Here is a 57,671-nt window from a genome sequence, read left to right as displayed (position 1 = left end):
CATCGGAGGCGTAGACGGTGACCCAGAGTTTTTCCTTCGGCAGTTTCAGGACGCCGGTCAGGAAGGTCCAGGCGAAGGTAATCGCGTCGTGCTTGAAATAGTCACCGAAGCTGAAGTTACCGAGCATTTCGAAGAAGGTGTGGTGACGAGCGGTATAACCGACGTTTTCCAGGTCGCTGTTCTTGCCACCGGCACGCACGCACTTCTGGCTGCTGGTTGCGCGGGTGTACGCGCGCTTTTCCTGGCCCAGGAAGCAGTCCTTGAACTGGTTCATCCCCGCGTTGGTGAACAGCAGGGTTGGGTCGTTGCCCGGAATCAAAGAGCTGGAGGCTACACGGGTGTGGCCTTGCTCTTCGAAGAAGCGAAGGAAGGCTTCACGGATTTCTGCGCTTTTCATTAGGTTCTTCCACGGAGGCTGCGGCCAAAGGCCTGTACGAAACGTCAACAGACGAAACGACGGCAAAGGGCCGCATTATATCGGCCCTTCGCGCGGGGTACAGCGTGTTTATACGATAGTAACGGTCAATTGGACGGCTAACGCTGTCACTTGCGCGAAAACTCGACGAATGTCGCGATCACTTGCTCGATTTGCGAGCGATTGACGTCCATGTGCGTGACCATGCGCAAGCGCGTGGCGGCGCTCAACTTGATCCCGCGTTCGGCGGCAAACGCCTTGAGCGCTTCGGCCTGATCGCCCATTTGCACGTAGACCATGTTGGTCTGCACCGGCTCGACGCTGAACCCGGCCGCGCGCAGGCCTTCGGCCAAGAACTGCGCGTTGGCATGGTCATCCGCCAGGCGCTCAACGTGGTGATCCAGCGCATACAGCCCCGCTGCCGCCAGCAACCCGGCCTGACGCATGCCACCGCCGACCATTTTGCGCAGGCGGCGGGCCTTGCCGATCAGCTGCTCAGTGCCACACAGCACCGAACCGACCGGCGCGCCGAGGCCTTTGGACAGGCACACCGACACCGAATCGAAATGTTGCGTAATCTCGCGGGCATCCACCCCAAGCTTGACTGCCGCGTTGTACAGCCGCGCGCCGTCAAGATGCAGGGCCAGACCGTGCTCCTGGGTGAATTGGCGCGCGCGGGCCAGATACTCCAGCGGTAACACTTTGCCCTGCATGGTGTTTTCCAGCGCCAGCAGCCGGGTACGGGCGAAGTGAAAGTCATCGGGCTTGATCGCCGCTGCTACCTGATCCAGATCCAGCGAACCGTCGGCCTGCACCTCCAGCGGCTGCGGCTGGATCGAGCCGAGTACCGCCGCGCCACCCCCTTCGTACTTATAGGTGTGCGCCTGCTGGCCGACGATGTATTCGTCGCCACGTTCGCAATGCGCCATCAGGCCCAGCAGATTGCTCATGGTGCCGGTCGGCACGAACAGCGCGGCGGCGAACCCCAGGCGACTTGCCAGTTCCGCCTCCAGACGATTGACCGTCGGATCTTCGCCGTACACATCGTCACCCGTGGCCGCCGCCGTCATCGCGTCGAGCATGGCAGGAGTCGGTTGGGTGACGGTGTCGCTGCGAAGATCGATAACGCTCATGAACCTGGCCTCAGAGTCAGCAGGGGAAATCCCTTTTCGAAGGTGAATTACTGCGGTCATGGCGCCGATTAATCAACCCTTGAGTGAGAAAAAGCACATTACTTATTGAAAGGACGCAACCCAATGTGGGAGCGGGCTTGCTCGCGAAAGCGGTGTGTCAACCAATCAATTTGCCGGCTGACACACCGCTTTCTCGAGCAAGCCCGCTCCCACAGGTTCTGTGCAAGGCCGGAAAATATGTGATAAAAACGCTGCGCCGCCCGAGAAAGGGCGGCAAAAACGTTCTCAGGGCGGGGTGCAATTCCCCACCGGCGGTAATTGCGCGCAATGCGCATAGCCCGCGAGCGCTTGGCGACGAACACGGCTTTTGCTGTGATCGGCGGCAAGGTCAGCAGACCCGGTGTGATTCCGGGGCCGACGGTCATAGTCCGGATGAAGAGAGAACGGGATTGACACCAAAGGGCCGCCCGCGCGCTTGTGTGCTCGTGCGTACCCTTGAATCCCTTTCGATTCATAACGCCCTGTTTTTCACACAAACAGGAGTCAGAACATGCAACCCACCGCTATCGACAGCAAAACCAAACACCCTCACGGCGAGCGCGTTGCGTTCATCCAGGCCTGCTGGCACAAGGAAATCGTCGACCAGAGCCGTAAGGGCTTCGTCGCCGAAATGCTGGTTCAGGGTTATCAGGAATCGGACATCGATTTCTTCGAAGTCGGCGGCGCCTTTGAAATGCCCCTGCACGCCAAGTTGCTGGCCAAAACCGGCCGTTATGCCGGCATCGTCGCGGCGGCTCTGGTCGTGGACGGCGGCATCTATCGTCACGAATTCGTTGCCCAGTCAGTGGTCAGCGGCCTGATGCAGGTGCAACTGGAAACCGAAGTGCCAGTGTTCTCGGTGTCCCTGACCCCGCATCACTTCCATGCCGGTGAAGAACATCAGAAGTTCTTCTTCGAGCATTTCGTGCACAAGGGTCAGGAAGCGGCGCGAACTTGCGCGGATACGCTGCAGAAGGTTCGTGCGTTGCGTCGCAGTGAGCCGCGTGCGGTCGCCGTCTGATAGACCATGAGTGAGGCTTTTGGTCTCACTCATTCCCCTGTGGGAGCGAGCTTGCTCGCGAAAGCGGACTGACAGCCAACTCAAATGTTGAATGCCAGATTGCATTCGCGAGCAAGCTCGCTCCCACAGGGTTATATATCAGACCGAAAATTGCGTCAGGCAAGATGTTCGTCGGTGGCCGGCACGATCAGGATGCCGGCGCGCAAGCCGTTCTTGACCTTGGGATTAGGGAAGATGATCCGCGCACCCTCTTCCTCGATGACCCAGCGGGTATTGGCCAGATCTTCGGCCAGCACATAACCCACATCCAATTCAGAAAAGTTCTCGATGTCCGCTGGCAGGTTCAGGCGGAACGCATCGCTGTGCTTGATGATTTCCCGGGCGACGCTGAACAGCTGCAAACCATCCAGTCCCTCTGCTGCCAGATCCGGCTCATTGCCTTCGATGATCTGCTTCAGACGAGTTTCCAGACGTGAAACATCCACCCCTTCGTTCTGCCCGAACGGCCGCGCCTTGCCCAGTTCCAGGGTGAAAGCCTCGGCACCGAGCTTGTCGTAGGTGTAGGAACTGAACACGATCGACGGCTTGTTCTGCAGCAGCACCGCTTCCATCCCGGCGGCGCGCAGACGCGCCAGTTCGCGGCGCGAATGCTGGCGACCTTCCTTCCACGGATACAGCGCGAACTGCTCGATCTTCGAACCACGAATGGCGGTGTGCAGGTCGTAGTGCAGGCGCTGCCGATCCGGCAGGCTGAAGAAGCTCGCCGCCAGCCGTTCCAGCTCGCAGGCGCGGATGGCTTCGGAACCACTGGTTTGTTCATGCCGGCCGTTGAACAGCCGATTGACGTCCTGCTCGACGAAGCGCTCGCCCTTGCGAATCGCTTCCGGGTTGCCGAACAGGAACAGAATGCGTGCACGCGGCTTCAGATCGCCGCGAGCGATGTCATGCAGCAGCCGATCGAGCAACTCGATCGGCGCTGTTTCATTGCCGTGGATGCCTGCCGACAGCAGCAGGTCCAGGCCATTGTCACGCGCTTCGGGTGGCCGGACTTCCAGCGCACCCTCGCTCAACCAGCGCATGCGCACGCCTTCGACAGTCAGTTGAGTCTTCTCCGCCGGTTCGCGGCCGGCGAGGGTCAGTTCAAGCAGTTTGCCGAGGGCGAGCATAGAGCGGTTTCCTTAGTGATCGTGGTTGCAATCCGGGCCGTGCACGTGGTCTTCGTCACCGACTTCAGCCGGTTCCATTTCCAGTTGCAGACTTACCAGATTAGTTGCCAATGGGCGCAGCAGCAGGTTGGCGTACTCTTCGTCACCTTCCTCGACGTCCACGCCGATCAGCAGTTGGCCACGGCCGTCCTGCTGGATCCACAGCTCTTTGCCTTGCCACATCACCGCGACGCGGGTGCACGAGGTTTGCAGTTGCGTGCCGTCGGTGTCTTCAAGGATCAGCTGCAGGGAATCGCTCATGTTTTTACTCTCTTGGGGAGACAAGCCGCGCGCCGTGTTCAGGCAACGCGCCGGCCATCAATTGATCTGGAATGGATAAACCGCGCCCAGTTTAAGGATTTGCGTCAGTTCATCCAGTGCCGTCCGGCATTCAAGCAGCAACTGCGGGTCCGCCAGATCGGTTTCGCTCAGGCGGTCGCGGTAGTGCTTTTCAACCCATGCGGTCAACGAACCGTACAACGGGGCCGTCATGATAACCCCTGGATTGACGGCCGCCAGCTCGGTTTCGTTGAGCGCGACGCGCAGTCGCAGGCACGCCGGGCCACCGCCGTTCTGCATGCTCTGCTTGAGGTCGAAGACTTTGACTTCGCGGATCAGCCCGCCGGAGCTGGTCAGACCTTGCAGGTAGTTCCACACACGCTCGTTGCCACGGCACTCTTCCGGCACGATCAGCAGCATCGAGCCATCCGGACGCGACAGCAGCTGGCTGTTGAACAGGTAGGAGCGCACCGCATCGTCCACGGTGACCGCCGAACGCGGCACGCAGACCGACTGGAACTTGCCGCCGACCTTGGCCAGTTTGCCCTGCAACTCGGCCAGCATCTGCTCGGTGTCGAGGAACGCGTCCTCGTGATAGAACAGCACCTCGCCGTTACCCACCGCGATCACGTCGTTGTGGAATACGCCCTGGTCGATCACCGCCGGGTTCTGCTGCGCGTAAACCACGCCCTCGTCACGCAGACCGTGCAGACGCGCTACCGCTTGCGAGGCTTCCAGAGTCTGGCGCGCCGGGTACTTCTGAGGCGCCGGGTAACGGGTGTCGAAGGCACTGCGACCGAACACGAAGAACTCGACACCGGCCTCGCCGTACTCACGGCAGAAACGCGTGTGGTTGGCCGCGCCTTCGTCACCGAACTGCGCCACCGCCGGCAACGCGGCGTGATGGGCGAAGTGCTGCTGATCGGCGAACATCGCACCGAGCACGCGGCTGGTGGTCGGGTGTTCGATGCTGCGGTGGTATTTGCAGTTGAGGTTGGCGGCGGTGAAATGCACGCGACCGTCAGCGGTGTCGGCACTCGGGCTGACGGTGGCGGCGTTGGCCACCCACATGCTCGATGCCGAGCAACTGGCAACCAGCAACGGCATGGCTTCCTTCGCGGCGCGCTCGATCACTTGCGCGTCGGTGCCGCTGAAACCCAGACGGCGCAGAGCGGCCACGTCCGGACGCTCCTGCGGCGCCAGCACGCCTTGCTGAAAGCCCATTTCCATCAGCGCTTTCATTTTCGCCAGACCTTGCAGCGCCGCTTCCTTCGGGTTCGAAGACTGCTGGCTGTTGCTCTGGGACGCAACGTTGCCGTAGGACAGACCACCGTAGTTATGGGTCGGCCCCACTAGACCGTCAAAATTGACTTCATAGGATTTCATCAGCGAGGCTCCACGAGAATCTGTTGTTATAGGCTTCAGTAACTAACTGTTCAGTGCGACCGCGTCGCGGCCTTCGCGAGCAAGCTCGCTCCCACAGGGATCTCATCGCCCTTGTGGGAGCGAGCTTGCTCGCGAATGGGCATCACACCATTTTCACGCCTGGCGTCAGGGCCGCAGGCAACACCAGGCTCGGTGTCTCCAGCGACGCCACCGGGTACGCGCAGTAATCCGCCGCGTAGTAAGCGCTGGCGCGATGGTTGCCCGAAGCCCCGACGCCGCCGAACGGCGCGCTGCTCGCCGCACCGGTCAGTTGTTTGTTCCAGTTGACGATGCCGGCGCGGCTTTCCAGCCAGAACTGCTGATAACGATCTTCGGAATCCGACAGCAAACCAGCCGCCAAGCCATAAGCGGTGTCGTTGGCCTCGCTGATCGCCGCAGCGAAATCGGCGTAGCGAATCACCTGCAGCAACGGGCCGAACAGTTCTTCGTCTGGACGCTCAGCCACGGCGGTCACATCCAGAATGCCCGGAGTCAGCAACGCCGATTGCGCTTGCGGCTGAGTCATCGCCAGCAGCGACACCGCGCCATTGGCCAGCAGGTGTTGCTGGGCATCCATCAGCGCTTTCGCCGCGCCAAGGGAAATCACCGAGCCCATGAACGGCGCGGGTTGCTGATCGAACGCACCGACCTCGATGGTCGCGCTGACTTCCACCAGACGCTTGAGCAGGCTGTCGCCCCACGCGCCTTGCGGCACCAGCAGACGACGCGCACAGGTGCAACGCTGACCGGCGGAGATGAACGCCGACTGAATGATCGTGTACACCGCCGCGTCCAGATCAGCCACCTGATCGACCACCAGCGGGTTGTTGCCACCCATTTCCAAAGCAAGAATCTTGTCCGGACGCCCGGCGAACTGCTGGTGCAGGTGATTGCCGGTGCGGCTCGAACCGGTGAAGAACAGACCGTCGATGCCCGGGTTCGCCGCCAGCGCGATACCGGTTTCGCGAGCACCTTGCAGCAGGTTCAACACGCCGGCCGGAAGACCGGCTTCGATCCAGCACTTGACCGTCAGCTCGGCGACTTTCGGCGTCAGCTCGCTTGGCTTGAACAGCACGCTGTTACCGGCCAGCAGCGCCGGCACGATGTGCCCGTTCGGCAAATGGCCGGGGAAGTTGTAAGGGCCGAATACCGCCACCACACCATGTGGCTTGTGGCGCAGTACGGCGGTGGCGTCGCCCAGCGGGCCGCTCTTCTCGCCGGTACGTTCGCGGTAGCTCTGCACCGAGATCGCGATCTTGTTGACCATGCTGGTAACTTCGGTCGCGGCTTCCCACAACGGTTTGCCGGTTTCCTCACCGATGGTGCGGGCCAGTTCGTCACTGTGATTTTTCAGTGCCGCGGCGAAAGCCTCGAGGACGCTGATGCGCTCGTCCAGCGAACGCCGCGCCCAGCCCGGAAAAGCCTGACGCGCAGCCTGCACGGCGGACTCGACCTGAGCAGCGGTGGCGCCCTCCCCCGACCACAGCACTTGCTGGGTCACCGGGTTCAGCGACTGAAAGGCTTCACCCTGACCGGCCAGCCATTCACCTGCGATGTATAGCGAATTCATTATTTCGACTCCCGAGCAGCAGACAACGCCACGGCGCGCACTTGATCGCCGGCGTTGAGTTGAAGACGTTTGGCGGTCAGCGGATCGACCACCAGCGTGCCAGCGGCCAGACGGGCCGGGGCAGCGGTGATGCGGCAGTCTTCGCGCTTGCGGTTATGGATGATGAACGGCGTGGCGTCATCGCCCGGCGTACCGATCGCCAGCACCAGCGCTTCGCTGTCGCGGACTGCGCGGATCTTGCTGGTTTCGCACTCGATGGCCGGGCCGGCGTCGAAGATATCGACGTAGCCCTGATAGCTGAAACCTTCGCTCTTGAGCATCGCCAGCGCCGGTTCGGTGTCCGGGTGTACCTGGCCGATGACGTTGCGCGCATCCGGCGACAGGAAGCAGGTGTACAGCGGGAATTTCGGCATCAGTTCGGCGATGAACGCCTTGTTGCCAACGCCGGTCAGGTAATCGGCCTGACTGAATTCCATCTTGAAGAAGTGCCGACCGAGGCTCTCCCAGAACGGCGAACGACCGGCTTCGTCGGAGACGCCGCGCATCTCGGCGATGATCTTGTTGCCGAACAGCTCAGGGAACTCGGCGATGAACAGCATGCGCGCCTTGGACAGCATGCGGCCGTTCAGGCCGGTGCGGTAATCGGCGTGCAGGAACAGCGAGCACAGCTCGGAGTTGCCGGTCAGGTCGTTGGCGAGGAACAGCGTCGGAATCTCGCGATAGATGTTCAGCTCTTGCGAGGCGCTGACGGTCAGGCCGACGCGGAAGTTGTACCACGGTTCACGCAGACCGACCGCGCCGGCGATGGCGGAAATCCCCACCACGCGACCGTTGTCGTCTTCGAGCACGAACAGGTAGTCCGAGTCGCCACGGCCGGCTTCGCCGCGAAAGGTCTTCTCGGCCCAGCCGACCCGGTGGGTCAGGCGCTCTTCGTTGGCCGGCAAGGTGGTCAGGCCGGTGCCGGTGCTGCGGGCCAGGTCGATCAGCGCGGATAAATCGCTGCTGCGTACGGGACGAACAATCATGCTATCTCCTCAAACGGGCCGCCTTCGCCACCCGTGAAACTCGCTAAGGCGTTAAACCGCCACCAGGCGCACGCTGGCACCTTCACCGACGCCCAGGGCTTCGGCTGCTTCCAGATCCAGGGTCACCGGTTTGCCCGGCGCGTAATCGAGTTCCAGCAGCACCGCGCGGTAATCCTGCAACTGCGCGTTGGCCACCAGATACTGGCGCCCGGCGCCTTTGACCGGCTCGCCGATCTTCACCGGCACTACACGGCTCTGGGCGATCGAACGGATCCCCGAAACACGCGCATGCAGGGTCGGGCCACCGTCGAAAATGTCGATGTAGTGATCGGTCTCGAAGCCTTCGCGCATCAGGATGTCGAAAGTGATCTGCGCACGCGGGTGCACCTGGCCCATCGCTTCTTGAGCGGAATCCGGCAGCAGCGGCACGTAGATCGGGTAATGCGGCATCAGTTCGGCGAGGAACGTGCGGCTCTTCAGGCCACACAGGCGCTCGGCCTCGGCGTAGTTGAGGTCGAAGAAGTTGCGCCCGATCGCGTCCCAGAATGGCGAGTCACCGTTTTCGTCGCTGTAGCCGACGATCTCGGTCACCACCGAATCAGCGAAACGCTCCGGGTGGCTGGCGACGAACAGCAGGCGGCCACGGGAGTTGAGCTCGGCCCACGGCGAACCGACCAGCTCGCGTTGCACGTAGAAACTGGTCAGCAAGCTGTTGCCGGTCAGGTCGTGGCATTGCGAAAGCACGTGGATCTTGTTGTGGATCTTCAGTTCGCGAGAAGCGTGGACGAAGGTCTCGTTGCGGAAGCTGTAGAACGGCTCGGAGTAACCGGCCGAGGCAACGATCGCCGAGCAGCCGACCAGTTTGCCGGTGGCGGTGTCTTCGAGGACGAAAAAGTAGCTCTCCTCCCCGTTGAAACTCACTTCGGCAGCGAACGAGGCTTCGCTCGCGGCGATCTTGTCGCTCAGACGTTCCACGTCATCCGGCAAGGAAGTGACACCAATCGGACTGTCCGCAGCCAGACGCTGTACCTCGCCCAGATCAGCCATTTGCGCAGGGCGCATCACCAGCATGGTGTCACTCCTTTCTCTTATAAAAATTTACTGAAAAAAACACCGGGTACTGTGGGAGCGAGCTTTTGTGGTGAGGGGATTTATCCCCGATGGGGCGCGTAGCGGCCCTCAAAAAGCTTGGGGCTGCTGCGCAGCCCATCGGGGATAAATCCCCTCACCACTAAGGCTGACTCCGACAGTTAAATCTGTCCGGTATCAAAAATTGGGTTCGACACCTGAAACGCTCAGGCGTCGAAGGGTCTATCAGGCTTGCGTCAGTGCTGCTGCGGCGCGTTCGAAGCGGTCGAGGCCGGCGTCGATATCGGCGTCTTCCACCACCAGGCTCGGGGCGAAACGGATCACGTCCGGGCCGGCCTGCAGAATCATCAGGCCTTCTTTTTCAGCGGCGTTGAAGATGTCCTTGGCCTTGCCTTTCCAGGCGTCGCTCAGCACACAACCGATCAACAGACCGAGGCCACGCACCTGAGTGAACAGGCCGTACTTCTCGCCGATCTGCTGCAGGCGGGTCTTGAACTTGTCGTGCTTGGCGTTGACGCCGCTCAGCACCTCGGGGGTGTTGATCACGTCGATCACTGCTTCGGCGACGGCGCACGCCAGCGGGTTACCGCCGTAAGTGGTGCCGTGGGTGCCGACGACCAGATGTTTGGCCAGCGCTTCAGTGGTCAGCATCGCGGCGATCGGGAAACCACCGCCCAGGCTCTTGGCGCTGGTCAGGATGTCCGGGGTTACGCCGTAATGCTGATAGGCGAACAGGTGGCCGGTACGGCCCATGCCGGTTTGCACTTCGTCGAACACCAGCAGCGCGTTGTGCGCGTCGCACAGTTCACGGGCACCTTGCAGGTAAGCCAGTTCGGCCGGCAGTACACCGCCCTCGCCCTGGATAGGTTCGAGCACGACCGCACAGGTCTTGTCGGAAACCGCCGCTTTCAGCGCGGCCAGATCGTTGTAAGGAACGTGGGTGATGCCGGTGATTTTCGGACCGAAACCGTCGGAGTACTTCGACTGGCCACCGACGTTAACGGTGAACAGGGTACGACCGTGGAAGCTGTTGAGCGCGGCGATGATCTCGTACTTCTCGCTGCCGAAACGGTCGAACGCCACGCGACGGGCCAGCTTGAACGCGGCCTCGTTGGCTTCGGCGCCCGAGTTGCAGAAGAACACGCGCTCGGCGAACGTGGCGTCGATCAGCTTGTGCGCCAGGCGCAGGGCCGGCTCATTGGTGAACACGTTGGACACGTGCCACAGCTTGTTCGCCTGCTCGGTCAAGGCACCGACCAGCGCCGGATGCGCGTGGCCCAATACGTTTACGGCAATCCCGCCGGCGAAGTCGATCAGCTCGCGACCGCTCTGGTCCCAGACGCGGGAACCGGCGCCACGCACCGGAATGAAAGCGGCAGGCGCGTAGTTGGGAACCATTACCTGGTCGAAATCGGCGCGTTGTACCGCAGCGTGCTCAACGGACATCGGAGTCTCCTGAAGAGGAACACCCGCCTGAAACTGGCGAGCGATGGGGGGATTGTAAGGACAGTTTTCAGCCCGGCCTTGCCGCCAAGCGACAACTTCTTATAGCGCAAACCCCGGATTTTCCCGGGTTTACGGCAATGCGACATATAGCGTCGCAAAGGCGCAGTTTAAACTGCACGCCGCCATTTGCGCAGACGTACCGGGGATCTTAATCAAGAGAGTTTTGTGGCGTGCGGTATATATGTACCGCACATCGAATCAACGGCCGGTGTTTGCTAGGGACCTTTCTCCAGGCAAACGGCCTCACCCCATGATTCAAGAAACCACACCTGCCCTCGCGACACTGCCCGACCCACTGCTGCTACCCCGGCAGGACGCACACTATCAACCGCTGCTCCAGGCCATCCCGACATGGCTGATTCAGGCTGCGGCACACAAGCGCACGGCATTGAAACGGGCCAGTCCGCTGCTGCCCGCCAACCTCAAACAGGCATCACGCACCGAGCATGCAAAACTGCGCGCGCTGAATGCCGCGCACTGGACCGCACACAACCGCGTCGAACGAAGCCTTGCCCGGTTGCAGGACGCCAAAGCGTTCGCCGAACCGCTGCTGCGCGCCGAACTGGCAAAGCGCTTTGGCTTGAATCTGGATGTCCGGCAGACCTTCCTGCGCCTGTACCTGCCCGACCATGTTCCGTGGCTGCGCATCAAATCCGGCGCCGCACGCACCTGGACCGTCTCGTTGCTGGACGCCGCGCTGCACAATTTTGAAAGCAGCGAGACCAGCGCTGACGCCTTTGAGTCCGCCTCGGGTTATGTCAGTCAGCCCTCACCTGACGGCCAGTTCAGCGTGCTGCCGAACATCCCCAAGGCGATGCCGATCCCTGCCTTCACCCGCCTGTGTCGCGAGCTGGATATCGGCCGCCGCTACAACACTTATCTGCAAGACAATTTGGGCGTCAGCAATCCGCTGGTCGCAGCCGTGCTGCAACCACAGGTTTGCACGAGTGACAAAGCCGCCCTGGTCGCCGCCCTGCAAATGGCCTACATGCAAAAGCTGCTGGGGGCCGATGTCCATCGCCTGATCCTCGGGCTGCTCGATGGCTTGCAGCATTTGCGCCTCAATCGTCAGGCGTGGCATTGCCATGCGCTGACGATGATGAAAGTCCGCCTGACCGGCATCGTGCTGTTCGCGCCGAATCTTGAAGCTGCACACGCAGCAGCCCGAGTCGTGGTTTACATTCCCGATGACCCGCAACACCCAGTCAAGGAATACGCCAGTTCCGCTGCCTTCGCTGAGGAGCTGGCGCAACGCCTGCGCGATCCGGACTATCAGGTGTTCTTCAGCCGTTTTATCGACCACGCCGAGCGCGGCGCTTTCTTCGGTCAGTTGCGGGCCTTGCTCAGCCCCGTCACCTGGCAACCCGTACCGGCCGGCGATCCACGCCCCACCTGGCGCGAGCATCCGGCCGTGCGGCCTTTTATGCAGATCGTCGCGACCCCGATCCGGGGTGAGCTGTGGGTTTACCTCTACCAGCGCAAGCTCGACAAGATGCTCAACGATGCCCGCGTCATCGCCGTCTCGACGGCCATGGTCGATCGCAAGGCGCGCTGGGCACTCTGGGATTCCTTCACGGACATCGCACAGTCGCTGCTCAACCTCGTCGCGTTCGTCGCCTTGCCATTCGTGCCATTTCTCGGCGAGCTGATGCTTGCCTACACGGCCTACCAACTGCTCGACGAGACGTTCGAAAGCATCGTCGACTGGGCCGAAGGACAACCCCGCGAAGCGTTCGCGCATTTGATCGGCGTCGTGGAGTCCATGGTGCAGGTCGGCACTTTCGCCGCCGGCGGCGCTATCGCCGTCAGCGAGTTTCGCGCGCTGTTGCCTGCCGATGTCGTCCAGTTCATCGACCGCTTCATTCCGGTGAAAACGGCCAATGGCAAGACCCGCTACTGGAAACCCGACCTGCGCCCTTACGAGTGGCCTGCCACGCTGTCCAAAGACGCCAGAACCGATGCACTTGGCCTGCAAACCCACCAGGGCAAGAGCCTGCTGGCTCTGGAAGACAAGTTGTATGCCGTCAGCCTTGACCCCGAAACGGGCGCCCATCGCATCGACCATCCGACGCGCCCCGAGGCTTACAAACCCGCACTCAGGCACAACACCGCAGGCGCCTGGCAAACCGAAATTGACCAGCCACTGGGTTGGGATCGCGCCACCGTGCTGAGCCGCAGCAGTGCGCAGATGCAGCGCCTTCCCGCCGCTCTGCGGGAGCGCCTGCTGAATATCAGTGGCTGCGAGGAAAACACCTTGCGCCAGATGCACGTCGAGCGCGATCAATTGCCACCCTTACTCAGTGACACGCTGCAGCGCTGGCAGATCGATCAGGACATTCAATTGTTCATCGAGCAGATTGGCAGCTCGAATGCCGAGGATTACCTCAAGGCCGACCCGGCCACCCAACTGCAACTGCTTTTCGACAACGGCGACTGGCCTGTTGACCGAGGCCTGCAACTGATCGATCGTCAGGGCAGAACCCTGTGGCGCAGCCCCGTCGCCGACGTGCCCTTCATACAAATCGAAGGCTCACGACTGGACGATGGCGACCTGCTCAAGACCTGCCTGCAACGCCTGACAGAATCGCAACGAAGGCGGCTATTGAGCGAAGCCCTGCATACGCCCGCACCCTCGGCCGAGGCCCGCGCAACTAGCCTGCGGCGCAGCGTCGCCGAGCTGGCACAGCGCAAACGCCAAAGCCTGTTCGAGGATCGATATCGTCAGTTACAGCGCGGCGCCAGCCCGCTGGTACAGGTACTGATGGATGCCGAACCCGGCCTGCCGAAGGCGTTGGCGCAATCGATACTGGAAACGGCAAGTGATGCTGAATACCTGCAATTACAGCGTGGAACACTCTCCGCAAGACTGGTGGTTCTGACCCAGGAAACGGGTCTGCAAGTGCGCGCAACCCGAGCCTTTGAAGGGCTGGAGCTGCAAGCGACAGTCAATAATCTGGATACGGATCGGCTGGCCCTCCACTCGCTGCCACGCTTGCCGGGCTGGTCGCCGTCGATACGAATGGAGCTCAGGCACTACAGCCATAGCGGGCAACTGATCGACAGCCTCGGCGCGCAGGACGCGCTCATTCGCAAGGTGCTGGTACTGACCGAACAGGGCGACTATCAGCCGTTCGACGCTACCGGTGAGTCACTCAGCGCGCCGGGGTCACTGTATTCAAGCCTGCTGCATGCCCTGCCCGACGCAGAACGTTCGGCGCTGAACATCCATATCACACAAGACCTGCCGCTCAAGCAGTTGATTCGTGACCACGCGCTAGACCGTCAAGCGTTGCTGGATCTGTTGTCGCAAAACCCGATTCGCAAACCCGCTTACGACCCCACCGTTATGCGCCTGCGTGGCGGTACCAGCGGCTATCGGCGCATGCCTACCAATACGCCGACGCTGCACGCCCATGCCCACTGGCTACTGCCGCACTTGCTGCCCGAGGAACTCAATGCATTCGTCGAGCGCCTGCAACGCCATCCGAACGGCCCGCGAGCGGAGCTGAGCCGCTTGATCACTGAACGCAACCGCCTCGACGCGGTGCTGAGTCCGTGGACTGAGGGTATTCCCCTCGTTCATCCGCAGTCCGGCGCCCGCCTCACCACCGAGCAATATGCGATCCAGCGTCATCGCCGACGGCAGATGCGGGTCGACATCCTGGACTGCTGGAAGCAGCAGGTTTCCTTGCCGGAGAACACCGAGCAGACCATCGATCTGCGCCTGTCACAGTCAATCATCGGAGAGCTGCCACAACTTGAGGTGAACTTCAGTCACGTGGACTACCTGACCATCGAGGGGATCGGCAGCACTCAGGGTATACACAGTTTTCTAAAGTGCTTCTCCGGCTTGCGTCGCCTGGCGCTGCGCAATTTCCAGCTGGGCAACCTACCGGAGTCGATCAGCCGTTCGCCACAACTGCGCGAGCTGATTCTCAGCGACTGCAGCATCACCCTGACAGCCGAGAGCCAAACCACACTGGCGGCGTTGACTCAACTGAGAACCCTGGACCTGTTCAGGAATCCGCTCGGACTCACCCCCAACGTCGAAAAAATGCCCCGACTCAATTACATCGATGTGTCGGAGACCGGCATTTCCGAACTGCCACCCGGCCTGCTCACGCGCCCGCTATTGCGCACTGCGCTGCTCAACGACAACCAGATCCGGTCGTTGTCTCCCGCCCTTTTCGAGCTGCCCAACAACGTTCCGGAAGGCTTCGATCTGAGCGGCAATCCGATTGCCAGCGCAGACCGGGAGCGCATCAAACGCCATTTCAACGACACCCGCCAGGACTTCGGCGTAATGGCCGAACAGGCTGATCTGCTGCGCGTACAGGCGCTGTACACACACATGGATCTGGAACAGGCCAGTGAATTTTTCTATCTGCTACCCGGCACCCTGGTCGAGGGTCGAATCGAACTTGCACGACTCGAGCGTGAATACAGCGACTTGAGTAGCAACCTCGCCAATTGGGCGACCGACCACCCTGCCTTGCACCCGATCAGTGGCGAGCCCTTCACGATTGAGCAAGTGCTGAACGAGCACGCCGCACGTCACGAATTCAAATCGCTCATTGAGCAGTGCTGGCGCCGGGAAACCGAGCAAGACGAACCGGATCAGAACCTCCAGCCACTGCATGACTTGAACCTGGCGACGGTCATCCGCGGCGACTTGCCTGTACTCAATGCCGATTTCAGCCATGTCACCCATCTGTACCTCAGAAGCCTGCCGGGCCAGACGTTTGGAATCGACAGGTTTGTCGAGACGTTTGCCAGCCTCAGAGGGCTGACGATTTATCAATATCGGCTTGAACACATTCCGCCGGCGGTGTTTCGCATGGCTGAGCTGACCTATTTGTCGCTTTCACACTGCGAGTTGACGCTCACGCCGCAAAACGCCCTTGAGCTTGCGCAAATGGAGCGCCTCGATCACCTGGACTTGAGTGACAACCCGTTGGGCGAGACCCCGGATGTCAGCCAGATGACTAATCTGCAAACGCTGATGCTGGACAACAGCGGCATCACCAGCCTGCCGCCGGGCTTGCTGCAACTCGAACACCTGGAAATCGCCGACTTGAGCGACAACGCGATCACCCAGGTTCCCAGCGATATCCTGGAGTTGCCAGAAGAGCGTGCGGACAAATTCAGCCTGCGGAGCAATCCGCTCTCTGAGCTGAGCCTGCAACGGCTGATCGCCTACTTCAGAAAGCACCGCATCGATTTTGGCGTGGAAGCCGTCATCGAACGGGCGGAAATGGAGGTGTCCACGTCTGAAGATTCGGGGGTCGATGAGTGACGCTCAGCGGGTTCTGCCGGGGTGCGTCAACCGCGCTCCGGCGGCACTGACGACAGTTCGAACGGACTGCTGCTGCGCCGCTGGTTGCGATCTTCGCGCGGCGTGGCGCCGAAGAAGTTGCGATAGGCGCTGGAGAAATGCGGCCCCGAGGAGAAGCCGCAGGACAGGCCGATCTGGATGATCGACTTGCTGGTTTGCATCAACATCTGCCGGGCCTTGTTCAGGCGCAATTCCAGGTAGTACTGGCTCGGCACGCGGTTGAGGTATTGCTTGAAGATCCGCTCCAACTGCCGACGGGATACGCATACGTGCTGGGCGATTTCGTCGGTGGTCAGCGGCTCTTCGATGTTGGCTTCCATCAGCAACACCGCTTGGGTGAGCTTCGGATGGCTGGAACCGAGGCGGTTCTGCAGTGGAATGCGCTGGCGTTCACCGCCCTCGCGGATGCGCTCGACCACCAGTTCTTCGGACACCGCACCGGCCAGTTCTGCCCCATGATCACGGGCCAGCACCGCCAGCAGCAGGTCGAGTACCGACATGCCGCCACACGCGGTCAGGCGATCACGATCCCAGTCGAACAGGTGACTGGTGGCGATGACTTTCGGGAAGCGCTCGGCGAAATCGTCCTGCCAGCGCCAGTGCACGGCCGCGCGATAACCGTCGAGCAGACCAAGTTGCGCCAACGGATACACGCCCGCCGACAGGCCACCGATCACGCAACCGGCCCGCACCAGTTGCTTGAGCGCGCTGCTGAGTGCCGGGGCCAGGGTGGTCGGCGGCTCGTCGGCGAGCAGGAACAGTTTCTGGAAGTTTTCCAGCTTGCCGGTCCACGCCTCGCCCGGCAGTTGCCACGCCCCCTCGGCCGCAACGTCTGTCACGGTTTCGGCCTGGAGGAACGACAATTCGTAAACCACCTCCGGATGCACCCGCTGAGCAACACGCAAGGCCTCCTCCGCCAGCGCCAGCGTCAAAGCTTTAGTGCTGGGCCAAATCAGGAAACCAATTCGATGGGCAGTCATGGGCGGGCAATCCGAAACGAAGAACGGTGATGAAGGCATGGGCCAATGCTAGCCCGTAATCGAAGCTGTCGCAGGTCCATTGTGGGAGCGGGCTTGCTCGCGAAGGCGGTGGTTCAGGCAGCAATGATGTTGACTGATCGACCGTTTTCGCGAGCAAGCCCGCTCCCACAGGGGGACCGAGCCAGTCTTCAGGTCGCGAAGCATGACCTAATCTGGTGCATAACGGCAGCGATTACTTGAGGCTACCTGAGAGGAACTGCTGCAAACGCTCGGATTGCGGATTGACCAGCACTTCGCGCGGGTTGCCGCTCTCTTCCACGACACCTTTGTGCAGGAACACCAACTGGTTCGACACTTCACGGGCGAAGCCCATTTCGTGCGTGACCACGACCATGGTGCGGCCTTCCTGAGCGAGGGCCTGCATGACTTTCAGCACGTCACCGACCAGCTCCGGGTCAAGCGCCGAAGTCGGTTCGTCGAACAGCATCACTTCCGGCTCCATCGCCAGCGCACGGGCAATTGCCACACGCTGCTGCTCGCCACCGGACATGTGCCCCGGGAACGCATCTTTACGATGGGCCACGCCAACCTTGTTCAGGTAGTGCTCGGCTTTCTCGCGGGCTTCAGCCTTGGACACGCCCAGTACGTGGACCGGCGCTTCCATGATGTTTTCCAGCGCGGTCATGTGCGACCACAGGTTGAAATGCTGGAACACCATCGACAGGCGCGAACGCATGCGTTGCAGCTGTTTCGGATCAGCGGCTTTCAGCGCGCCGTCCTTGTTCGCTACCAGTTTCAACTCTTCGTTGTTGAGCAGGATCTTGCCCGCGTGCGGCTGCTCGAGCAGGTTGATGCAGCGCAGGAAAGTACTTTTGCCGGAGCCACTGGAGCCGATGATGCTGATCACATCGCCGGCTGCCGCTTTCAGGGACACGCCCTTGAGCACTTCGTGACTGCCATAGCGTTTATGCAGGTCTTGGACTTCAAGTTTGTACATGCGGTCGGTTCTCACAAAAACAGTCAGTCAGTCGTTGAGCAAGCGCCCGTGACGCAGCGCTTCGCGCCCCGCCACCTTGGCCAGCCAGAAACCGGGTTGGGCATAGCGCAGCCGTTCAATGGCAAACAGCACCCCGGACGTACCAGCACACACCGTGCTGACCCGATCGGACACAGGGTCGATCACTTCGAAAATCTCATCCCCGGCGTCAACCCACTCGCCAGGTTTACGCAGGAAACTCACCACACCGGGGTGCGGCGCCAACAGTAATTCAGTGCCTTCGAACGGCATGCCTTCGCACGCTTCGTTGGCCGGCTTCGGCCATTCGCCAGTGATCAGGCCTTGCTCGGCAAGGAACGCCAGAATGCCTTCAGCCCAGGCTTGCGCATCAACGCGGTCGGTATTGGCCTGACCGCCGAGCTCGACGGTGGTCGCCAGGCACGCCAGTGGGATCTGCGCGTCCGGAAACTGCCGCGACAGACGCAACCATGGCAACGAGCACGCTTCATCGAAGGAGCTGCCGCCGGAATCTTCCGCCAGCAAACCGACCTTCACATTCAGGTGCGCCGCCAACGAGCGCCACTGCGGCCAGTGCTGCGGCAGCGCATACATGTGCAGCGCGGCTTCAGCGTCGCAGTGCAAGTCCAGCACCACATCGGCAGTGCAGGCGTGGCTGAGCAAAACGCGCTGCATGCCTTGCAACTGACTGCTCGCTTCGGGCAACGCAGCCAGGTGATCAGCCATGGCCTGACGGATCAGCCGAATGTTGGCGTGCGGATCGTCACCGAGACGCTCGGCCAGCTTCTCCGCAACCGGTGCGCTCAGCTCGACGAAATCGCGGTTGAAATTCTTGCCGCTGCCCGCCTCGAAACGCCCCTGATGATTGCCTTGCAGCAACTGGCCGAGGCCCAGCGGGTTGGCGACCGGCACCAGCTCGATCACGCCGTTGAGCAGGCCCTGGGCTTCGAGTTCGCCGAGACGCTTTTTCAGCTCCCAGGCGGTGCGCATGCCGGGCAGTTCGTCGGCGTGCAGGCTGGCCTGGATGTAAGCCTTGCGCTCGCCGCTGCCGAAGCGGAAGACCGAGATCTTGCGCTCGCTGCCCAGGTGGCTCCACGGCAATACGTGGTCGATGCGTTCCATATCAGTGCTTCCGCGGGGCCAGGTAGCTCAACCAGCGGCGCTCGGCCAGCTTGAACAGCTTCACCAGAATGAAGGTCAGGCACAGGTAGAACACGCCGGCGGTGATGTACGCCTCGAACGGCAGGTAGTACTGCGCGTTGACGGTACGGGCCGCGCCGGTGATGTCGATCAGGGTCACGATGGACGCCAGACTGGTGGTCTGCAGCATCATGATCACTTCGTTGCTGTACTGCGGCAGCGCCCGGCGCAGGGCCGATGGCAACAGGATGCGCTTGTACAGTTTGAAGCGCGACATGCCCATGGCCTTGGCGGCTTCGATCTCGCCGTTCGGCGTGGCCTTGAGGCTGCCGGCAATGATCTCGGCGGTGTAGGCGCTGGTGTTGATCGCGAACGCCAGGCACGCACAGAATGTCGCGCTGGACAGCCACGGCCACAAGAAGCTTTCACGTACTGCTTCGAACTGCGCCAGACCGTAGTAGATCAGGAACAGCTGCACCAGCATCGGCGTGCCGCGGATCACGTAGGTGTAGAGCCACGCGGCGCCATTAACGATCGGGTTCTTCGAGACGCGCATCAGGCCCAGCGGCAGTGCCGCCAACAGACCGAACAACAGCGACAGCGCGAGCAGTTTGAGGGTGGTCAGCAGGCCGCCGAGGTACAGCGGCATGGCCTCCCAAATGACGTTGTAGTCGAAGATCATAGATCAGCCGCCCTTACGCCTACCGAGTAGCGCTTCTCAAGGTGACGCAGCGCCAGCAACGAGACACTGGTAATCACCAGGTACATCGCCGCCACTGCGAGGAAGAAGGTGAAAGGCTCGCGGGTGGCATCCGCCGCCTGCTTGGCCTTGAACATCATGTCTTGCAGACCGACCACTGAAATCAGCGCGGTGGCCTTGGTCAGCACCAGCCAGTTGTTGGTGAAGCCAGGGATCGCCAGACGAATCATCTGCGGCACCATCACCCGGAAAAACACCTGAAAACTGCTCATGCCGTAGGCCATACCGGCTTCAGCCTGGCCCTTGGGGATCGCCATGAACGCGCCACGGAACGTCTCCGACAGGTACGCACCGAAGATGAAACCGAGGGTGCCGATACCGGCGGCCAGCGGGTTCAGGTCGATGTAGTCGTCATAACCGAGCATCGGCGCAACACGGTTGAGCAAGTCCTGACCGCCGTAAAAGATCAGCAGGATCAGCACCAAGTCGGGAATCCCGCGGATCACCGTGGAATACAGATCGCCCAGCCACGCCAGCCAACGAATCGGCGACAGGCGCAACGCGACCCCGATCAGCCCGAGAACGATGGCCAGGGCCATGGACGACAAGGCGAGCTGAAGCGTCAGCCATGCGCCATCGAGGATGACAGCCCCGTAGCCTTTCAACATGATTCAGGTCCTCGAAAGTTGGGATGAAAAAATGGCGCAAACCGCAGAGATCCTGTTGCTTGCGCCATTTCTGACTTGTCGCAGAGACGTGTTACTTGCCGTAGATATCGAAGGCGAAGTATTTGTCCTGGATGGCTTTGTATTTACCGTTTTCACGGATGGCCGCGATGGCCGCGTTGATCTTGTCTTTCAGCGCGTCGCCCTTGCGCACCGCGATGCCTACGCCATCGCCGAAGTATTTGACGTCGGTGAACTGCGGGCCGACGAAGGCGAAGCCTTTGCCGGAATCAGTGTTCAGGAAGCCGTCTTGCAGCAGAGTGGCGTCAGCCACAGTACCGTCGAGGCGACCAGCAGCCACGTCGAGGTAGATTTCGTTCTGCGAGCCGTATGGCTTGATCTCGGCACCCAGCGGGGCCAGGACTTCGCGGGCGAAACGCTCGTGGATCGAACCACGTTGTACACCGATGTTTTTGCCCTTGAGCTCAGACAGGTTGTCGCTGACAACGGTGCCCTGCTTCATGACCAGACGGGCCGGGGTGTTGTAGTACTTGTTGGTGAAGTCCACGGATTTCTTGCGGTCTTCAGTGATCGACATCGACGACAGGATCGCGTCGATCTTGCGCACTTTCAGTGCCGGGATCAGACCGTCGAACTCTTGCTCGACCCACTGGCACTTGACCTTCATTTCTTCACACAGGGCATTGCCGATGTCGTAGTCGAAACCAACGATGCTGCCATCCGGCGCTTTCGAAGCGAACGGAGGGTACGCCGCTTCGATACCGATCTTCAGAGGTTTTTCATCAGCGAAGGAATTCAGCGACAGCACGGACAGTGCCAGGGCGCCAAGCAGCACAAGTTTCTTCATCTTGGGACTCCATCGGTAAAGGGCAAAAACGGCAGAGTGAGCGACAGCCCAATATGCGAATGGGTGAATCGGGAAAGCGGCGCAGCATCGGTGGGAAATTTCCCATTGAAACCCTCGGGGTTTTCAACGTCAGCCACGATGAGCGAGTGATCGGCATTCTAACGACAGGCCCGAAGCCGATATTTCTTCAATGCGACAACTAATTACAGATGCACAGAGAAACCCGCTTGAGCGCATTGACAGCCTTGCAGATTCATGCAAGAGCGAAAGACAGTGAACCGATCTATGCTGCAAATTGCGGGCCTATTATTCGCAAACCCTTCTAATCCGGCAAGCGCAGCGTTGTGTCTTATTTTTCACCGGGGGGTTTAAGGCTCTAAAACGGGGCGATGCGTTTCCCTTCGCCCCCGCGGCGGGGCGGGCGGTTACACATTTGGTTACTCGGGTAGGCATGGGTAACAGCGGGAAATGGCTTGCACAGGAAATCGATAATTATTGGTTGGGTGGGTTTGGGTTTCTGACAGGGGATTACTGCGGCGTCTGACAGATTGCCTTCGCGAGCAAGCTCGCTCCCACAGTGGCCCTGCATTCTTTCAGACGGACCGCGATCAACCTGTGGGAGCGAGCTTGCTCGCGAAGAGGCCAGCAAAACCACCACAAACCCACCAGACAAAATAGCCCCGGCTGGACTGCATTCTTCCAGACAGACCACACATCAACCTGTGGGAGCGGGCTTGCTCGCGAAGGGGCCAGCCCTGCCACCCCAAAACCTCCAGACACAAAAAAGCCCCACCCGGCATCACCGGACAGGGCTTTTCAATGCATCAGACAGGCTTAAGCCACATTCATCGTCTTGTGCGTATCAATCAAATGCTGCACCACACCCGGATCCGCCAGGGTCGAGATATCCCCCAACCCATCGTACTCAGCCGTAGCAATCTTGCGCAGAATCCGCCGCATGATCTTGCCCGAACGGGTCTTCGGCAGCCCCGGCGCCCACTGAATCACGTCCGGCGAAGCAATCGGGCCGATCTCTTTGCGCACCCAGTTCTTTAGCTCCAGGCGCAGTTGCTCGCTCGGCTCTTCGCCATTCTTCAGGGTGACGTAGACATAAATGCCCTGCCCCTTGATGTCATGCGGCACACCGACCACCGCCGCTTCGGCGACTTTCGGGTGCGCAACCATCGCGCTTTCGATCTCGGCGGTGCCCATGCGGTGGCCGGAGACGTTGAGCACGTCGTCGACACGCCCGGTGATCCAGTAGTAACCATCGGCGTCACGCCGCGCACCGTCACCGGTGAAGTACATGCCACGGAAGGTCTTGAAGTAGGTGTCGACGAAGCGGTCATGGTCGCCATACAGCGTGCGTGCCTGACCCGGCCACGAATCGAGAATCACCAGATTGCCCTCGGCCTCGCCCTCGATGATGTTGCCGAGGTTGTCGACCAGCGCCGGTACCACGCCGAAGAACGGACGTGCCGCCGAACCCGGCTTCAGTGCATGCGCCCCCGGCAGCGGGCTCATCATGTTGCCGCCGGTTTCGGTCTGCCACCAGGTATCAACGATCGGGCAACGGGACTTGCCGACATTCTTGTAGTACCAGTCCCAGGCTTCCGGGTTGATCGGCTCGCCGACCGAACCGAGCAGACGCAGGCTGCTGCCATCCGCGCCCTCAACGGCAGCGGTGCCGGACGCCATCATCGCGCGGATCGCGGTCGGCGCTGTGTAGAGGATGTTGACCTTGTGCTTGTCGACGATCTTCGCCACCCGGGTGATGTCCGGGTAGTTCGGCACGCCTTCGAACAGCAGCGTGGTCGCGCCATTGGCCAGCGGGCCGTAGACGATGTAGCTGTGGCCGGTGACCCAGCCGACGTCGGCGGTGCACCAGTAGATTTCGCCCGGACGGTAGTCGAACACACGCTCGTGGGTCATCGCCGCGTACAGTAGATAACCGCCGGTGGTGTGCTGCACGCCCTTCGGCTTGCCGGTCGAGCCGGAGGTATAAAGGATGAACAGCGCTTCTTCGGCGCCCATCTCTTTTGGCGCGCAGACGGTGCCCGCCACTTTCATCAGGTCTTCGTACCAGATGTCGCGATGCTGGTTCCACTTGATGTCGCCGCCGGTGCGCTTGCACACGATGACTTTCTGGATGCTGCTGGTTTCCGGGTTGGTCAGCGCATCGTCGACGTTGGCTTTCAGCGAGATCTTCTTGCCGGCACGGATGCCTTCGTCAGCGGTGATCACCACTTTCGATTTGCAGTCGATGATCCGCCCCGCCAGGGCTTCCGGCGAGAAACCACCGAACACCACCGAATGAATCGCGCCGATCCGGGTACAGGCCAGCATGGCGACCACGGCTTCGGGGATCATCGGCATATAGATAGTCACCACGTCGCCGCGGTGCACGTCCTGACCACGCAGGGCGTTGGCCAGTTTGCAGACTTGTTCGTGCAGTTCGCGGTAAGTGATGTTGCGACTTTCGGAAGGATCGTCGCCTTCCCAGATGATCGCGATCTGATCGCCGCGCTCGGCCAGATGACGGTCGAGGCAGTTGTAGGAAACGTTCAGGGTGCCGTCGGCGAACCATTTGATGTCGACATGGTGATCGTCGAAGGACGTCTGCTTCACCGTGGTGAAAGGCTTGATCCAGTCGAGGCGCTTGGCTTGCTCGCGCCAGAAACCGTCAGGGTTGACGACCGACTGCTGGTACATGGCTTTGTAGGTCGCCTCGTCAGTCAGCGTATTGGCCAGAACCTCGGGACGAACGGGATACAGAGAAGCCGCACTCATCTTTCTTACCTCGGTGGAATAGTTGTTTTTGTATGACCCCGTTGTAGCCGGGCCGGGCCCATAGAACCATTCGACGATGGTAGTAACAAGCCCCTACAAAACATGGCGATACCCAGACAGCAAGCCCGACGCACTACCCCCAAACACCCCAAACCCCTTGTAGGAGCTTGCCTGCAAGCGATCCAGACAACTCGGTTCCCCAGACAAATTGCATCGCCAGAAAAGGCTCTTCCCCACCCTGACGACCGATTGTTACCAAAACCGCGAAAAGTGTTTATCAAAACCCCACCTGTTTACCCCCACCCCTCCTCCCTAAAATCCACCTCGCCGACAAGGCAAACGCGATTAACAACGTTACAGCCCCCACGAAGGCCGTTAATCCAGCTCTCAAGTAATAACTGCAAATGATGAAGTTCCACACGCAACCCTAAAAAGGTTGCGTGACCCCACTCGACCTCAAAAAGGTAAATCTGAAATGAAAGCTTTATTGGTTCTGGCCCTCAGCAGTCTGTGCGCAACCGCCATGGCAGACGAGGTCCCGACTGATGTCGCACAGCAACAACCGGTGATCGAGGAATACACTTACTCCACTCACCTGGACATCGCCAAAGTTGTATCGATGAGCGAAGTGCCGAATGTCTGCGAAGTGGTACCGGCCAAAATGGAGTACGACGACTCCAAGGGTCAGCGCCACATCCTGCGTTACAGCGTCATGGGCAACGGCTGCACCAATTGATGATCGAGACTGCACCGAATCGGACCGCTCAGCGCCTCATTTGAGGGTCGATTCCAGCCCGGCTTCGGTCGGGCTCAGTTGTGTCTGGAGTCGTCAAAAATGCTTGCAAAACACTAGATGTAGTGAAAAACCGGTTTTTTTGTTCGTTTTTTGAGCAAATCCACAATCGCGAGATTTTTGCGAAAAAAAATCTATCCCCGGCAAAGCCCTGTAAACCCGCACTCTCATCGAAAAACCACCCTCCTCGACCGCTCCATGCGCGGATTCGCCTCAGCACAGCCGTGTTTTTTTCCCTATAATGCCGCCCTAATCGGGTCAGCAATATTCCCTTACAGGGAGCAAAAGCCATTCTGAAGCCCCGCAGCAGCGTCAACGCTGATCTGCGCCCGTCAGAGGCTCTCGGAAACCCGTACAAAATTCTGTTTTATTGCCTGCCTTGGCTGCCGCAAAAAACGATTCCTTAAGATCCAACGCGGTCTGTACGACCGTGTGAACAACCAACCAATCAGGTTTCACACGGGGCGACAGGCCCTCACGCAGGAGACGACACGTCATGCTGAGCTGGGACGAATTCGACAAAGAAGACAGTGAAGTAGCAACCGTGAAAGGCGCCAACGCCGGCCACGCTACTGAAGCCAACATGGACCGCCTCGACAGCGCCGGCGGTGCCGCAGCGCTGGAAGCCCGCGCCGTGACCGCCGACGACTCGGCCGCCGTGGCCCGCGCCAAGGCAGCACTGGATTCCCTCGACGTCGCCGAAGGCCTCGCCGAACTCGAAGGCGCCTCCGCCCGTGTCGCCGTTGACGAAAAGCGCATGATCAACTGCCGCGCCGACCTCAACCAACTCGTACCCTTCAAGTACGACTGGGCCTGGCAGAAATACCTGGACGGCTGCGCAAACCACTGGATGCCGCAAGAAGTCAACATGACCGCCGACATCGCCCTCTGGAAAAACCCGGAAGGCCTGACCGACGACGAGCGCCGCATCGTGATGCGCAACCTCGGCTTCTTCTCCACCGCCGACTCCCTGGTTGCCAACAACCTGGTGCTGGCCGTGTACCGCCTGATCACCAACCCGGAATGCCGCCAGTACATCCTGCGCCAGGCGTTCGAAGAGGCGATCCACACCCACGCCTACCAGTACTGCATCGAATCGCTGGCCATGGATGAAGGCGAGATCTTCAACATGTACCACGAGATCCCGTCGGTCGCCAAAAAGGCAGCCTGGGGCCTGAAATACACCCGCTCGATCTCCGATCCGAAGTTCGAAACTGGCACCCCGGACACCGACAAAGAACTGCTGCGCAACCTGATCGCCTACTACTGCGTTCTGGAAGGCATCTTCTTCTACTGCGGCTTCACCCAGATCCTCTCCATGGGCCGCCGCAACAAAATGACCGGCGTCGCCGAGCAGTTCCAGTACATCCTGCGCGACGAATCCATGCACCTGAACTTCGGCATCGACGTGATCAACCAGATCAAAATCGAAAACCCACACCTGTGGGATGCCGAGATGAAGGAAGAAGCGACCCAGATGATCCTGCAGGGTACGCAACTGGAGATCGAATACGCCCGCGACACCATGCCTCGCGGCGTACTGGGCATGAACGCGGCGATGATGGAGGACTACCTGAAGTTCATCGCCAACCGTCGTTTGTCGCAGATTGGTTTGAAGGAAGAGTACCCAGGGACGACTAACCCGTTCCCTTGGATGAGCGAGATTATGGACTTGAAGAAAGAGAAGAATTTCTTTGAGACGAGAGTGATCGAGTATCAAACTGGTGGTGCGTTGAGCTGGGATTGATATAAATTCTTGACCACAAATCACAAACAAAGCCCCGAGCATGGGGCTTTGTTATTGCGAAACAACCAAGCTTGGCAGTTACGAAGTCGCCTCTTTAATTAGTCTCAAATGAGTGTATTCAGAAAAAACACTTACGACATTTTTTACAGTATTACTTCTGAGCGCCGCCAACCCTTCAACTGATGTAGTACTCCAAACATCCCACATACACAAAGCATCGACAATAGAAACCATTTTACTTTCAACGCCTGCATCCAGCGCATCTAGCAACAACGGCTCCTTATCTTTCAACTTCATAGTTACATAACGAAGAGCTGGTATTAGAAGCTCATTCATCCACCAACCAATTGCTCCACCTAGAAAAAACGTTTGAGTCCGCTGCTTCTGGATCGGATCTTTTTCCCAATTAGGGGGTAGCATATTTTTCACTATTTGATTGAGAATAATTATTATATTCTCTCGTTCAGTATCTCTACCTCCTGAAGCGTCCATATCTATTCCGAGTAATTCAGAGCACAACAACGGGGCAATCATTCGATCAATAACCATCCGATCCGTAGTAGGCGCGCCTAAGGCCCCAGGCTTTACGAATGCAGCTAACTCATTATCTCCGTCAAAAAACACCAATCGCTGAAGTTCTTGCTGATAAAGCTTTTTTATCGCTGCACGCTCTATCTTAGGTTGCATGGCAACGAATCCCTGCTCAGTTCTTTTCGTATCCTTGTACTCATCTAGCAATCGTGAAATTACATCTCCTAGCTTCGCTAAAGTATCAGATCTAGTCAGCGGCTGTTTCTTTATTTCTTGCTGGATTTTCACGACAAGCTCTTGCAACATAGCTTTATCAGGTTCGATATAAACCTTAAATGACCCGGTCTTTCTTCCCAACAGAATTTGAGCCGTGCTTTTATGCTGCCCATCAAATTGCAGTAAAGCACCAGCCTTCTCGCCATGCATTACGAGACGACAGTTACTGGGCTCATGAATTGGACGACTAACAAAATCAAGAGCTAGACGTCGAACATGGGGGTAAGAGACAAGCCGAGGCTGAATTTCTTTATCATTCGAAACATATTCAAACGGAATCTCTGCATAAAAGTACTCAGTCCCCGTAGCCACATCTCGAGACACAGTAGAAGCAAACTGATCAGAACCAAAACTGAGTACAATTGTGTCGCCATCCCTATCAACTGAAACAGGTTGCCGACCATTAGCCACATACTTTTCAATGACATTATCAAACGTGATTGATTTTTTTTCTTCCGAAAAAACTCTAAATCCTACAATCGGTCGCGCCACCTCAAAAGGAAGATCTTTCCTGCTTGCATTGCAAGAAAGATGCGCTAGATACAGATTACTTAAAACATTTCCACCGACTCCACTGACACTTTCAGGAATTCTATGATCAGCGACGTTTAGATCAGCATTATTACTTAATGCCTGTCCGCAAAGAGCACAAAGCCCGGAGGATTTCATCCACAGAGAATCCTCAGCTCCGTTTCTTTCTGACGGATCAAGCTTTGAAAGAATGCTTCGTGAAATTTTGAAAAGAGATTTAGTTTTCTCTTTTTTGGTAACGCTAGCCTTGGCCATACCCCCTCCTAAGCTCGTATCCCCGAGCAATTTTTTCCGCCCCCATCATCAACGGAGCGCCATGTGTGGTCAAGATCAGCCTCCTACTCTTTATTTAAAGATCGGGGGATGATTTCAGCCTCGCGAGTTGCACCAAAAAACACTCACTTATCAAGGTACTTCCGAATACCCAGAATGGATTGAACTTTCATACGAGCGCCTGACTATTTCTTACGCACTCTATGAAATCACTCAATCCTAGCAACCAACCTTGCTGCTCTTCTGAATAAGTTCTTTGAATTGGCAACGGAACAACTAAATTTAAACCATGCGACTTCATTTCATTTGTTTGGCGTTCGCTAATTGCAGCCTCTAGAGTAATCAAATGCTTTGATTTAACACGGTATGCTTCACTCAAAACTTGCCGCCATCGATCTTTACAAGTCGTCTTTGCTCCCAACATCATAAGTTTCTCAAGCGGGAATTCCGGATCACGATATTGCATAAAGCCAGGAAAAACAAAGTCAGGCTTTGAATTATTTTCAGTTGTAAACCCCTTACCACCTCCCTGTTGAAAATTTAAACCATGCAGCTTAAATATGCAGCTTAAATGCCCTTCAAAAGCGTGACCCACGCGTGATTTTCTTCGATTCTGCACACTTAACGAGAAAGATATAAAAGCTTCAACATCCTCCCCCTCACATCCAAAACCTTTACGTAAGCGCTGCTGGACTAAATATCGCTCATAAATTCGAAAAAGTTTCTCTTCATGCTCCATCCACCCAACAATTGCATTATCTGGAGAGCCAACAGGATCTATAATGTCTGTCAAACTTTTTCTCGCATAATCAGAGAAAATTGACGTAGAGGGAAACTTATCTCCGCCGAAATCTTTAATCAGTCGGGATAACCATTCATCGTCCTCTGCATCTTTATGGCCCAAATCAAGGCCAAGCCCCTCCAACATGAGCCTTAAAGGGAGGAGCAACGCCACATTATCTAAAGAGCCCGCCTTAACTCTGCCGCTGACATGATCCAGTCCAAACAAAAGTCTCAGCTGATTTTCTATTGTCCCCCCTGGCGGAGTGAAAACCATCAAAAGTGAACCATCGCGCATTTTTGCGATAAGTAAAAAATCCCCCTCCGAAATCAATTCCGTAACAGAGTTTGGATAATAATAAAGGCGATACTCTGGATCTCGTTTTGAATCATAGCTTCTTACGTCGTACCAAGTAACACGCCCCTCACTAACTTCAGGCGCCAATGACTCATCGGTAATATAAACTTGTTTTGCTCTGAACCGAATCTTCTCATGTTCTTTGGGTGTACCCAAGAACCTCATAAAGCCGGCAGACGGGAGCCCTCCGATTTCATGCTGATTTGATTTATTCGGATTAGCATCGACCGCGCGCAAATATTTAGCCGCCACGCCCTCAAAGTAATCGCTAGTTTTGTCCTTATACATCCTCGCCCCTTAGAACCTAGCCCTACGATTATGTAAAAAAGCGCAAGTCTCTAGTTTTTATACAGTCGAATTTTCTTGAATCTGCATATACTTATCACCGTTTTCTAGCCAGCCAACTACCTGATCCATCAAAGACGGCAGCTGTCCCTTGACTGCTGACCTAACCGCGCATTCCCAAATCAGAAGAACGCGCCACCCCGACACCAGCAAAGCATTTACTTGCAATGCATCTCTATCGCGATTTTTCTGGATTTTGTCAATCCAGAATGCAGATCTAGTCTTAGGAACTTTAAAGTAACGACATGAATGCCCATGCCAGAAGCAGCCATGGACGAAGACCACAGCCTTGTATTTTGGTAAAACCAGATCAGGTTTACCGGGGAGATTATTGACGTGAATGCGGTAGCGAAACCCACGGGCATGCAAAGCCCTGCGAATCGAAACCTCTGGCTTGGTATTTTTACCTTTGATGCCAGACATCATTCGAGATCGGGTTACGGCATCTACAACATCGACCAAGCCTCACCTCCATACACTCGATAGCTCAGCTCCTTTGTATACCCCTAGAGACTTCAAACTCAAGGTTCGCTTTGAGCTATCTAATGCATTGCTGGACGGAGTCGACGAGAAAAAAATCACTCCAAACCTTGGATAGAGATGTCTCCGCTTACTCTGGAAGGGCAAACTCCAACTGCGGTCTTTCCTCTTCCGCATTTTTTTCCTTTGCGGCCAATATCCGATCCTTCATCAACCGAGCTACAGCCTCAAAAACGGGGACTGCCACTGAGTTGCCAAACTGGCGATACGCTTGGGTGTCGGATACAGGGATCACAAATTTGCTTTCCCCCGGCTTGTCAAAACCCATCAGGCGCGAGCACTCATGCGGAGTCAATCGGCGAGGGCGATTGAGCTGATTCAATTCACTGTTGAAATCCAAGGTATCCACAAACCCACGGTCAACCAGGATTTCCGACCCATCCTTGTGATATCTCGCCGACAGCGTTCGTGCGACATCGTTTGGACGAGTCAAGCCAAAGCCAAAGCCATTGCCTTTCTCGCGATGCTTTTCGGCATAACGGTAGAGATAGTCCCAAAGCTTTGGCGTGAGGATGTATTTCTCATCCACATCCTTATCAAGCAGATCACCGAAGCTAGGTCGCTGCTTCGGTATGTGCTTGCTGATGTCGCGCAACGTGAATCCTTGGTGAACATTGAGATCACGGCGGAAACCGACCAGCACGATACGCTCACGATGCTGCGGCACGAAGTGCTTGGCATCGATGACCTTCGGGTCTGATCCTTTTGGCGCATTTACATCTGCAACCTCGTAGCCCAATTCATCCAGCGCTTCGCAAATGATTCGGAACGTATTGCCCTTGTCATGGCTTTTCAGGTTTTTCACGTTCTCAAGCAAGAATGCAGCCGGGCGTTTCGCGGCAATTATCCGCGCCACATCGAAAAACAGAGTGCCTTGGGTCTCACACTCGAAACCGTGCTTGCGCCCCAAAGAGTTCTTCTTGGAAACACCTGCAAGCGAGAACGGCTGGCATGGGAAACCTGCCAACAAAACGTCGTGATCAGGAATTTCGCGATCAATGTTCTTGTACGCTTCTTCGTCGCTGACTTCGAGCTTGTCCGAAAGCGTGACCGAGCGGATGTCGAGATTGAAGCGGTGACGAGCCGGATCGCAGAAGTGGTTGGCCTTGTAGGTCTTGACCGCGTACTTGTTCCATTCGGACGTGAACAAGCACTCGCCACCGATGGCTTCAAACCCTTTCCTGATACCGCCAATGCCGGCAAAAAGATCGATAAAGGTGAATGAAGGTTTGTGGTTCAACCGCTTGGGTAGCAGATCCTTCAGACGAGTGAATTCAATGTGAGAGAGCTTAGGCGAAGCCTTGCCCTTGATCCATCGATTGATGGTTTCACGGCACCAGTGACTCGGGCTCACATCGTTGAGAATTTCGGCCAACTGCCCTTGGTCGTAGATCTCCAGCAGCTTGTGCAGTAACGCAAGGTCGGTAACAGGATGGGTATCAGGCTCATAAGAATCCGAGGTCGTTTCGCCCAAGGATTCAAAAGATGCTGTTTCAAAAAGATTCATGAGCCGGAATTTCCTCTGGGTCAAAGCTGTGACGAATGGTCACCATTCTAGCCCTAGAAAATCCAAAGTAAATGAAATTTCCCGTAATCCGTGAGATCAGTCATGGCGACACGGGTTGGGTGAATTGGAAGAACAGCGGCGACCAAATACTGGATATAAACACAGCATAATTTACTCTGCACCATTGTCCAGATTTCGTTTTACCTCACGATAAGTAGGAAAAGTCGCTGGTTGACGACCATCCCTGTTCCCCCTACCCTCAGCTCCGAGCCTAAGAAACTCTACAAACCAGAGCGGTCCTCCGCACCCGACAGTCATGCGGCTTTTTTTCGTCTGCGGTTTCTCTACGCCTGCGAAAAGTCCCGTTATGTCGGGAGTGGGCGAATACAAGACCCGAAAGGGGAATATGTCCGGCCCGTCTCTGGTGGGTTTCTTAGCTCCCGACACCCTAACGAATGCCCTAAGAAAGCAGCCAGAGGTAAATGGAAATGCCTGACTATCCAACCTTCATGATGAAGGTGAATCGCTGTACTCGCCGTTCGAATCCCGTGCTTCCAGGTCTGGAGGCATGCCATGTCTGAACCATTTCTCCCAACTCGTTTCACTCGTAACAAAACCCATCTGCACGCCCTTCTGGTCGAGAACCAGGCGTGGTTCTGCGTCCATGAGCTGGGCCGGTTGATGGGCAAACATCTTGATGAACGCCAGTTGCGCAAACTCGACGCGGATCAGCGTCAGATGATGTGCGTGGAGACCTATGGCGAAACCGAGGACCACATGATGGTGAGTGAGTCCGGTGTGTATGCACTGCTGATCTATCACTACTGTCCTGAGTACCGGCAGCTTCGTGAGTGGCTGACGCATCAGGTCGTGCCTGCGCTGCGTGATGCTCGTCCGGCGCGCTCGGTTGAGCGGCCGACACTGAGTGTTTTGAGTTGGCCACAGATGTCGCTGAGCACTCTGCATTGGCAGGACGAGCCGTGGATTCGGTTGCGGGATATGCCTTGTTTGCTGGCGGAAGATCCGTTCAATCGGCAGGAGTCCTGGTGGCGTAAGACTTCGCGATTGTTGCGTGGTTGCTGAGGGTTTCAAGATCCGCTGTTTGAGGTTCAAGCAGCGGATTTTTTGTAGCTCAAAATCCTTTTTTTGGAGGGATGACGCCCACCTCCCCATACACTCTGCACTGACACCCAAATCAAACAGCGACAATTCCTAACCTGATCCAAGACCCGTCCTACAGCCTCAAAGCATCACCTTCGTTAACGTCGCCCGGCTTCATTCCGGTGCGACCTATAAATGAACGAAAGGATGATCAGTGGCTGGCAAAAAGGATATTCCCCGGGTCAGGAACCCACCTTCAGGGGACGGGCATCACGTCACCTACCGGTTCATGAACGCGACCGAACTGGCCGAGCGCGAAGCCACACAGAACGCTTACGAGGCCATGCTGGCCCGGCAGGATGCTTTTGAGCGCAGCCGGCAGGTCGCAGCCAAAAAAAACGACGCGGTCCGGGCCGGATGCGTGTTCGCAAAGTCTTGCAAACTGCCGGACGCGATCATTGATTACTCGAATCCCTCCGGGATGGTGCCGACCGACAGCCTGAAGGATTATGGCGAATTCTCACTGCTCGGCGCCCGTGAAGCCGATGACGCTGGGCTGCACAACCTGCAAACCATCAGCGGAAATACCGTCGCACTTGGCCTTGGACGCCTTGCACTTCGCAGCCCGGCACTCGCTACGCCAACGGCAGGTCTGGGAGCAGCCATCGGCGCCACCAGTGCTGCACTCATGACCAGCATGGTCGCTTTGCTCTGGACACCCAGTCTGGGTGATAGCGCTCTCTACACCGAGGAACAATTGCGCGCCCTCAAGCAGGCCCGCACCCGTGTTCGCCTGCGCATTGAGCAGCAATCCGATGGCGTTCTGAAAGGTTATGCCTTCTACACCGGCAAGAACCGGGATTGGGAAATGGTTGAGGTCGTGAAACTTGAGACCCGCGACACTCAGTACGTCGCCAACCTGGGTGAAGGCGTCGAGCTGATCTGGACACCCGCCGTAGACGGCTCCGACATCCTCGGCATTCCGGCTCTGGAAGCCGCCCCGCAGACACCGCATATCTGGGTTTACCCGCCAACGAAAGCGGCGAACGACATCCTTGTGAATCCGGTTTACCCACCGGAATACAAGGATTTCATTCTGGTGTTTCCGGAGAGTTCGGGGGTAAGGCCGGTTTATATTGTGGTGAGTGCCTCTGATCACAAATATCATCCGGCACCGCCTAGACTTGTAGCGTTCCCGGATGCGATCAAGGCAGATCGTAAGACTTCCGTTAAAGGAGGCGGCGGGCTTAGAAAGCGATGGAAAACCAGAAAAGGACTGATTTTTGAATGGGACTCACAACACGGTACTGTCGAAATGTATGACAAACGAGGTCGCCATCTCGGTGAGTATGACCCAGCAACTGGCGCGCAAACCAAACCAGCGGATGGCACGAGGACAGTAGAACCATGATCTATCTAATCGAGGCATTTGATAAAGAAAGCGGTTTCCTGACTTTTGAAGAGGAACTCCCAAGTGGATCAGATCAGGCGATAAAAACCATCATGGGATGGACGGCGGAACAGCAAGGATGGGAGGGATACGATCTCTCGCACGAACAGCTTGGAGCCCTGGAAAAACTACTGGGGAAAAAAATCTATAACCCTACTTATAAATTCCAGCTCAGCTGCAATGTGTAAACGATGGTTCTGACACCCCCAAACAAACCGCCCTCTCCAAAGAGAAGGACGGAACCATGACTCATGTAATTTATGCGTTTGATCGATCCACCGAAGCTCTGATTTTCGAAGTGCCTATCTTGGCAGAGAATATCGAGCAGCTGCGAGCCATCATGAAATGGAATGACGCAGAAAACGAACTCTACGGTTACGATCTTGATTTTCAGCAGCTAGCACAACTGGAAGCGTTAACCGGAAGATCCTTCTACGATCCTCAATACGATTACCAACTCGCTAGCTACGGAAACTAAAAAATTTAGTCTCCTACACCGTCATGCGTGGTTGCTGTCGGGATCAACGATTGAGTTGATCCCACCAATCGCCAGCAGGCTGGCTTCCACAGGTTTTGCATCATCCTGAAAACAATCAGTGCAACCCGCGCCGCCTGCCGCTATTAATACCCCTCCCCCACTCAAGGATCCGAGCCCCACCATGAAATTCGATCTCGCCTACTGCCTCAGTCTCGACGACAAGTTGTCGATCTATGACGTTCGCGATCTCAATTTCGATGAGACAGTGGCGTTCGATTCTGCGAAGGAACACTTCCAGTGCCCCAACGATGCCTGTCGTTCGGCGTTTGATGCCTCCAACGAGTTGGGCACGTTCAACGCGAAGAACGTGAATTATGTGCGCACGCCGCACTTCAAGAACTTGCCCGGTACGCAGCATGTAGCGCGTTGTCCGTATGTGAGTTTGAAGGCGTCGGCGTCCGGGGTTGAGACGGCGGATGGCGAAGTGGATGACGGGCGGGAGGAGCATTTTCCGTCGGAGTTGTTGCTGACGCGGCGTGAGTATGTGCGCAAGCCTGCTGCGCCTGCGGGTGCGGCGGATGTGTTGCGGGATGATCCGGTGCGGGTGGCGCAGGTGAGTTCCAGGGAGTCGCCGGGGCGTGAGACGGCGCCGGACAAGACCAGTGTGTTTGCGCATCCGGTGGAGTGTTTTGTGTCGAACTTCGCCGACAAGGAGTTGCTTAAGCGCATGCCGTTGAAGATCGGTGAGCACACGGCGCCTTATGGCTCGTTCTTCAAGAAGATCGAGTATCTGACGGACAACAAGGGGCTGATCTACTGGGGCAAGATCAAGGAGATCAAGGATTACACCCAGAGTTTTCGCATCGATTTCGAGCAGAAGGTCTGGTTCAAGCAGGCGGATGAGGCGAAGAAGAAGCCGTATTCGGTGAACGTTTACTTGAGCAAGAAGTTGATCGACAACTACCGCAAGCGCAAGGCGTTTCTGGAAGAGATCAAGCATGCGATCGACAGCGACAAGGAGTTGTTCTGTTTCTTCTATGGCGTGACGCCGGAGTTGAAGCAGGTGCCGAGCAAGAAGAACCCCGAACAGACGTTCGGGGTGTTCAGTGCCAACATCGAGAACCTGGATCACTTTATTGTGCGGGAGGCGCCGGGGTTGGCGTGATGGTTAGCCTTTGGGCAACTGCATTTTGGCAGCGCCACGGTGCTGGTTGACCAGCGAGTACGGCAGCACTGACCAATCGGGGTTGTCGCAGTTACGTTGGTAACGGGCGAAGTAAGCGCCCAGGTAAATCCCCTTCGGCGTGAAGTGCCAGTTGGAATAACCCCAGACGCTTTCATCGGTGTAATCGCAGTTGCCATCGTCTTCGGCGGGCTTCTTCATCTCTTCGGGATAGAGCGTGGAGAACTGTTTGACCAGCCACGGTGCCATGACTTTCATCTGATCGTATTCGGTGGCCGCGCTATTCGGTTCACCAATCCACAGTACATCTTTGAGTTTCAACAATTCGCCGGTGTGGACGTCGAGGTTGATTGGCGAACTGCCGAAATCCGGGTGGGCACCGCCGCAGCTGTAACCGGTGGAAATGTCCAGGCTGACCACATCCGGCGAGAGAAACTCCGGGGCAGCCCCTTGATCGAACTCGGCATATTCCCCGCCATCCATCATGCAGCGATGATAGTCGATGACTTCAGTCCAGAGCCGTCCGAGCAGGTGGTTATTGATCCGCTGCTGCTCTTCTTTCGTATAGCCGGACTCGACACTGAACAGCGAAATCTTCGACTCAGGCTCCGTCCACCATTGCAGGTCGTAGCCCATGAAGTTTTCTTTCTTCTCCGGTTTGAGTTTGAGTCCCTGTAAGCGCAAATACTCGTAGGGATCGCTCTTCGGCAAAGTGGTAATAAAGGGCAACGTCGTTGCAGTTGGCGCGGGAAGTTTGGCTTCGGTCAGTTGTACCGGCAGCTTCTTGCCCTTGGGATTTTGCCATTCGCCCTGCCAACCGTTGGCGGTGGATTTCAACTTCAGGGTGGGCAGCGGTTTGTCGTCGTCATAGCGGTTGTTGCCTTCAACGAGATTCAATGTGCTGTCCTGCAGCGAGCCGCTGAGTTCCAGGTCGCGGTGATACTTCTCGTAGAAGTAGCGGCCGGTGACTTCGTCCTGCTGCGTGGTGTTGAGCTCCACCACAATCGGCATCTTGCCCAGCGTACCGGTGAACACGCGCCGGCCATCTTCGGCATGGGCGGTGGAAATCAGTGTGAACAGCGCCGCAGCGTATGGCGCCAGGCGCAGCAGTCCCTTGAGCATGGATCGATCCCTGAATGAATGAGGCTGCGAAGTATGCAGAGGATGCGCGCAGGAATCGAGGCTCTACTTGAGCAGCATGCCCAGCATCACGATGATCAGCAGTGCGATATACACCCAAGCATGCACCCGATCCGGTATCCGCCCGATCCACGGCGTAGCCAACCGAATCCCGACCAACGACCCCAGTGTCAGCACCGCAAACGCCAGCAAATCCACATACCCGACAAACCAAGCGCCCAGATCCGTCTCGCTGAAACCGGCCAGTGCCATGTAGGTCAGCGTCCCGGCCACCGCCACCGGCACACTCAACGGGTTCGCCATGGACGTGGCCTGGGACATGCTCAGTCCGCAGCGGCGCAGGAGCGGCACGGTCATGACGCTTCCTCCTACGCCGAGGAACGTGGCGATGGCGCCGATGCCTACACCGCCGGCGGATATTTCCTTGCGATCCAATCGGCGTGGAATGACACCTTCGCTGCGGGTGAGGAAGCCGCGCCTCAGCAGGCAGTCGATGATGGTCACGCCGAGGTAGGCGATGAAGGCGTAGCGGATGACCTCGCCGCTGACCCACACCGCGGCGATCGCGCCGATGATTGCGCCCAGGGCGATGAAGCCGCCGAGGGGCCACAGGTAATGGCGGATCAGATTGCCGGCGCGGCGGTGTTTGTCGGTGGCGATCAGGGCGTTGACGATCATCACGCAGGTCGAGGTGGCGACGGCGATGTGCATGGCCGATTGGCCGATGGGGTCGTCGGCGCCGTGGCTGGCGCTGAGCATGCGGTAGAGCAGCGGCACGACGACGAAGCCGCCGCCGAAGCCGAACAGGACGGCGGTGATGCCGGTCAGGCAGCCGAAGAGAGTCAGCAGGAGGTAAAACATGGCGCGTCTTCCGGTGGTGGCGAGCGGTCGACGATAGAGCGAAGCGGCTTGGCCTGCTTCAGCAACTCAGCCAATAATGTTTGCGTTTACGCCAATCACCGGGACGCCCTCGATGCGCAATATTTCGATCAGTCAGTTGGATGACACTCCGCGCCCGGTGGTGGCGATCGGTACGGATTATTCCCACGGCCATCTGTTGCCATTTCATACGCATCGACGGGCGCAGTTGTTGTACGGCGCGACTGGGGTGATGCAGGTCCGCACCCATGACGGCAACTGGGTGGTGCCGCCGCAACGGGCAGTGTGGATTCCGCCGGGAGTGGCGCATGAGGTGCTGATGCTCGGCGTGAGTACGCGCAGTTTGTACATCGAGCCGGGGGCGGTAGATTTGGGCCAGCGTTGTCAGGTGATCAGCGTTTCACCGTTGATGCGGCACTTGTTGATGGAAGCCGTGGAAGTGCCGCTGACTTATGACCTCGAAGGACGCGACGGCGTACTGATCGACCTGCTGCTGCATGAACTGGCGCGCAGTGCGCCCCTGCCCTTGCACATTCCGCTGCCGACTGACGGAAAGCTCCTCGCTCTATGTCAGACCTTTCTGCTTCAGCCGAACGCCCATCAGTCGCCGCAACACTGGGCCGAGCAGTTGCACATAAGCTTGCGCACCTTCAACAGACTGTTTCGGCAGCAGACCGGGTTGAGCTTCAGCCAATGGCGGCAACAGGCCTGCGTGGTGCTGGCGCTGGCGCGGCTGGCGGCCGGTGAAGCGGTGACGCGGATCGCCCTGGACTTCGGTTATGAGAGCCCGGCGGCGTTCTCGACGATGTTCCGGCGCATCCTCGGACAGGCACCGTCCGTCTGGTTGGAGGCGGCGAATTAGGGCAAATCAAAAAATGCGTTTGATCCCGGCCGAAAACAACTGTACAAAAACACAGTACATTTTCAATCAGCACTCTTGAGCCCGGAGCACACCATGGCCTCTCTTGCGATGAACCACATCCTCGAACGCATTGCCCTTTTCCAGTTCACCCCGACGCACTGCGTCCAGGCCCGAGCGATGCTGGGCTGGAGCGTGGAACAACTGTCGCGCGAGGCGGAGGTTGCGGTGGATGATATCCAGCGGTTTGAAGCGCAGCAGGACGTGGCGGATGCGACGCGGCTGGCGTTGGCTTATCGGTTTGAGGCACAGGGGTTGGTGTTCTTTCCCGGGTTTGCGCCGGGTCGCAAATTGAATCCCCAGGCCATGCAGCAGAACGTTGCAGAGCGTGGGGATTTTGCTTAGGTGGAATGATTACTTGAACGCAGGGTGCCGCAGCTCGGCCGAGGCTTGTTCATAGCTGTAGGCCATGGCGAACAATTGCGGCTCGCTCCATGCTTTGCCGAAAAAGAACACGGACGTGGGTATACCGTTAGCGCTCATGCCCGATGGCAGGGTTACCGCCGGATAACCAGCCACTGCGGCAGAAAATTGCGAGTAACCATCCGCTTCGGCAACCATTGCGTCGAGGTTGTGTTCGCGCAGTTGCTCGTCAATGGCGTCCTTGAAGTTTTTGCTGATGCTCAAGATCAATCCGCTGGCCTGTTCGTGAGTCATGTCCAGCGCATTCATCGCTTCGAGCGTGGCCTGCCCATAGCCCTCCTTGCCGGGATTGAGCTGATTGAAGTCGATCAGGTCCTGCAACGACTGGATCGGCAGACCGGAACGGCTGACGAGATATTCAGGCAATTCGTATTTCATCGCGCCCATCAGACCGGGTACGAAATTATCGATATCAGGTAAACGAATGGTCACTGGCACGAGCGTCGCACCTTGTTTCTCGAGTGTGATCATTGCCTTCTGAAACTCCACTCCGGGAGTCAGGACCACGCCGCCCGTTCCCTCGTAAGCGGCGGGATAACCGATACGCTTGCCTTGCAGGGCATCCATTGCCAGCAGCGCCGTGTAGTCGATTCCTGTAGGGGCGACCGATGTCGCGGAGTCCGCAGCATCCATGCCTTGCAACACGTTGAACATCATTGCCGCGTCACGGACAGTGCGTGTCAAAGTACCAGGGGTGTCTTGCAGACGGGTGATTGGCACCACCCCGGTGCGACTGAACAGGCCCAAGGTGGGTTTAACGCCGATTACGCCATTGGCCGATGCCGGGCAAGTGATCGAACCGTTGGTTTCCGTGCCCAAGGAGATCGCCGCGAAACCGGCAGCCACGGCAGCGGCCGATCCAGAACTGGAACCGCAGATTTCCTCGCTCAGTGCGTGCGGGTTTTTCCCTTGCCCACCACGTCCGCTCCAACCATGGGGCAAACCCATTTCCCGCACATAAGCCCATTCACTCATGTTGGCTTTACCCAGAATAATCGCGCCGGCATCCCGCAGCTGTTTAACCACAAAGGCATCGTTGGCTGCCGGCTGGCCGACCATGGCCAAGGAGCCGGCGCTGGTTTGCAGGCTGTCGGCGGTATCAAAATTGTCTTTGAGCAGCACCGGAATACCATGCAACGGGCCACGCGGCAGCCCCTCGTTACGCTCGTTATCCAGCGCGGTAGCTATTTCGATGGCTTGTGAATTCAGTTCGACGATGGCGTGGATAGCAGGGCCTTGCTTGTCCAGCTCGGCAATTCGCTGTTGAAAGTGTTCAACCAGTTCAACAGCAGTGAGCTCATTGTCGGCCATCATTTTGCTGAGTTCACTGACGCTGGCGTAATGAAGATCAGTGGCCGAATGGGCACTGGCGGCGACTCCTGTCGCTGCCAGTGCGACCAATATGGATTTCGTCAGCGTATTCACGCGACGTTTGAAGAAATGCGTCATGTCTATCGTCCTTGTTTAGGCTAATCACGAGTGATTCATTCACTCGCGACCAAGCCTACCGAGGACATAGGAAAGAGCTGTCAGTCAGCTGGACTACCGACAGTAGGAAAAGTCATCCCGACTTGTAGCCGCTACCAGCAATTGGGGCGTTTTCCGACACATCCTGCTCCATATTCAGCCACCACGTGTGCCCCCGCTGCGGCTGCATCAAATTAAACGCCTCGCCCATTCGCGGCGTGGTAATCGAAACACTACGTTCCCAGGCCAGCGCCAGAATTCGGTCAAACGGCTCATGCCAGGCGTGCATTGCCAGGTCGAAGGTGCCGTTGTGGATCGGAAACAGCCAGCGGCCCTTGAGGTCGAGGTGCGCCTGCAGGGTTTCTTCGGGTTGCATGTGCACGTGTGGCCATTCGACGTTGTAGGCGCCGGTTTCCATCAGGGTCAGGTCGAACGGGCCGTACTGTTCGCCGATGCGTTTGAAGCCGTCGAAATAGCCGCTGTCGCCGCTGAAGAAGATCCGCGTGTCGCCGTCGATCATCACCCACGAGGCCCACAGGGTGCTGTTGCTGTCGAACAGGCTGCGGCCGGAGAAGTGCTGCGAGGGAGTGGCAACGAAGCGGATGCCGGCGATTTCGGTGCCCTGCCACCAGTCGTACTGGCGAACTTTACTGGCGTCGATGCCCCATTTGATCAGGGTGTCGCCGACGCCCAGCGGGGTCAGGAAATAGTTGGTTTTGGCCGCCAGTTTCAGTACCGCTTGGTAATCGAGGTGGTCGTAATGGTTGTGCGACAGGATCACCGCTTCGATCGGCGGCAACTGGTCGATGCTGATCGGCGGCTGGTGAAAACGTTTCGGGCCGGCCCATTGCACGGGCGACGCACGCTCGGCGAAGACCGGGTCAGTGATCCAGAATTTGCCGCGCATTTTCAGCAGCAGAGTCGAGTGACCGAGGCGATAGACGCTGTGGTCAGGCGCCGCCAGCAGGTCTTCACGGGTCAGCGGTTGCACCGGGATCGCGGCGGCCGGTCGGGTATTGCGCGGCTTGTTGAAGATCATGTTCCACATGATCCGCAGCATCTTGCGCCCACCTTCGCGCTGCACCGGCGCATGGTTACGGAACAGCCCTTGATCCTGGCGAGAGGCTTCAGGCGTGGAAGTTTGATCCGCAGAAAAATCTGGATTGGCCATGACTGAGAGACTCCAGAAAAACCGCGCAATTCACGGTTTTTCACGGTGGGACGATAAATGGCCAAGGCACGCACGCATCAGCCGAACTGTCTGTTTTTAGGTTGCGCGGATTAACGCAACATTACACTGGGCGGTGTAGTTTCTAGGTTGCATGAAACGTGATGACAAGTAAACTGCCAAGTGTAATTCCACCCCTTCTCTGCCGAAGCGTACTTATGACAGTTCCACAACGCCTCACCGACCGCAAACGCGAAGCCATCATCCAGGCGGCAATTGCCGAATTCCGTGCCAACGGGTTCGAGGTCACCAGCATGGACAAGATCGCGGCCACCGCCGGGGTGTCGAAGCGCACGGTGTACAACCACTTTCCCAGCAAGGAAGAGCTGTTCGCCGAAATTCTCAACCAACTCTGGGCACGGATTACCGACGAGCAAGCCGTGAGCTATCGCGCGGATCAGCCGCTGCGCGAGCAACTGCTGCCCATGTTGCTGGCTAAACTGCAGATGATGGCCGATGACAACTTTCTCGGGCTGGCACGGGTGGCGATTGCCGCCACCATCCATTCCCCGGAGCGCGCGCAGGACATGGTGGCGCGCATGGGCGAGCGCGAAGAAGGTCTGACGGTGTGGATTCGCGCGGCGCTGGCGGATGGTCGACTGAAAACCGTGAACGCAGAATTCGCCGCGCAGCAGGTGCAAGGGCTGTTGAAGTCGTTCGGTTTCTGGCCGCAGATTTCCATGGGCCTGCCGCCGCTGGATGCAGACACGCAAAAAGCCGTGGCCGAGTCGGCCATGGAGATGTTTCTGGCCAGATACCAGCTCTAAACCGGCCCTCTCCTGCGCCCCGCTACGATTAAATGGCTCGGAAGGACACTGATTATTCCCGTTGGAATAAATGACAATGTCCGACAATTGACCGACGAACGGTCAACCTGAAAAAACACTTCAAAGTATTTCAGGGTGAATCTGGCGCAGGACATCATGGAAAATCAACGCGGCAAAGGCTTGTCATTCGCCAGACGCATTTATCTGCCCAGGATCATCGGTCTGGGTGTCGGCTTTTTCAGCGTCGCGGCCGCGCTGTATCCGTTGCACATGCCGAACTGGCTCTGGGCGCTGCTGGTGTTTAACGGTTTTATCTGGCCGCATCTGGCCTACCAGATTTCGACCCGCTCGACCTTCCCCTACCATGCCGAACGCCGCAACCTGTTGTACGACTCGTTGTGCGGGGGGTTCTGGACCGCGTGCTTTCAGTTCAATCCGCTGACCACCGTGACCATCCTGTCGATGATGACCATGAACAATGTCGCCGCCGGTGGACGACGTCTGTTCCTGCTCGGCGCTCTCGCGCAAATCGCCGGCGTGCTGCTGGGCTGTTTACTGTTCGGCTTCAAGTTCAGCCTGACGATGACGCAAATCGAGGTTTGGGCCTGCCTGCCGATGCTGACCTTGTACCCCTTGGCCCTGGGCATGGTCAGTTACCAACTGGCGATCAAACTTGCACAACACAAACGTGCACTCAGAGACCTGAGCCGCACCGACAGCCTCACCGGGCTGCTCAATCACGGCGCCTGGAAGGATCTGCTCCATACGCGTTTCACCCGGTGCCGAGATAACAACACCCAGGACATTCTGGCGCTGATCGACATCGATCATTTCAAGACCATCAACGACAACTATGGGCACATCGTTGGCGACGCCGTGTTGCGCGAGTTGAGCCAGGCACTCAAAGGGCTGCTGGCCGAAGGTGAACGGGCCGGTCGTTATGGCGGCGACGAGTTTTGCCTGATCCTGCCCGACCAGCCACTCAATAAAGCCGAGGCGCAAATGGAACGATTGCGTCAGGCGATGGATCAATATCGGCACCCGGATGTGCCAGAGCTGCGCGTCAGCCTGAGTATCGGTCTGGCCCGGTTTCAGCCGTCGTACAGCGACGCGGTTGCCTGGCTGGATGACGCCGACAAAGCGCTGTACACCGCCAAACACACGGGGCGCAACACCATCAGCGTGGCGCTCAGCAGTCCGGGCTAAGAAGACGCCCGCGCCCTCAGCCTTGAAAAAACTGATTCGCAATTTCTTGTACAACTCAAAGCAGTTTGTATAAGATCGGCTCGTCAGCCTGGATGCTGGCACTTTGCAGTCAATGACAAATGCCGACCCGGCATTTGCTCTGCCAGCGCGGAAACAGGGACACAAACCTCGTCTTTCCCTACTTCCAGGTACTGCCCCTATGTTTTTCAAACGCCACCAGTCCGAACTCAACGACCTTCAACACACCATCACCGAACAGAACGGCCTGCTTGAAGCGATCAATCGCTCCATGGCGGTGATCGAGTTCGACCTTGAAGGCGTAGTGTTAAAGGCCAATGACAACTTCCTCAAAACCATGGGTTACCGCGCCGAACAGGTGATCGGCCAGCCGCATCGCTTGTTCTGCACCGCAGAGTTTGGCCGCAGCGCGCAATACACCGAACTGTGGTCGCGCCTGAAAAACGGCCAGTTCCAGTCCGGTACCTTCGAGCGGATCAACAGCCAGGGCCAGCCGGTCTGGCTGGAAGCCAACTACAACCCGATCAAGGATGCGTCGGGTCGCGTGGTCAAAGTGGTCAAGTTCGCCATGGACGTGACGACCAAGGTTCAGCAGGAAAGCGAGGCCAATGCCAAGCTGCAGGCGATCGACCGGGCGATGGCGGTGATCGAATTCGACCTCAACGGCGGCATTCTCACCGCCAACCAGAATTTTCTGACGCGCATGGGTTACACACTCGCTGAACTGAAGGGTAAACATCACCGCTTGTTCTGCCGCGCGGAGTTGGTCAACAGCAGCGCCTACGAGGATTTCTGGCGGCGGTTGAATCAGGGTGAGCTGTTTCAGGGTCAGTTCGAACGCGTCGACAAGCGCGGCCAGAGTGTGTGGCTGGAGGCCAACTACAACCCGGTATACGACGCTGCCGGGCGGTTGTGCAAAGTGGTGAAATTCGCCACGGACGTCACCGCCCGCGTCGAGCAGCACGAGCACGATGCGCGCAGCGCCAGCGCTGCTTATCACATCTCGGTGGAAACCCGGAAAGTCGCCGAGCAAGGCACTCAGGTGATCCAGCAGGCGGCCAGTGAGATGCGCGAAATCGCTGACGATATCGCGCAGTCATCAACGCTGATCGCGCAACTTGGCGAACGCTCGGAGCAGATCACGGCGATCGTCAACACCATCCGTGCGATTGCCGACCAGACCAATCTGCTGGCGCTCAACGCAGCGATTGAAGCGGCGCGTGCCGGTGATCAGGGGCGTGGGTTCGCGGTGGTGGCGGACGAGGTGCGGCAACTGGCGGCGCGCACCAGCGGTTCGACGGCGGAGATTTCCAACATGATCGGCCTGATCCAGAGCGAAACCCGTCAGGCGATCAAGAGCATGGAAGGCACTCGCGGGCGTGCGGCGCAAGGCGTTGAACTGGCGGATCAGGCTGGCAGCGTGATTCTGCAGATCCGCGATGGCGCCAGTGAAGCGGTGCAGGCGGTGAGCATGTTTGCCAATGAGCGGGCGCCGGGCTGATCGATATGTCGGGCCGTTGGACCGCGTCGCGGCTTTCGCGAGCAAGCTCGCTCCCACAGGTTCTGGGTTGATCACAAGTTAAGTGATCGACTCAATCCCTGTAGGAGCGAGCCTGCTCGCGAAAGGGCCATAAGCCTCGATGCAGGACTATAGTGACCTTCAGTCCCAAGTCCTGCCGAGCCCATCATGACCACAGAAAAACCCGACGTCCCCGCGCCCGCCCCCGTCGACCACTTGCGCTTCCACCGCCCCCACGCCCACCTCAACACCACCTTCGGCAACGACACGTTCGCCTTGCGCGCTGAGGCCTTCGCGCGATTCTTCGGCACGCCGCTGTTCCTCGGTGCGCAAACCGTGATCGTCGCGGTGTGGATCGGCCTCAACGTGTTGGGCGTGACGCAGTTCGACGTCTACCCGTTCATCCTGCTCAACCTGGCGTTCAGCCTGCAAGCCGCCTACGCCGCGCCGTTGATCCTGCTGGCACAAACCCGGCAAGCCGCGCGGGACAAGGCGCAATCGGACGCCGACGCGCAACACCGTGAAGCGCTGGCGGTGGCCAACAGCGAGCGCCAGGCGCAGGCCGCGCAGACCACCGCGCAACTGCTCGAACTGCTGGAGCAGAACACCCGCCTCACCGAAATGACCAAGAGCCTGACCGAACGCATCGAAGGCCTGACCCGCGAACTGCATGCGCACATCTGCCAGAACCCGCAACGCTGATCACGGCAACCGCAGTGCCCGCCCCAGTTCATCGAACAGCGTGACCACCGAGCGCAACGCCCGGCAGTCCGGGCGGGTCAGCAGCCACAGCGCGGTGTCGTAACCGTGCAACGGTTCGCTGAGAGCCTGTAAACCTTCGGTAATGAGAAAGTCCGGCAACGCCGCCACACCGAGTCCGCCGCGCACCAGTTCAGTCACCGAGAGCATGCTGTTGCAGCGATAAGCCGGGGTCACGCCGGGCAACTGCTGACGGCGCCAGGCGACGGTCGGGTGATCCGGCAAAAACTCGTCCGGGGCGATCCAGGTCAGTCCCGCCAGGTCCGTCGCATCGACGTTTTGCAGATAACGCGCACTGGCGCAGACCCGGTAGGAAATCTTCGCCAGTTGCCGTCCGACCAGATGCTCTGGCGGCGTACGCGTCAGGCGCAGGGCGATGTCGGCATCGCGGCGGTTGAGGTTGGCGAAATCGTTGGAGGTGCTCAGCTCGAGAGTCAACGCCGGATAGTTCGGCATGAACTGCGCCAGCGCCGGCAACAGCAGGCCTTGCAGCACCGAGTCGGTGCAGGTCAGGCGCACCGTGCCGCTGACCACTTCGCCGCCCTGCTCGACACCGATCCGCGCCGCTTCCAGTGCCTGCTCGGCGCGTTCGGCTTGCTCGGCCAGAGTCTGCGCGAGGGTGGTGGGCAAATAACCGGCGCGGCTCTTTTCGAATAACTGCTGACCGAGCGCCGACTCCAGCCGCCGCACTGCGCGAAACACCGTAGATACATCTACCCTGAGCAGCTGCGACGCCCGGGCCAGAGAGCCGCCCCGCACCAACGCGAGGATCAGCGCCAGATCCGGGTAATCGAGTCGATAGTGCGTCGCTGCATTGATCACTTGGGGAAACGCCAATATTGAGTGCGTGAACGCCAATCTATAGTGAGCCCCGGTGATCGACAACTGCACACCCTCACCACAGAGGTTCATCACTCACTCAAATCAAGGAAATCCCGTGGACGCCATTTCCATCGCCCTGATCGGCGATCACGATCCGCAAGTCACCGCCCACCAAGCGATCCCCGTTGCCCTCGGCCTGATCGCCGAGCAGTCCGGCCACAATGTGCAATTCGAATGGCTGCCCACCGAGCAGATACACGCCGACACTGCGCTGGATCACTTTGACGGCTTCTGGTGCGTCCCGGCCAGCCCCTACAAAAGTGAGGCCGGTGCACTCAGGGCCATCCGTTTTGCCCGCGAACAACAGCGCCCTTTCCTCGGCACCTGCGGTGGTTTTCAGCATGCGCTGCTGGAGTTTTCCCGCAATGTGCTGGGCTGGGCCGATGCCGAGCATGGCGAAACATCGCCGGATTCACCGCGAGCCGTGCTCACACCGCTGACCTGTTCGTTGGTGGAGGCGGTGGACAGCATTCATCTGGTCGCCGGTTCGTTGATCGCCAAGGCGTACGAAACGTCCGAGATTCATGAAGGCTATCGCTGCCGGTTCGGGGTGAATCCGCGGTTCGAACGAGAGTTGTTGACCCATCGGCTACACGCTGTCGGCCATGATTCGGCGGGCGACTTGCGCGCGATCGAATTGACTGACCATGTGTTTTTTGTCGCCACGTTGTTTCAACCAGAACGCGCGGCGCTCAAGGGCCAGGTTCCGCCGCTGGTGCGAGCATTTGTCGATGCGTGTGCGGAGCAACGCCCATGAAGCCGAACGAGCCTTGCTTTGCGGTGATTTTCACCTCGACCCGCACCGAGGGTGACAACGGTTATGCGGCGGCGTCGGAACGGATGATGGAACTGGTCAGCCAGCAACCGGGGTTTCTCGGCATTGATTCGATTCGTGGGGAAGACGGGGTCGGGATCACCATTTCCTACTGGCAGAGCGAAGCGGCGATTCTGGCCTGGCGCGAGCATCCCGAGCACCGGGTGATTCAGGCGCGCGGGCGGGCGCAGTGGTATTCGAAGTTTCAGACCCGGGTGTGTCGGGTGGAGCGCGAGTATCGGTTTGGGCAGTAACTTTGACGGCGCGCTGACTGGCCTCTTCGCGAGCAAGCTCGCTCCCACAGGTACCGCGTTTGGGCTTTGAATTGGGTGGTGTTCTCACCGACCTCATCGCTGGCAAGCCAGCTCCCACAGGGATTTGTGAACGCCACAGATCCAATGTGGGAGCGGGCTTGCTCGCGAAGAGGCCGGCACAGCCACTACAAAACTTCAGCCCTGCACCAGACTGCGCACCGCCACAATCTCCGGCACCTCAACCTTGCTCATGTACACCCGCAACGGCTCGCTGATGTTGATCCGGTCATCGATGTTCTGGTCCAGCAACAACTGAATCAGCTCGCGTTTAAGCGTCATGGTCTGCGACGTCGCCGGCGCCCAGACGAATTCATTCACAGGAATAATGCCGTCATCGGCGACGTCCATGCCGAACGAATCTTCGCTGAAACGCACGATGTACTGGCCGGTCTTGCGGTTGAGACCGACGAAACCCTTGAGGTCATCGGCGGCCTGACAGATGAGTTGGGAAGTGATGCGCATGGTAAACCTCACGAAAAATCATCGATGGTTTACACGCAGGGCAACGGAATCGGCGCGCCCTCTGCCGGAGCGTCTGCCGAGGGCAAGCGTACTGCAAACCGCGCCACAAAAGTGCAGGAAAAATCGCTTTTAATACGTTTATGTCGGTCTGGCGATAGCACCCAATCGATTCAGTTGTTAAAAGGTACGTCTTTGAAAATGCCCTGCGAAAGGAACTCGAACATGCCCGCCACTTTCACCAAAAGCGCCCTCATGCTGAGCCTGCTGCTTGGTCTCGGCCAGGCCCACGCCGCCCAGACTGACGTCAACGCGCTTGCCGCCGCCCATGGCATCCCGCATCCAGCCGTGATCGCTCACCGTGGCGCGTCTTTCGATGCTCCGGAATCCACCGCCGCCTCCTACAAACTGGCCCGCGACCTCGGCGCCGACTACCTGGAAATGGATTTGCAGCGCAGCAAGGACGGCGTGCTGTTCGCCCTGCACGATAACAACCTGCAACGCACCACCGACGTCGCGACCAAGTTCCCGGAGCGTAAAGACAGCCCGGCCACCGCCTTCACCATGGCCGAACTGAAAACCCTCGACGCCGGCAGCTGGTACAACAAGGCTTACCCGGATCGCGCGCGTCCGTCCTACGCCGGGCTGAAAATCCTCACCCTCGATGAAATCATCGACATCGCCCAGGCCAACCCGCAGCACAAGCCGGGCCTGTACATCGAAACCAAGGAGCCGCAGCTGTTTCCCGGCATCGAACATGACCTCAAAGAAAAGCTGCAGGATCGCGGCTGGCTGAGCCCGGCCGGTTCGAAACTGGCGAAAAGCGAGTTGGCCGTCGGCCAGGGCAAAGGCAAGGTGATCCTGCAGACTTTCGAGAAGAACAGCCTCGAACTGCTGCAAAAGGAAATGCCGCAAGTGCCGAAAATCCTGCTGCTGTGGGTCGGCGAAGGCAGCATCGAGCCGAAATCGAAGGTGACCTTTGCCGAGTCCGGCGAGAAGGACAAGAACGTGTTCTACGGCAAGCAGGAGCCGAAGTCCGAAGCCGAATTCAAGCAATGGGTTGATTTCGCCAAGTCGCAGGGCGCCATCGGCACCGGCCCTTCGGCCAAGCTGACCAAGGGCGGCGACCAGAGCTATTCGGATCTGGTGCAACCGTGGATGAACCAGTACACCCACGATCAGGGCATGCTGGTGCACGTCTACACCGTCGATGAGCCGGTGGATTTCGAGAAAGTCATGGCGGCCGGCGTTGATGGCATCTTCACCAACCGCGCCAGCGAACTGTTGAAGTTCTACAAGCGCCCGGCCAGTGCCAGTGTTGATCAGGTGTTGAAGAACAACGGGTTCTGATCAGCAGACCGGGTTGTCCGCATCGCGAGCAGGCTCGCTCCCACAAGAGCGCTGCACGCGATGTGGGGTTTTAAGGGTGAATTAAGTTGCGGTGGTTAACCTGAGCCCACTTCAACGAACAACCCAAGGAATGACCCGATGAAAACTTTGACTGCCCTGTTTACCGCCGCTGCCCTGACCCTGACTGCTGGCCTGGCCCAAGCCGATGTGCGTGTCGACCAGATCCCTGAGTTGGTCAAATCCGGCAAGATCAAGTCGCTGGAGTCGATGAACGCCGAAGCGCTGAAACTGCACCCGGGTGCGACCATCACCGACACCGATCTGGATAACCACTTCAACGGTTACGAGTACGAAGTCGAGCTGAAAACCGCCGATGGCAAAGAGTTCGACGTCGACTTCGACGCCACCACCGGCAAAGTGCTGAGCAACAAGCAAGACACCTGATACACCGCCAAAGCAAAGCCGCACGATCAGCAATCGTGCGGCTTTTTTGCGTCCGTTGCCCGGCGAATCACGCGGATGCAGCCTGAAGGGATGCCAAAACCGCCATCAGACCGCTAGTATGGCGAGCATCAGATAAACGATTGCAGCCGAGAGCGATGGGCATGGGGCAGACAGCGGCAGCAGACATCGCGACAATCGGACGGATCAGCGCGGTTCCGGCGATCCTTCAAGTGATCCGCGAACTGACCGGTCTGCGGTTTGCCGCCGTGGCGCGGGTTACCGAGGATTCGTGGACAGCCTGCGCCGTCCTCGATCAGCTGGATTTCGGCCTGCAGGTTGGTGGCGAGCTGGATGTGGTCACCACGCTGTGCCACGAAATCCGTGCTGCGCACACCTCGGTGGTGATCGACAAGGCCAGCGAAGACCCGCTCTACCGCGATCATCACACCCCGCGCCTGTACAAGTTCGAGAGCTACATCTCGGTTCCGGTGTTCCGCACCGACGGGCGGTTTTTCGGCACGATCTGCGCGCTCGATCCGAACCCGGCACAACTCAAGTCCAGCAGCATCCAGAGCACCATGGAGTCGTTCGCGCGGATGCTCGCGTTGCAGATCGAAGCCGAGGAAAACGCGCAGCGCACCGAAACCGCGTTGTTGCAGGAACGCGAAACCGCCGAGTTGCGCGAACAGTTCATTGCCGTGCTCGGCCACGACTTGCGCAACCCGTTGTTCGCCATCAGCGCCGGCGCCGAAATGCTTCTGCGCAAGCATCCGGATCCGGCCATCGAAATGCGGGTACGCCATATCCTTGGCAGTGCGCAAAGGGCAACGCGGTTGGTGGATGATGTGCTCGACTTTGCTCGCGGACGGTTGGGCAAGGGTATTCCGGTGGATATCCAGCCCTGCGCGGATTTGACCGAAGCCGTGCAACAAGTGGTGACGGAGATTCGCAACGTGCATCCGCAGCGCACGATTCGTGCGTCCATCGGCGACTTGCAGGGCTTGCCCTGTGACCGCGCGCGGATCGCTCAACTGCTGTCGAACCTGTTGGCCAATGCCGTGGCCCATGGCGCCCCGGAGGGCGACATTGAGGTCATCGCGCAGGTCGAGCACGGCGCGTTAATGCTGGCGGTAAAGAATCAGGGGCATATTCCCGAGGCGATCCTGCCGCACCTGTTCCAGCCATACTCGCGCCCAAGCGCCAGCACGCCCCAGGCCGGGCTCGGTCTGGGGCTGTATATCGCCAGCCAGATCGCCCAGTCCCACGGCGGGCAATTGCATGTGGCGTCCACCGCACAGAGCGGCACGCTGTTCACCTTCAGCCTGCCCACAATCTGAGACACACCACAAATCCCCTGTGGGAGCGGGCTTGCTCGCGAAGGCGTCGTATCAGTCGACATTTTCGGTGACTGCTACACCGCATTCGCGAGCAAGCCCGCTCCCACAAAAGCATTGCGGTGATGCTTAAGCCGAGGTGCTGACCAGCGAGCCCGAAGTGCTTCCGCCCGACTCTTGCAACGCCTGCAACAACGCCGCCGTCGCCGTCTGCAACGAAGCCGAAGTGCTGGAGATTTGCGACTCGGCGGACGCCACGTCAGCCGCTTTGGCATCCGCGTCTTCCTGCTTGGCCTGAGCCGCTTGCAGCGCCTGCTGCTGTTCCTGCAATTGCTTTTGCAGCTCGGCGATCTGCTTGCGCAGTGCTTTCACCGAATCCGATTCACCGCTGCTGTCTGAACTGCTGTCGCCTGCCGGAGCCGCGCCCCCGCCAGCCGCCACTTTGCTGGTATCGGCGCTGACGCCCGGGCTGCTGGTTGCAGGGGTCGAGGTGTCGTCACTCGCGTCGCTGATCCTGGTTTTGCTGGTGGCGGTGCTGACGGTCTGATTGATCGAAACAGAGGTGATGCTGACCATGGGAGGGCTCCAATGCCGGTTATAGATAACCGGCCATCGGCGGCACTCGCACGGATTTGAGATCGACTGTGTACCGACTCGGTAACCGAACCGGTACACGTCGGCGGACGTCAGGCGCTCAGGCGCGCGGTGACTTCGTTGAGTTGCCCGGAAAGGCCATGCAGGTTCTGGCTGGCGCTTTCAGTGCGCTGCACGCTGTTGAGGTTGGTACTGGCGATCGAGGTGATCTCTGTCAGGTTGCGCGAGATGTCTTCGGCCACCGAGGTCTGCTCTTCGGCGGCGGTGGCGATCTGGCGGTTCATGTCGCGGATCGCTTCCACGGCGTGGGTGATGCGCTCCAGCATCGCACCGGCCTGGGTCACTTGCTCGACACTTTCGTCACTGCGCGCTTGACCGCTTTCGATCGCTTGCGCCGCGTCCACGGCGCCGGTCTGCACGTTTTGAATGATCTGGTTGATCTCGATGATCGACTCCGCCGTACGCTGCGCCAGATTGCGCACCTCGTCGGCGACCACCGCAAAGCCGCGTCCGGCTTCACCGGCCCGCGCCGCTTCAATCGCCGCGTTAAGCGCCAGCAGGTTGGTCTGCTCGGCGATGCCGCGAATCACTTCCAGCACCTTGCCGATGCGGCCGCTGTCGCTTTCCAGACGACGAATCACTTCAGCGGTGTTGGCAATTTCGCCACGCATCTGAGTGATGGTGTGGATGGTGCCCTGCATGACCTTTTCACCCTGCTGGGCAGACTGGTCGGCATCGTCGGCGGCGCGCGCCGCATCCGCCGCGTGACGGGCGACTTCCTGGGCAGTGGCAGACATTTCGTTCATCGCCGTGGCCACCTGATCGGTGCGGTTGAACTGCTCGTTGGTGCCGCCGGCCATGGTCGTGGCGATCGCATTCAGTTCGCCGCTGGCGCTGTCCAGATCACTGGCGCTGCGTTGCAGATGAGTGAAGGTTTCGGCAAGGAAATCACGCAGGGTATTGGCCGCGGCGGCAAGGTTGCCCAACTCGTCCTGACGGTCGTTGGCGACGCGTTCGGCGAGGCGCCCACGGCTCAACTGGGTGACGTAGTCGATCAGCTTGCGGATCGGCTCGATCAGGTTGCGGTTGACCAGCCACAGGCTCAGCAAACCGATCAGCAGACCCGAGCCGAGCATCACCAGAATCCCCATCAGCACGGTGCTGTCAGCACTGGCGCTGATTTGCGCCGACTGTTCGGTGCCCTGCTTGCGCAGCTCGGCGACCAGTTCGCTCATCTGATCGCTGGTGGCGCGGTCCACGCCTTTGACGGCGCTGTCGCCAGCCGTTGGATCGGCACCCGCAGCGACGTAGGCATCGCGGCCCTTCTGGTAGGCGCTGCCGAGTTGGCGGTGCTCATCACGCAAGCGTTCGATGCGGGATTTCAGCGCCGGCTCAAGGCCTTTCTGACCGGCCAGTTCACCGAGAATGTTCTGCACATCGCGCTGACGATCTTCGAACTGGCTCCAGTACTTGGCCAGGTCCGCCGGTTGCTTGCCGCGCAGCAAGACGTTTTTCCACTCCTGCACCTGCACCTTGAATTGCAGGTTGGCCTCGTCAATCAATTGTGAGGTGTGCAAGGGGCCGGCGATCAACTGGCTGTAGTTCTGCACGCCGTTGGACAGGAAATGAAAGCAGGCCAGTGCGATCAACAGCATCGCCAGCAGGCTGCCGCCCAGCAGGGCGAGAATTTGTGCTCTCAAGGATTTTTGCAGCATCGCGAGATACTCAGGACAGGGATGAGGCACGCCCGGTAAGGCGTGGAATTTTGCCGGACATCCGTGTCGGCGAGCCTTGGCTCATGGCCAAGCGCGCGCAACGTAACCCAAGCGTGATCGGCGTACCAGAGCGCTTCTTGAAGAAAATCCGACCATTGGTAGGTGAATTAAGAGACTGTGATCGACCATGGCCCAGGGGTGGGAGCGGGCTTGCTCGCGAAAGCGGCGTGTCATCCACATCATCACTCAATGAACATCCGCATTCGGGAGCAAGCCCCCTCCCACAGGGTTACCAGTGAATGAACCGGGTCGCTGTCATTTTGCAGTCACGCCAACGTCATGTGCGGTTGCGATGATGCGGCTCAGTGAACCTGCCATTCCGCGACCGACGCGCCCTCCTCGCAGCGAGCCTCCATGAACCACAGCCTCGACCTCAGTCATCGCGATCCTGATTTGTTCGGTCTGCTTTACGGCTTCCGTTTTCGTCCCGGTGAACGTGGCCGCGAAGTCGATTCGGCGACCGCCCTGCGTTGTCTGCAAGACGACAGCGACAGTGATGAATTCCTCTGGCTGCACCTGAACCTGGCGCACGCCGCGTGCGAGCGCTGGATGAAAAGTCATCTGCAATTGCCCGAAGAGTTTTTCGAGGCGCTGCACGAAGGTTCGCGCTCGACGCGCATCGAACACGTTGATTCGGCGTTGCTGGCAGTGGTCAACGACGTGGTGTTCAACCTCAGCAGCATGGTTTCCTCAGACGTGTCGACGCTGTGGGTCTGCGTGCGCAGCAAACTGATCGTCAGCGCACGCCTGCAACCGCTGCACTCGGTGGACAAATTGCGTTCGTCGGTGAAGGCCGGCGAATGCTTTCGCTCGCCGTCGGAACTGCTGGTGCACTTGCTGCGTGATCAGGGCGAAGTGCTGACGCAGATCGTGCGCAAGACCAGCATGAGCGTCGATCAGGTCGAGGACGAATTGCTCTCCTCACGGCTGTCGACCAACCGCGCCGAACTCGGCGCCAATCGCCGGGTACTGGTGCGCCTGCAACGGCTGCTGGCGCTGGAGCCGGGTTCGCTGCTGCGCCTGCTCAACCGTCCGCCGCCGTGGCTGCAGAAGGAGGACGTCAAGGAGCTGCGCAAATCCACCGAGGAGTTCGCGCTGATCATCAACGACCTCACCGCCCTCGGCGAGCGGATCAAACTGCTCCAGGAAGAAATCGCCGCCAACCTCAACGAACAGAGCAACCGCACCCTGTTCACCTTGACCGTGGTCACGGTGCTGGCGTTGCCGATCAACATCATTGCCGGTTTCTTTGGCATGAACGTGGGGGGAGTGCCACTGGCGACGGATCCCGAGGGGTTCTGGATTCTGGTGGCGCTGGTCGCGACGTTTACCGTGATTGCCGGGCGCTGGGCGTTTCGCAAGCGTGGGGATTATTGACCCCTGATTTATGTGTTCACCACAGATCTCTGTGGGAGGGGGCTTGCTCCCGAAGGCGTCAGGTCAGCCAACATCATCGCTGAATGACAGATCGCATTCGCGAGCAAGCCCGCTCCCACATTAAGATCTTCATCAGCCTTCAGATCAGCGGTGAGCTAATCCGCCAAACACTGACCTGCCGCAGTCTCTCTGTAATATTTAGCAACGATCATGACCGACACTCCTTCCCTCGCTCAGGATTGTCCGCTCATGGCTACTCCCTCCCTGACCGCCCGCCAGGCCTCTGCCCCCAGCGGCAGGCCAGCCCTCGACAAGAAAACCGGCCCGTTCACCTACGTGATCTTTTTCGCGGTGCTCGCGATGGGGATGCTGTTCACCGCTTACAGCCTGATGCACGACATGCATGAGCTGGGCACCACCGTCACCACCTGGACCCCGTTTCTGCTGCTCGGCGTGGCGCTGCTGATTGCGCTGGGCTTCGAGTTCGTCAACGGTTTCCACGACACCGCCAACGCGGTCGCGACAGTGATTTACACCCACTCGCTGCCGCCGAACGTGGCGGTGGTCTGGTCGGGGTTCTTCAATTTCCTCGGGGTGCTGCTGTCCAGCGGCGCCGTGGCGTTCGGCATCATCGCCCTGCTGCCGGTGGAGCTGATTCTGCAGGTCGGTTCGTCCGCCGGGTTCGCGATGATCTTCGCCCTGCTGATCGCGGCGATCCTGTGGAACCTAGGCACCTGGTGGCTGGGCCTGCCGGCCTCCTCTTCCCACACCCTTATCGGCTCGATCATCGGCGTCGGCGTGGCCAACGCCTTGATGCACGGGCGCGACGGCACCAGCGGCGTGGACTGGGCGCAGGCAACCAAGATTGGTTATGCGCTGTTGTTGTCGCCGCTGGTGGGCTTCGGCTGCGCGGCGCTGTTGCTGCTGGCCATGCGCGCCTTCATCAAGAATCGCGCGCTGTACAAGGCGCCGGAAGGCAACAACCCGCCACCGTGGTGGATTCGCGGTTTGCTGATCGCCACCTGCACCGGTGTGTCTTTCGCCCACGGCTCCAACGACGGGCAGAAAGGCATGGGCCTGATCATGCTGATTCTGGTTGGCACCTTGCCGATGGCTTACGCGTTGAACCGCACCATGCCCGCCGATCAGGCGCTGCAGTTCGCTGCCGTCGCCGAAGTCACCCAGCAAGCGCTGGTGAAAAACACCCCGCTGCCAGCCCCGGTGGATCCGCGTCCGGTACTGTCCGATTACGTGCGCAGCAAGCAAGCCACGCCGCAACTGATCCCCGCCCTCGCCGCTCTCACCGGGCATATTGGCGAGGAGGTGAAAGGCTATGGCTCGCTGTCGAAAGTCCCGGCCGAGGCCATGGGCAACGTGCGTAACGACATGTACCTGGCCAGCGAAAGCATTCGCCTGATGGACAAGAACAAGGTCGGCAATTTCGACGCCGACACCACTGACAAACTGCAACTGTTCAAACAGCAGATCGACAACGCCACACGCTTTATCCCGCTGTGGGTGAAGATCGCCGTGGCCATCGCCCTGGGCCTCGGCACCATGGTTGGCTGGAAACGAATTGTGGTGACGGTCGGCGAAAAAATCGGCAAGACCCACCTGACCTACGCCCAGGGCGCCTCGGCGGAAACCGTGGCGATGCTGACCATCGGCGCGGCGGACATGTTCGGTTTGCCGGTGTCGACCACCCACGTGCTGTCATCGGGCGTGGCCGGGACCATGGTCGCCAATGGCGGTGGTTTGCAGATGAAGACCATCCGCAATCTGCTGATGGCGTGGGTGCTGACCTTGCCGGCGGCGATTCTGCTGTCGGGCAGCCTGTACTGGCTGTTCACCCAGATCTTCTGAACAACCCGGCCCCCTGTAGGAGTGAGCCTGCTCGCGATAGCGTCAGG

The 57,671-nt window shown here is 58.7% G+C and carries 50 protein-coding genes and 1 riboswitch (1 of these 51 running past the window's edge); of the genes, 22 read left to right on the top strand and 28 right to left on the bottom strand.

The annotated features are described in order from the left end of the window. Both alaS and ltaE read right to left on the bottom strand, forming a co-directional pair. A protein-coding gene (gene alaS, locus M0808_RS06260; protein ID WP_247840352.1) for an alanine--tRNA ligase crosses the window boundary here: on the bottom strand, positions 1-397 show its start. 2,222 nt of this gene lie to the left of the window's left edge; 397 of the gene's 2,619 nt are visible here — the first part of the coding sequence; its start codon is at positions 395-397; the stop codon falls past the left edge of the window. Between the two features lie 146 nt (positions 398-543). Next, positions 544-1,548 (bottom strand): low-specificity L-threonine aldolase, encoded by a 1,005-nt coding sequence (gene ltaE, locus M0808_RS06255; RefSeq protein ID WP_247840350.1) that lies wholly within the window; start codon positions 1,546-1,548, stop codon positions 544-546. A gap of 277 nt (positions 1,549-1,825) precedes the next feature. After that, positions 1,826-1,997, top strand: a riboswitch (FMN riboswitch). A 101-nt stretch (positions 1,998-2,098) separates the two neighbouring features. On the opposite strand from ltaE, the gene M0808_RS06250 reads away from it, so the two are divergent. Continuing rightward, positions 2,099-2,608: a 6,7-dimethyl-8-ribityllumazine synthase gene (locus tag M0808_RS06250; RefSeq protein ID WP_247840348.1), complete on the top strand. Its 510-nt coding sequence runs from the start codon at positions 2,099-2,101 to the stop codon at positions 2,606-2,608. Between the two features lie 155 nt (positions 2,609-2,763). Here the strand turns inward: M0808_RS06250 and astE are convergent, their stop codons facing one another. From astE to M0808_RS06215, 7 genes are all read right to left on the bottom strand, one after another. Next, positions 2,764-3,774, bottom strand: a complete 1,011-nt coding sequence (astE, locus tag M0808_RS06245; protein ID WP_027612642.1) for a succinylglutamate desuccinylase — start codon at positions 3,772-3,774, stop codon at positions 2,764-2,766. Between the two features lie 12 nt (positions 3,775-3,786). Beyond that, a complete protein-coding gene (locus M0808_RS06240) occupies positions 3,787-4,074 on the bottom strand; it encodes a hypothetical protein (RefSeq protein ID WP_007963090.1) in 288 nt (95 codons plus the stop codon). Positions 4,075-4,131: 57 nt separating this feature from the next. Further along, positions 4,132-5,478 (bottom strand): N-succinylarginine dihydrolase, encoded by a 1,347-nt coding sequence (gene astB, locus M0808_RS06235; protein ID WP_115984193.1) that lies wholly within the window; start codon positions 5,476-5,478, stop codon positions 4,132-4,134. A 142-nt stretch (positions 5,479-5,620) separates the two neighbouring features. Next, positions 5,621-7,090: a succinylglutamate-semialdehyde dehydrogenase gene (astD, locus tag M0808_RS06230; RefSeq protein ID WP_247840638.1), complete on the bottom strand. Its 1,470-nt coding sequence runs from the start codon at positions 7,088-7,090 to the stop codon at positions 5,621-5,623. Further along, positions 7,087-8,112 (bottom strand): arginine N-succinyltransferase, encoded by a 1,026-nt coding sequence (gene astA / locus M0808_RS06225; protein ID WP_247840346.1) that lies wholly within the window; start codon positions 8,110-8,112, stop codon positions 7,087-7,089. Before astA ends, astD begins: the two co-directional genes overlap by 4 nt. Before the next feature lie 51 nt (positions 8,113-8,163). Next, positions 8,164-9,183: an arginine/ornithine succinyltransferase subunit alpha gene (gene aruF, locus M0808_RS06220; RefSeq protein ID WP_025112905.1), complete on the bottom strand. Its 1,020-nt coding sequence runs from the start codon at positions 9,181-9,183 to the stop codon at positions 8,164-8,166. Positions 9,184-9,426: 243 nt separating this feature from the next. After that, positions 9,427-10,647: an aspartate aminotransferase family protein gene (locus tag M0808_RS06215; RefSeq protein ID WP_097085830.1), complete on the bottom strand. Its 1,221-nt coding sequence runs from the start codon at positions 10,645-10,647 to the stop codon at positions 9,427-9,429. A gap of 310 nt (positions 10,648-10,957) precedes the next feature. Here M0808_RS06215 and M0808_RS06210 point away from each other — a divergent pair, with 310 nt between their 5' ends. Next, positions 10,958-16,003, top strand: a complete 5,046-nt coding sequence (locus tag M0808_RS06210; RefSeq protein WP_247840344.1) for a DUF6543 domain-containing protein — start codon at positions 10,958-10,960, stop codon at positions 16,001-16,003. A 26-nt stretch (positions 16,004-16,029) separates the two neighbouring features. Here M0808_RS06210 and argR read toward each other — a convergent pair whose 3' ends face one another. The 7 genes from argR to acs form a co-directional block, all read right to left on the bottom strand. After that, the gene (gene argR / locus M0808_RS06205) at positions 16,030-17,022 is read right to left on the bottom strand and encodes a transcriptional regulator ArgR (RefSeq protein WP_027612635.1); all 993 of its coding nucleotides are present in this window, start codon (positions 17,020-17,022) and stop codon (positions 16,030-16,032) included. Positions 17,023-17,254: 232 nt separating this feature from the next. Further along, positions 17,255-18,019 (bottom strand): ATP-binding cassette domain-containing protein, encoded by a 765-nt coding sequence (locus tag M0808_RS06200; RefSeq protein ID WP_003227281.1) that lies wholly within the window; start codon positions 18,017-18,019, stop codon positions 17,255-17,257. A gap of 27 nt (positions 18,020-18,046) precedes the next feature. Beyond that, positions 18,047-19,159 carry a M14 family metallopeptidase gene (locus tag M0808_RS06195; protein ID WP_247840342.1) on the bottom strand — a complete coding sequence of 371 codons (1,113 nt, stop codon included), beginning with the start codon at positions 19,157-19,159 and terminating at the stop codon, positions 18,047-18,049. A gap of 1 nt (position 19,160) precedes the next feature. Further along, positions 19,161-19,859, bottom strand: coding sequence for an ABC transporter permease (locus M0808_RS06190; RefSeq protein WP_003227285.1), 699 nt, complete (start codon positions 19,857-19,859; stop codon positions 19,161-19,163). Continuing rightward, positions 19,856-20,545, bottom strand: a complete 690-nt coding sequence (locus tag M0808_RS06185) for an ABC transporter permease (protein ID WP_003227287.1) — start codon at positions 20,543-20,545, stop codon at positions 19,856-19,858. Before M0808_RS06185 ends, M0808_RS06190 begins: the two co-directional genes overlap by 4 nt. A gap of 91 nt (positions 20,546-20,636) precedes the next feature. Then, on the bottom strand, positions 20,637-21,410 hold the full coding sequence (locus M0808_RS06180) for an ABC transporter substrate-binding protein (protein ID WP_027612633.1): 774 nt from the start codon (positions 21,408-21,410) through the stop codon (positions 20,637-20,639). Between the two features lie 834 nt (positions 21,411-22,244). Next, positions 22,245-24,200: an acetate--CoA ligase gene (gene acs / locus M0808_RS06175; protein WP_047599664.1), complete on the bottom strand. Its 1,956-nt coding sequence runs from the start codon at positions 24,198-24,200 to the stop codon at positions 22,245-22,247. Positions 24,201-24,675: 475 nt separating this feature from the next. Here acs and M0808_RS06170 point away from each other — a divergent pair, with 475 nt between their 5' ends. Continuing rightward, positions 24,676-24,936: a DUF2790 domain-containing protein gene (locus M0808_RS06170; protein WP_027612631.1), complete on the top strand. Its 261-nt coding sequence runs from the start codon at positions 24,676-24,678 to the stop codon at positions 24,934-24,936. Between the two features lie 553 nt (positions 24,937-25,489). After that, positions 25,490-26,740 carry a ribonucleotide-diphosphate reductase subunit beta gene (locus tag M0808_RS06165; RefSeq protein ID WP_003227292.1) on the top strand — a complete coding sequence of 417 codons (1,251 nt, stop codon included), beginning with the start codon at positions 25,490-25,492 and terminating at the stop codon, positions 26,738-26,740. A 78-nt stretch (positions 26,741-26,818) separates the two neighbouring features. On the opposite strand, the gene M0808_RS06160 is transcribed toward M0808_RS06165, so the two are convergent. The 4 genes from M0808_RS06160 to dcm all read right to left on the bottom strand — a co-directional run bounded on the left by M0808_RS06160 (position 26,819) and on the right by dcm (position 31,881). Beyond that, positions 26,819-28,333, bottom strand: coding sequence for an HNH endonuclease signature motif containing protein (locus M0808_RS06160; RefSeq protein ID WP_247840340.1), 1,515 nt, complete (start codon positions 28,331-28,333; stop codon positions 26,819-26,821). A gap of 187 nt (positions 28,334-28,520) precedes the next feature. Next, positions 28,521-29,777 carry a type II restriction endonuclease gene (locus M0808_RS06155; protein ID WP_247840338.1) on the bottom strand — a complete coding sequence of 419 codons (1,257 nt, stop codon included), beginning with the start codon at positions 29,775-29,777 and terminating at the stop codon, positions 28,521-28,523. A gap of 57 nt (positions 29,778-29,834) precedes the next feature. Continuing rightward, positions 29,835-30,296 carry a very short patch repair endonuclease gene (locus tag M0808_RS06150; RefSeq protein WP_247840337.1) on the bottom strand — a complete coding sequence of 154 codons (462 nt, stop codon included), beginning with the start codon at positions 30,294-30,296 and terminating at the stop codon, positions 29,835-29,837. A 148-nt stretch (positions 30,297-30,444) separates the two neighbouring features. Further along, the gene (gene dcm, locus M0808_RS06145; protein ID WP_247840335.1) at positions 30,445-31,881 is read right to left on the bottom strand and encodes a DNA (cytosine-5-)-methyltransferase; all 1,437 of its coding nucleotides are present in this window, start codon (positions 31,879-31,881) and stop codon (positions 30,445-30,447) included. Positions 31,882-32,454: 573 nt separating this feature from the next. Between dcm and M0808_RS06140 the strand changes: the two genes are divergently transcribed. The 5 genes from M0808_RS06140 (at position 32,455) to M0808_RS06120 (ending at position 36,075) form a co-directional block, all read left to right on the top strand. Next, a complete protein-coding gene (locus M0808_RS06140) occupies positions 32,455-32,964 on the top strand; it encodes a Bro-N domain-containing protein (protein WP_247840333.1) in 510 nt (169 codons plus the stop codon). 232 nt (positions 32,965-33,196) lie between these two features. Then, positions 33,197-34,393 (top strand): colicin E3/pyocin S6 family cytotoxin, encoded by a 1,197-nt coding sequence (locus tag M0808_RS06135; protein WP_247840331.1) that lies wholly within the window; start codon positions 33,197-33,199, stop codon positions 34,391-34,393. Continuing rightward, positions 34,390-34,620, top strand: a complete 231-nt coding sequence (locus tag M0808_RS06130; protein WP_247840329.1) for a hypothetical protein — start codon at positions 34,390-34,392, stop codon at positions 34,618-34,620. Before M0808_RS06135 ends, M0808_RS06130 begins: the two co-directional genes overlap by 4 nt. A gap of 56 nt (positions 34,621-34,676) precedes the next feature. Beyond that, a complete protein-coding gene (locus M0808_RS06125) occupies positions 34,677-34,910 on the top strand; it encodes a hypothetical protein (protein ID WP_115984204.1) in 234 nt (77 codons plus the stop codon). A 181-nt stretch (positions 34,911-35,091) separates the two neighbouring features. Beyond that, the gene (locus tag M0808_RS06120) at positions 35,092-36,075 is read left to right on the top strand and encodes a hypothetical protein (RefSeq protein WP_247840327.1); all 984 of its coding nucleotides are present in this window, start codon (positions 35,092-35,094) and stop codon (positions 36,073-36,075) included. 3 nt (positions 36,076-36,078) lie between these two features. On the opposite strand, the gene M0808_RS06115 is transcribed toward M0808_RS06120, so the two are convergent. Further along, entirely contained in the window at positions 36,079-37,215 is a 1,137-nt protein-coding gene (locus M0808_RS06115) for a hypothetical protein (RefSeq protein WP_247840326.1), read from the bottom strand. A gap of 63 nt (positions 37,216-37,278) precedes the next feature. After that, the gene (locus M0808_RS06110) at positions 37,279-38,094 is read right to left on the bottom strand and encodes a sulfite exporter TauE/SafE family protein (RefSeq protein ID WP_247840324.1); all 816 of its coding nucleotides are present in this window, start codon (positions 38,092-38,094) and stop codon (positions 37,279-37,281) included. Positions 38,095-38,206: 112 nt separating this feature from the next. On the opposite strand from M0808_RS06110, the gene M0808_RS06105 reads away from it, so the two are divergent. Together M0808_RS06105 and M0808_RS06100 are read left to right on the top strand one after the other, a co-directional pair. Beyond that, positions 38,207-38,974 carry a helix-turn-helix transcriptional regulator gene (locus tag M0808_RS06105; RefSeq protein WP_103485866.1) on the top strand — a complete coding sequence of 256 codons (768 nt, stop codon included), beginning with the start codon at positions 38,207-38,209 and terminating at the stop codon, positions 38,972-38,974. 93 nt (positions 38,975-39,067) lie between these two features. Then, entirely contained in the window at positions 39,068-39,376 is a 309-nt protein-coding gene (locus tag M0808_RS06100) for a hypothetical protein (protein ID WP_027612618.1), read from the top strand. Positions 39,377-39,385: 9 nt separating this feature from the next. Here the strand turns inward: M0808_RS06100 and M0808_RS06095 are convergent, their stop codons facing one another. Together M0808_RS06095 and M0808_RS06090 are read right to left on the bottom strand one after the other, a co-directional pair. Next, the gene (locus M0808_RS06095) at positions 39,386-40,903 is read right to left on the bottom strand and encodes an amidase family protein (RefSeq protein ID WP_247840322.1); all 1,518 of its coding nucleotides are present in this window, start codon (positions 40,901-40,903) and stop codon (positions 39,386-39,388) included. A gap of 112 nt (positions 40,904-41,015) precedes the next feature. Then, entirely contained in the window at positions 41,016-42,092 is a 1,077-nt protein-coding gene (locus M0808_RS06090) for an MBL fold metallo-hydrolase (RefSeq protein WP_247840320.1), read from the bottom strand. A gap of 215 nt (positions 42,093-42,307) precedes the next feature. Between M0808_RS06090 and M0808_RS06085 the strand changes: the two genes are divergently transcribed. From M0808_RS06085 to M0808_RS06070, 4 genes are all read left to right on the top strand, one after another. After that, complete coding sequence (locus M0808_RS06085; protein WP_247840318.1) at positions 42,308-42,916, top strand: TetR/AcrR family transcriptional regulator; 609 nt, start codon at positions 42,308-42,310, stop codon at positions 42,914-42,916. 156 nt (positions 42,917-43,072) lie between these two features. Beyond that, positions 43,073-44,122: a diguanylate cyclase gene (locus tag M0808_RS06080; protein ID WP_027612614.1), complete on the top strand. Its 1,050-nt coding sequence runs from the start codon at positions 43,073-43,075 to the stop codon at positions 44,120-44,122. Positions 44,123-44,321: 199 nt separating this feature from the next. Beyond that, entirely contained in the window at positions 44,322-45,641 is a 1,320-nt protein-coding gene (locus M0808_RS06075; RefSeq protein ID WP_027612613.1) for a PAS domain-containing methyl-accepting chemotaxis protein, read from the top strand. Positions 45,642-45,827: 186 nt separating this feature from the next. Then, positions 45,828-46,361 carry a DUF1003 domain-containing protein gene (locus M0808_RS06070; protein ID WP_134787144.1) on the top strand — a complete coding sequence of 178 codons (534 nt, stop codon included), beginning with the start codon at positions 45,828-45,830 and terminating at the stop codon, positions 46,359-46,361. Here the strand turns inward: M0808_RS06070 and M0808_RS06065 are convergent, their stop codons facing one another. Beyond that, a complete protein-coding gene (locus tag M0808_RS06065; RefSeq protein WP_247840636.1) occupies positions 46,362-47,303 on the bottom strand; it encodes a LysR family transcriptional regulator in 942 nt (313 codons plus the stop codon). Between the two features lie 52 nt (positions 47,304-47,355). Between M0808_RS06065 and M0808_RS06060 the strand changes: the two genes are divergently transcribed. Beyond that, positions 47,356-48,057 carry a CTP synthase gene (locus M0808_RS06060; RefSeq protein ID WP_247840316.1) on the top strand — a complete coding sequence of 234 codons (702 nt, stop codon included), beginning with the start codon at positions 47,356-47,358 and terminating at the stop codon, positions 48,055-48,057. Then, on the top strand, positions 48,054-48,368 hold the full coding sequence (locus M0808_RS06055; protein WP_027612609.1) for an antibiotic biosynthesis monooxygenase: 315 nt from the start codon (positions 48,054-48,056) through the stop codon (positions 48,366-48,368). The genes M0808_RS06060 and M0808_RS06055 overlap by 4 nt, the downstream gene beginning before the upstream one ends. Before the next feature lie 195 nt (positions 48,369-48,563). Here the strand turns inward: M0808_RS06055 and M0808_RS06050 are convergent, their stop codons facing one another. Continuing rightward, positions 48,564-48,890: a DUF2025 family protein gene (locus M0808_RS06050; protein ID WP_247840314.1), complete on the bottom strand. Its 327-nt coding sequence runs from the start codon at positions 48,888-48,890 to the stop codon at positions 48,564-48,566. Positions 48,891-49,112: 222 nt separating this feature from the next. On the opposite strand from M0808_RS06050, the gene M0808_RS06045 reads away from it, so the two are divergent. From M0808_RS06045 to M0808_RS06035, 3 genes are all read left to right on the top strand, one after another. After that, positions 49,113-50,237 (top strand): glycerophosphodiester phosphodiesterase, encoded by a 1,125-nt coding sequence (locus tag M0808_RS06045; protein ID WP_247840312.1) that lies wholly within the window; start codon positions 49,113-49,115, stop codon positions 50,235-50,237. A gap of 138 nt (positions 50,238-50,375) precedes the next feature. Next, positions 50,376-50,681 (top strand): PepSY domain-containing protein, encoded by a 306-nt coding sequence (locus M0808_RS06040; RefSeq protein WP_007917758.1) that lies wholly within the window; start codon positions 50,376-50,378, stop codon positions 50,679-50,681. A gap of 161 nt (positions 50,682-50,842) precedes the next feature. After that, positions 50,843-52,018, top strand: a complete 1,176-nt coding sequence (locus M0808_RS06035) for a GAF domain-containing sensor histidine kinase (protein ID WP_247840310.1) — start codon at positions 50,843-50,845, stop codon at positions 52,016-52,018. Between the two features lie 126 nt (positions 52,019-52,144). Here M0808_RS06035 and M0808_RS06030 read toward each other — a convergent pair whose 3' ends face one another. Further along, positions 52,145-52,591 carry a hypothetical protein gene (locus M0808_RS06030; RefSeq protein ID WP_247840308.1) on the bottom strand — a complete coding sequence of 149 codons (447 nt, stop codon included), beginning with the start codon at positions 52,589-52,591 and terminating at the stop codon, positions 52,145-52,147. Positions 52,592-52,701: 110 nt separating this feature from the next. After that, positions 52,702-54,324: a methyl-accepting chemotaxis protein gene (locus tag M0808_RS06025; protein WP_247840306.1), complete on the bottom strand. Its 1,623-nt coding sequence runs from the start codon at positions 54,322-54,324 to the stop codon at positions 52,702-52,704. Positions 54,325-54,738: 414 nt separating this feature from the next. Here M0808_RS06025 and M0808_RS06020 point away from each other — a divergent pair, with 414 nt between their 5' ends. Beyond that, positions 54,739-55,761, top strand: a complete 1,023-nt coding sequence (locus M0808_RS06020) for a transporter (protein WP_183784307.1) — start codon at positions 54,739-54,741, stop codon at positions 55,759-55,761. Positions 55,762-56,010: 249 nt separating this feature from the next. Continuing rightward, on the top strand, positions 56,011-57,624 hold the full coding sequence (locus M0808_RS06015; RefSeq protein WP_003227350.1) for an inorganic phosphate transporter: 1,614 nt from the start codon (positions 56,011-56,013) through the stop codon (positions 57,622-57,624). The last annotated feature ends 47 nt before the right edge of the window (positions 57,625-57,671 follow it).

The sequence above is a fragment of the Pseudomonas sp. MWU12-3103b genome (assembly GCF_023100615.1).
Lineage (GTDB): Bacteria > Pseudomonadota > Gammaproteobacteria > Pseudomonadales > Pseudomonadaceae > Aquipseudomonas > Aquipseudomonas putida_A.
The sequence above is the reverse complement of the archived record's forward strand: the minus strand, read 5'-3'. Positions and strand labels throughout refer to the sequence as shown.

Coding starts and splice junctions, on each gene's coding strand:
- M0808_RS06090 (WP_247840320.1), bottom strand. CDS start 42,092: ATGGCCAATCCAGATTTTTCTGCGGATCAAACTTCCACGCCTGAAGCC.
- M0808_RS06025 (WP_247840306.1), bottom strand. CDS start 54,324: ATGCTGCAAAAATCCTTGAGAGCACAAATTCTCGCCCTGCTGGGCGGC.
- argR (WP_027612635.1), bottom strand. CDS start 17,022: ATGACTGCCCATCGAATTGGTTTCCTGATTTGGCCCAGCACTAAAGCT.
- M0808_RS06180 (WP_027612633.1), bottom strand. CDS start 21,410: ATGAAGAAACTTGTGCTGCTTGGCGCCCTGGCACTGTCCGTGCTGTCG.
- astA (WP_247840346.1), bottom strand. CDS start 8,112: ATGATTGTTCGTCCCGTACGCAGCAGCGATTTATCCGCGCTGATCGAC.
- M0808_RS06080 (WP_027612614.1), top strand. CDS start 43,073: ATGGAAAATCAACGCGGCAAAGGCTTGTCATTCGCCAGACGCATTTAT.
- M0808_RS06185 (WP_003227287.1), bottom strand. CDS start 20,545: ATGTTGAAAGGCTACGGGGCTGTCATCCTCGATGGCGCATGGCTGACG.
- M0808_RS06020 (WP_183784307.1), top strand. CDS start 54,739: ATGAACCACAGCCTCGACCTCAGTCATCGCGATCCTGATTTGTTCGGT.
- M0808_RS06130 (WP_247840329.1), top strand. CDS start 34,390: ATGATCTATCTAATCGAGGCATTTGATAAAGAAAGCGGTTTCCTGACT.
- M0808_RS06155 (WP_247840338.1), bottom strand. CDS start 29,777: ATGTATAAGGACAAAACTAGCGATTACTTTGAGGGCGTGGCGGCTAAA.
- M0808_RS06095 (WP_247840322.1), bottom strand. CDS start 40,903: ATGACGCATTTCTTCAAACGTCGCGTGAATACGCTGACGAAATCCATA.
- M0808_RS06115 (WP_247840326.1), bottom strand. CDS start 37,215: ATGCTCAAGGGACTGCTGCGCCTGGCGCCATACGCTGCGGCGCTGTTC.
- M0808_RS06015 (WP_003227350.1), top strand. CDS start 56,011: ATGGCTACTCCCTCCCTGACCGCCCGCCAGGCCTCTGCCCCCAGCGGC.
- M0808_RS06035 (WP_247840310.1), top strand. CDS start 50,843: ATGGGGCAGACAGCGGCAGCAGACATCGCGACAATCGGACGGATCAGC.
- dcm (WP_247840335.1), bottom strand. CDS start 31,881: ATGAATCTTTTTGAAACAGCATCTTTTGAATCCTTGGGCGAAACGACC.
- M0808_RS06030 (WP_247840308.1), bottom strand. CDS start 52,591: ATGGTCAGCATCACCTCTGTTTCGATCAATCAGACCGTCAGCACCGCC.
- M0808_RS06040 (WP_007917758.1), top strand. CDS start 50,376: ATGAAAACTTTGACTGCCCTGTTTACCGCCGCTGCCCTGACCCTGACT.
- M0808_RS06140 (WP_247840333.1), top strand. CDS start 32,455: ATGTCTGAACCATTTCTCCCAACTCGTTTCACTCGTAACAAAACCCAT.
- M0808_RS06190 (WP_003227285.1), bottom strand. CDS start 19,859: ATGATCTTCGACTACAACGTCATTTGGGAGGCCATGCCGCTGTACCTC.
- M0808_RS06070 (WP_134787144.1), top strand. CDS start 45,828: ATGACCACAGAAAAACCCGACGTCCCCGCGCCCGCCCCCGTCGACCAC.
- M0808_RS06215 (WP_097085830.1), bottom strand. CDS start 10,647: ATGTCCGTTGAGCACGCTGCGGTACAACGCGCCGATTTCGACCAGGTA.
- aruF (WP_025112905.1), bottom strand. CDS start 9,183: ATGCTGGTGATGCGCCCTGCGCAAATGGCTGATCTGGGCGAGGTACAG.
- acs (WP_047599664.1), bottom strand. CDS start 24,200: ATGAGTGCGGCTTCTCTGTATCCCGTTCGTCCCGAGGTTCTGGCCAAT.
- M0808_RS06165 (WP_003227292.1), top strand. CDS start 25,490: ATGCTGAGCTGGGACGAATTCGACAAAGAAGACAGTGAAGTAGCAACC.
- astE (WP_027612642.1), bottom strand. CDS start 3,774: ATGCTCGCCCTCGGCAAACTGCTTGAACTGACCCTCGCCGGCCGCGAA.
- M0808_RS06250 (WP_247840348.1), top strand. CDS start 2,099: ATGCAACCCACCGCTATCGACAGCAAAACCAAACACCCTCACGGCGAG.
- M0808_RS06085 (WP_247840318.1), top strand. CDS start 42,308: ATGACAGTTCCACAACGCCTCACCGACCGCAAACGCGAAGCCATCATC.
- M0808_RS06110 (WP_247840324.1), bottom strand. CDS start 38,094: ATGTTTTACCTCCTGCTGACTCTCTTCGGCTGCCTGACCGGCATCACC.
- M0808_RS06100 (WP_027612618.1), top strand. CDS start 39,068: ATGGCCTCTCTTGCGATGAACCACATCCTCGAACGCATTGCCCTTTTC.
- M0808_RS06195 (WP_247840342.1), bottom strand. CDS start 19,159: ATGGAACGCATCGACCACGTATTGCCGTGGAGCCACCTGGGCAGCGAG.
- M0808_RS06050 (WP_247840314.1), bottom strand. CDS start 48,890: ATGCGCATCACTTCCCAACTCATCTGTCAGGCCGCCGATGACCTCAAG.
- M0808_RS06200 (WP_003227281.1), bottom strand. CDS start 18,019: ATGTACAAACTTGAAGTCCAAGACCTGCATAAACGCTATGGCAGTCAC.
- M0808_RS06125 (WP_115984204.1), top strand. CDS start 34,677: ATGACTCATGTAATTTATGCGTTTGATCGATCCACCGAAGCTCTGATT.
- M0808_RS06105 (WP_103485866.1), top strand. CDS start 38,207: ATGCGCAATATTTCGATCAGTCAGTTGGATGACACTCCGCGCCCGGTG.
- M0808_RS06210 (WP_247840344.1), top strand. CDS start 10,958: ATGATTCAAGAAACCACACCTGCCCTCGCGACACTGCCCGACCCACTG.
- M0808_RS06170 (WP_027612631.1), top strand. CDS start 24,676: ATGAAAGCTTTATTGGTTCTGGCCCTCAGCAGTCTGTGCGCAACCGCC.
- M0808_RS06055 (WP_027612609.1), top strand. CDS start 48,054: ATGAAGCCGAACGAGCCTTGCTTTGCGGTGATTTTCACCTCGACCCGC.
- ltaE (WP_247840350.1), bottom strand. CDS start 1,548: ATGAGCGTTATCGATCTTCGCAGCGACACCGTCACCCAACCGACTCCT.
- astB (WP_115984193.1), bottom strand. CDS start 5,478: ATGAAATCCTATGAAGTCAATTTTGACGGTCTAGTGGGGCCGACCCAT.
- M0808_RS06240 (WP_007963090.1), bottom strand. CDS start 4,074: ATGAGCGATTCCCTGCAGCTGATCCTTGAAGACACCGACGGCACGCAA.
- M0808_RS06075 (WP_027612613.1), top strand. CDS start 44,322: ATGTTTTTCAAACGCCACCAGTCCGAACTCAACGACCTTCAACACACC.
- M0808_RS06120 (WP_247840327.1), top strand. CDS start 35,092: ATGAAATTCGATCTCGCCTACTGCCTCAGTCTCGACGACAAGTTGTCG.
- M0808_RS06160 (WP_247840340.1), bottom strand. CDS start 28,333: ATGGCCAAGGCTAGCGTTACCAAAAAAGAGAAAACTAAATCTCTTTTC.
- M0808_RS06045 (WP_247840312.1), top strand. CDS start 49,113: ATGCCCGCCACTTTCACCAAAAGCGCCCTCATGCTGAGCCTGCTGCTT.